The 57,671-nt window shown below is 45.9% G+C and carries 49 protein-coding genes (1 of these 49 only partly in view); 7 read left to right on the top strand and 42 right to left on the bottom strand.

Going from position 1 to position 57,671, the window contains the following annotated elements:
- Positions 1-2,422, bottom strand: partial view of a glycoside hydrolase N-terminal domain-containing protein gene (locus tag DWZ61_RS12755; RefSeq protein ID WP_118538933.1) — the 5' portion only. 83 nt of this gene lie to the left of the window's left edge; the window shows 2,422 of its 2,505 coding nt (coding positions 1-2,422); its start codon is at positions 2,420-2,422; its stop codon lies off the left edge, out of view.
- A gap of 97 nt (positions 2,423-2,519) precedes the next feature.
- Here DWZ61_RS12755 and DWZ61_RS12750 point away from each other — a divergent pair, with 97 nt between their 5' ends.
- Both DWZ61_RS12750 and DWZ61_RS12745 read left to right on the top strand, forming a co-directional pair.
- Positions 2,520-3,287 carry a response regulator gene (locus tag DWZ61_RS12750; protein ID WP_118501609.1) on the top strand — a complete coding sequence of 256 codons (768 nt, stop codon included), beginning with the start codon at positions 2,520-2,522 and terminating at the stop codon, positions 3,285-3,287.
- Positions 3,284-5,026 (top strand): histidine kinase, encoded by a 1,743-nt coding sequence (locus tag DWZ61_RS12745; protein WP_117465192.1) that lies wholly within the window; start codon positions 3,284-3,286, stop codon positions 5,024-5,026. The genes DWZ61_RS12750 and DWZ61_RS12745 overlap by 4 nt, the downstream gene beginning before the upstream one ends.
- Here the strand turns inward: DWZ61_RS12745 and DWZ61_RS12740 are convergent.
- The 7 genes from DWZ61_RS12740 to DWZ61_RS12710 all read right to left on the bottom strand — a co-directional run bounded on the left by DWZ61_RS12740 (position 5,023) and on the right by DWZ61_RS12710 (position 13,504).
- The gene (locus DWZ61_RS12740) at positions 5,023-5,874 is read right to left on the bottom strand and encodes a carbohydrate ABC transporter permease (RefSeq protein ID WP_117465191.1); all 852 of its coding nucleotides are present in this window, start codon (positions 5,872-5,874) and stop codon (positions 5,023-5,025) included. The genes DWZ61_RS12745 and DWZ61_RS12740 overlap by 4 nt on opposite strands.
- 12 nt (positions 5,875-5,886) lie before the next feature.
- Positions 5,887-6,789: a sugar ABC transporter permease gene (locus DWZ61_RS12735; RefSeq protein WP_117465190.1), complete on the bottom strand. Its 903-nt coding sequence runs from the start codon at positions 6,787-6,789 to the stop codon at positions 5,887-5,889.
- A gap of 100 nt (positions 6,790-6,889) precedes the next feature.
- Complete coding sequence (locus tag DWZ61_RS12730) at positions 6,890-8,260, bottom strand: extracellular solute-binding protein (protein ID WP_118538931.1); 1,371 nt, start codon at positions 8,258-8,260, stop codon at positions 6,890-6,892.
- A gap of 251 nt (positions 8,261-8,511) precedes the next feature.
- A complete protein-coding gene (locus DWZ61_RS12725; protein ID WP_118538968.1) occupies positions 8,512-9,504 on the bottom strand; it encodes a Gfo/Idh/MocA family oxidoreductase in 993 nt (330 codons plus the stop codon).
- Between the two features lie 28 nt (positions 9,505-9,532).
- On the bottom strand, positions 9,533-11,317 hold the full coding sequence (locus DWZ61_RS12720; protein ID WP_118538929.1) for an L-fucose isomerase: 1,785 nt from the start codon (positions 11,315-11,317) through the stop codon (positions 9,533-9,535).
- Between the two features lie 2 nt (positions 11,318-11,319).
- On the bottom strand, positions 11,320-12,780 hold the full coding sequence (locus DWZ61_RS12715; RefSeq protein ID WP_118538927.1) for a rhamnulokinase family protein: 1,461 nt from the start codon (positions 12,778-12,780) through the stop codon (positions 11,320-11,322).
- Positions 12,781-12,796: 16 nt separating this feature from the next.
- Positions 12,797-13,504 (bottom strand): class II aldolase/adducin family protein, encoded by a 708-nt coding sequence (locus DWZ61_RS12710; protein ID WP_117465186.1) that lies wholly within the window; start codon positions 13,502-13,504, stop codon positions 12,797-12,799.
- A gap of 190 nt (positions 13,505-13,694) precedes the next feature.
- Here DWZ61_RS12710 and DWZ61_RS12705 point away from each other — a divergent pair, with 190 nt between their 5' ends.
- From DWZ61_RS12705 to DWZ61_RS12695, 3 genes are all read left to right on the top strand, one after another.
- On the top strand, positions 13,695-14,576 hold the full coding sequence (locus DWZ61_RS12705; protein ID WP_117465185.1) for an AraC family transcriptional regulator: 882 nt from the start codon (positions 13,695-13,697) through the stop codon (positions 14,574-14,576).
- Positions 14,577-14,783: 207 nt separating this feature from the next.
- Positions 14,784-16,562 carry a diguanylate cyclase gene (locus DWZ61_RS12700; protein ID WP_243026414.1) on the top strand — a complete coding sequence of 593 codons (1,779 nt, stop codon included), beginning with the start codon at positions 14,784-14,786 and terminating at the stop codon, positions 16,560-16,562.
- Between the two features lie 63 nt (positions 16,563-16,625).
- On the top strand, positions 16,626-17,870 hold the full coding sequence (locus DWZ61_RS12695) for a DUF438 domain-containing protein (protein WP_118538925.1): 1,245 nt from the start codon (positions 16,626-16,628) through the stop codon (positions 17,868-17,870).
- Positions 17,871-17,939: 69 nt separating this feature from the next.
- Here DWZ61_RS12695 and DWZ61_RS12690 read toward each other — a convergent pair whose 3' ends face one another.
- The 26 genes from DWZ61_RS12690 to DWZ61_RS12565 form a co-directional block, all read right to left on the bottom strand.
- Complete coding sequence (locus tag DWZ61_RS12690; RefSeq protein WP_118538923.1) at positions 17,940-18,836, bottom strand: Fic family protein; 897 nt, start codon at positions 18,834-18,836, stop codon at positions 17,940-17,942.
- A gap of 72 nt (positions 18,837-18,908) precedes the next feature.
- Positions 18,909-19,415 carry a gamma carbonic anhydrase family protein gene (locus DWZ61_RS12685; protein ID WP_118538921.1) on the bottom strand — a complete coding sequence of 169 codons (507 nt, stop codon included), beginning with the start codon at positions 19,413-19,415 and terminating at the stop codon, positions 18,909-18,911.
- A gap of 143 nt (positions 19,416-19,558) precedes the next feature.
- Positions 19,559-20,998, bottom strand: a complete 1,440-nt coding sequence (locus tag DWZ61_RS12680; RefSeq protein ID WP_118538919.1) for a leucine-rich repeat protein — start codon at positions 20,996-20,998, stop codon at positions 19,559-19,561.
- Positions 20,999-21,020: 22 nt separating this feature from the next.
- A complete protein-coding gene (locus DWZ61_RS12675; RefSeq protein ID WP_118538917.1) occupies positions 21,021-21,734 on the bottom strand; it encodes a GntR family transcriptional regulator in 714 nt (237 codons plus the stop codon).
- 122 nt (positions 21,735-21,856) lie between these two features.
- The gene (locus DWZ61_RS12670; RefSeq protein ID WP_243026413.1) at positions 21,857-23,767 is read right to left on the bottom strand and encodes an FAD-dependent oxidoreductase; all 1,911 of its coding nucleotides are present in this window, start codon (positions 23,765-23,767) and stop codon (positions 21,857-21,859) included.
- 24 nt (positions 23,768-23,791) lie between these two features.
- Positions 23,792-24,652 carry a carbohydrate ABC transporter permease gene (locus DWZ61_RS12665; protein ID WP_118538915.1) on the bottom strand — a complete coding sequence of 287 codons (861 nt, stop codon included), beginning with the start codon at positions 24,650-24,652 and terminating at the stop codon, positions 23,792-23,794.
- 8 nt (positions 24,653-24,660) lie between these two features.
- Positions 24,661-25,581, bottom strand: a complete 921-nt coding sequence (locus DWZ61_RS12660; RefSeq protein WP_118538913.1) for a sugar ABC transporter permease — start codon at positions 25,579-25,581, stop codon at positions 24,661-24,663.
- An 88-nt stretch (positions 25,582-25,669) separates the two neighbouring features.
- Entirely contained in the window at positions 25,670-27,139 is a 1,470-nt protein-coding gene (locus DWZ61_RS12655) for an extracellular solute-binding protein (protein WP_118538911.1), read from the bottom strand.
- 49 nt (positions 27,140-27,188) lie between these two features.
- Positions 27,189-29,039: an FAD-dependent oxidoreductase gene (locus DWZ61_RS12650; protein WP_118538909.1), complete on the bottom strand. Its 1,851-nt coding sequence runs from the start codon at positions 29,037-29,039 to the stop codon at positions 27,189-27,191.
- Positions 29,040-29,203: 164 nt separating this feature from the next.
- The gene (locus tag DWZ61_RS12645; RefSeq protein ID WP_182427080.1) at positions 29,204-29,896 is read right to left on the bottom strand and encodes an MgtC/SapB family protein; all 693 of its coding nucleotides are present in this window, start codon (positions 29,894-29,896) and stop codon (positions 29,204-29,206) included.
- 130 nt (positions 29,897-30,026) lie between these two features.
- On the bottom strand, positions 30,027-30,899 hold the full coding sequence (locus DWZ61_RS12640) for a sugar phosphate isomerase/epimerase (RefSeq protein ID WP_118538905.1): 873 nt from the start codon (positions 30,897-30,899) through the stop codon (positions 30,027-30,029).
- Between the two features lie 221 nt (positions 30,900-31,120).
- Positions 31,121-32,479 (bottom strand): FAD-dependent oxidoreductase, encoded by a 1,359-nt coding sequence (locus tag DWZ61_RS12635; protein WP_182427078.1) that lies wholly within the window; start codon positions 32,477-32,479, stop codon positions 31,121-31,123.
- 2 nt (positions 32,480-32,481) lie between these two features.
- Complete coding sequence (locus tag DWZ61_RS12630) at positions 32,482-33,837, bottom strand: sn-glycerol-1-phosphate dehydrogenase (RefSeq protein WP_118538962.1); 1,356 nt, start codon at positions 33,835-33,837, stop codon at positions 32,482-32,484.
- Between the two features lie 26 nt (positions 33,838-33,863).
- A complete protein-coding gene (locus DWZ61_RS12625) occupies positions 33,864-35,330 on the bottom strand; it encodes a leucine-rich repeat protein (RefSeq protein WP_118538901.1) in 1,467 nt (488 codons plus the stop codon).
- Between the two features lies 1 nt (position 35,331).
- Entirely contained in the window at positions 35,332-36,246 is a 915-nt protein-coding gene (locus DWZ61_RS12620; protein ID WP_118538899.1) for a sugar phosphate isomerase/epimerase, read from the bottom strand.
- Positions 36,247-36,301: 55 nt separating this feature from the next.
- Entirely contained in the window at positions 36,302-38,158 is a 1,857-nt protein-coding gene (locus DWZ61_RS12615; RefSeq protein WP_118538897.1) for an FAD-dependent oxidoreductase, read from the bottom strand.
- The gene (locus DWZ61_RS12610; RefSeq protein WP_118538895.1) at positions 38,155-38,766 is read right to left on the bottom strand and encodes a hypothetical protein; all 612 of its coding nucleotides are present in this window, start codon (positions 38,764-38,766) and stop codon (positions 38,155-38,157) included. Before DWZ61_RS12610 ends, DWZ61_RS12615 begins: the two co-directional genes overlap by 4 nt.
- 3 nt (positions 38,767-38,769) lie before the next feature.
- Positions 38,770-39,639, bottom strand: a complete 870-nt coding sequence (locus tag DWZ61_RS12605; protein ID WP_243026412.1) for a carbohydrate ABC transporter permease — start codon at positions 39,637-39,639, stop codon at positions 38,770-38,772.
- A 12-nt stretch (positions 39,640-39,651) separates the two neighbouring features.
- On the bottom strand, positions 39,652-40,584 hold the full coding sequence (locus DWZ61_RS12600) for a sugar ABC transporter permease (protein WP_243026411.1): 933 nt from the start codon (positions 40,582-40,584) through the stop codon (positions 39,652-39,654).
- A 112-nt stretch (positions 40,585-40,696) separates the two neighbouring features.
- Positions 40,697-42,157, bottom strand: coding sequence for an extracellular solute-binding protein (locus tag DWZ61_RS12595; RefSeq protein WP_118538893.1), 1,461 nt, complete (start codon positions 42,155-42,157; stop codon positions 40,697-40,699).
- 247 nt (positions 42,158-42,404) lie between these two features.
- A complete protein-coding gene (locus tag DWZ61_RS12590; protein ID WP_118538891.1) occupies positions 42,405-43,121 on the bottom strand; it encodes a GntR family transcriptional regulator in 717 nt (238 codons plus the stop codon).
- 95 nt (positions 43,122-43,216) lie between these two features.
- Complete coding sequence (locus DWZ61_RS12585; RefSeq protein ID WP_118538889.1) at positions 43,217-43,822, bottom strand: histidine phosphatase family protein; 606 nt, start codon at positions 43,820-43,822, stop codon at positions 43,217-43,219.
- Positions 43,819-45,438, bottom strand: coding sequence for a ribulokinase (locus DWZ61_RS12580; protein ID WP_118538887.1), 1,620 nt, complete (start codon positions 45,436-45,438; stop codon positions 43,819-43,821). The genes DWZ61_RS12585 and DWZ61_RS12580 overlap by 4 nt, the downstream gene beginning before the upstream one ends.
- Before the next feature lie 20 nt (positions 45,439-45,458).
- Entirely contained in the window at positions 45,459-46,538 is a 1,080-nt protein-coding gene (locus DWZ61_RS12575) for a galactitol-1-phosphate 5-dehydrogenase (protein ID WP_243026410.1), read from the bottom strand.
- Positions 46,539-46,558: 20 nt separating this feature from the next.
- On the bottom strand, positions 46,559-47,371 hold the full coding sequence (locus DWZ61_RS12570; RefSeq protein WP_118538885.1) for an alpha/beta hydrolase: 813 nt from the start codon (positions 47,369-47,371) through the stop codon (positions 46,559-46,561).
- Between the two features lie 4 nt (positions 47,372-47,375).
- Positions 47,376-48,065 carry a ribulose-phosphate 3-epimerase gene (locus DWZ61_RS12565; RefSeq protein ID WP_243026409.1) on the bottom strand — a complete coding sequence of 230 codons (690 nt, stop codon included), beginning with the start codon at positions 48,063-48,065 and terminating at the stop codon, positions 47,376-47,378.
- A gap of 247 nt (positions 48,066-48,312) precedes the next feature.
- Here DWZ61_RS12565 and DWZ61_RS12560 point away from each other — a divergent pair, with 247 nt between their 5' ends.
- Positions 48,313-49,011 (top strand): DeoR/GlpR family DNA-binding transcription regulator, encoded by a 699-nt coding sequence (locus DWZ61_RS12560; RefSeq protein ID WP_118538883.1) that lies wholly within the window; start codon positions 48,313-48,315, stop codon positions 49,009-49,011.
- Positions 49,012-49,020: 9 nt separating this feature from the next.
- Here the strand turns inward: DWZ61_RS12560 and DWZ61_RS12555 are convergent, their stop codons facing one another.
- From DWZ61_RS12555 to DWZ61_RS12535, 5 genes are all read right to left on the bottom strand, one after another.
- Positions 49,021-49,515, bottom strand: coding sequence for a tRNA (cytidine(34)-2'-O)-methyltransferase (locus DWZ61_RS12555; RefSeq protein ID WP_182427076.1), 495 nt, complete (start codon positions 49,513-49,515; stop codon positions 49,021-49,023).
- Between the two features lie 249 nt (positions 49,516-49,764).
- The gene (locus DWZ61_RS12550) at positions 49,765-50,943 is read right to left on the bottom strand and encodes an aminotransferase class I/II-fold pyridoxal phosphate-dependent enzyme (protein WP_118538879.1); all 1,179 of its coding nucleotides are present in this window, start codon (positions 50,941-50,943) and stop codon (positions 49,765-49,767) included.
- On the bottom strand, positions 50,940-51,422 hold the full coding sequence (locus DWZ61_RS12545; protein WP_118538877.1) for an Lrp/AsnC family transcriptional regulator: 483 nt from the start codon (positions 51,420-51,422) through the stop codon (positions 50,940-50,942). Before DWZ61_RS12545 ends, DWZ61_RS12550 begins: the two co-directional genes overlap by 4 nt.
- 64 nt (positions 51,423-51,486) lie before the next feature.
- Positions 51,487-52,518 carry an AIR synthase-related protein gene (locus tag DWZ61_RS12540; protein ID WP_118538875.1) on the bottom strand — a complete coding sequence of 344 codons (1,032 nt, stop codon included), beginning with the start codon at positions 52,516-52,518 and terminating at the stop codon, positions 51,487-51,489.
- A gap of 10 nt (positions 52,519-52,528) precedes the next feature.
- The gene (locus tag DWZ61_RS12535) at positions 52,529-54,004 is read right to left on the bottom strand and encodes a VanW family protein (RefSeq protein WP_118538873.1); all 1,476 of its coding nucleotides are present in this window, start codon (positions 54,002-54,004) and stop codon (positions 52,529-52,531) included.
- Between the two features lie 218 nt (positions 54,005-54,222).
- Here DWZ61_RS12535 and DWZ61_RS12530 point away from each other — a divergent pair, with 218 nt between their 5' ends.
- Positions 54,223-54,855 carry a hypothetical protein gene (locus DWZ61_RS12530; protein WP_117465177.1) on the top strand — a complete coding sequence of 211 codons (633 nt, stop codon included), beginning with the start codon at positions 54,223-54,225 and terminating at the stop codon, positions 54,853-54,855.
- Here DWZ61_RS12530 and DWZ61_RS12525 read toward each other — a convergent pair.
- The 3 genes from DWZ61_RS12525 to DWZ61_RS20235 form a co-directional block, all read right to left on the bottom strand.
- The gene (locus DWZ61_RS12525; protein WP_243026408.1) at positions 54,797-55,555 is read right to left on the bottom strand and encodes a 3'-5' exonuclease; all 759 of its coding nucleotides are present in this window, start codon (positions 55,553-55,555) and stop codon (positions 54,797-54,799) included. The two genes, DWZ61_RS12530 and DWZ61_RS12525, sit on opposite strands and share 59 nt — an antisense overlap.
- 70 nt (positions 55,556-55,625) lie before the next feature.
- Positions 55,626-57,425, bottom strand: coding sequence for a B12-binding domain-containing radical SAM protein (locus DWZ61_RS12520; RefSeq protein WP_118538871.1), 1,800 nt, complete (start codon positions 57,423-57,425; stop codon positions 55,626-55,628).
- Positions 57,426-57,437: 12 nt separating this feature from the next.
- Positions 57,438-57,671, bottom strand: a 234-nt coding sequence (locus DWZ61_RS20235; protein WP_243026407.1) for a transposase, incomplete at its 5' end; no start/stop codon positions are given.

Genomic DNA, 57,671 nt, shown 5'->3' with positions numbered 1-57,671 from the left:
CCTGATCCTCATAAGATTCCAGTTCTGCTTCCAGTATCTTCTTCTCCAGATTCCATGCCAGCTTCCGGATGCAGATTCTTGTTCTGGCCATCAGACCATCCACACTGCCCTGCTTCCACTCCTCCGGAAGTGCCGGCAGGAATTCGATCTCTCCCCGTTCGGAATACACCAGTGCTTCATGTATGATTCCTTGCAATCCCAGAATCGTATCCGTGCAATAGACCCCTCTGCAGCGATCCGTATTATGATCCGTCAGCAGGCTGCTGTAAAAAATATCACTTTGCACCAGCAGGCGCAAGATTTCTCCCAGGCTCCTGCCATCCTTCAGTCTGGCAGCCACCAGTCCCTTGTGGATCCAACCATGAGAGGCAGTATCATCTTTTCCGGCATTCCCGACATTCCGGTTCCTGATGGCCTGCCTGCAGCTTTCCGCAAGTCCCACATTATGCTGTGTCTCTACTCCGGGCCATGCGCAATAGAGATGGCTGATGTGGCGGTGCTCATGATTGTCATGCATCTGTGGCAGTGACCATTCCTTTAATCCACCGGTCTCATCCATCTGGTATTCGGGCAGCTTTGCGGCAAGCTCCCTGCTGGCTGTCAGCCACTCTCCCGACCGTTCATCGCAGATCCTCTCTTCCAGTTCCCGGATCATGCGTAATACATCTGACGCCGCCGCAATGTCCATGGCTGCATTGGCAGTGATCGTACTGGAATAGCCGTTTGGATGATTCTCCGGAGAATAAGAGGGAATAATCAGGTATTTTTCTCCCTCCTCCAGAGCTGTCTTTCCTTTCTTATAATGAGGCTGTCCCTCTCTGTCGGTATAATATTCCGGGGTACACAACTGCTCCCAGAAATGAAACGTCTTCCACAGCAGGGGGCGCAGAATCTCCTGTTCCAGATCCAGGCTTTGTTTTCCGCAGACTTTGGCCAGATCCTCTGGCAGTGGGATCTGCCGGTTACCAAAGCACTGCCAGTACTCAAAGATCGGCACCATCAGCCAGGAAGCCCCGGCATTCCAGTACTGGAAAGGATAGTCAATATCATACTCTACCATAATTGCCCGATTACCGTCGGTATTCACCGGTGCCAGCAGGGCATCCCACATGCCGTAAACAGCTTTTGCATTCTCCTTCCAGTCCCCGATCTGGCGGAGGATAAAATACATATATCCCCAGGCCGCTTTTTCCATGTGCCCGGTATTCATACCAGAGACCTGAATATTCACATTGGCATCCATCGTATAGGCTCCGCTCCAGCCGGGATTCCATTCCCCTGTCCACAGTCCGCACAGCCTCGGTGCAGAATATCCGGCGCAGGCAGCCTGCACATATCTGCCTGTCTGGTAGATCCGTTCCATCAGTTTCTGCAACATCTGCGGCGTATTTTTCTGCCGCTGTAACAGTTCCGTATTGGTCTCCTTTTCTACGCCTTCCTCTCCGGAATCCGCTGTCTGTTCTCCCAGATGAAAACTTACTGTACCATAGGTCTCCCTCTGCTGTTCCTTCTGCAGTGCCAGCACTCTCTCATAATTCCAGCTGCCTTCTTTTGTACGGTATTTCGCCACTGCGCTCTTCAGGTCTGCCAACACCGCATCGATGGTTTCCTGTGCTTTCACCCCCGGAAAATCTTCCATTTCTCCCATTTCAACCTGGGCAGCCGTCTTCGCCAGGATCCAGACTGCCTTTGCTCCCCGGATGTGGATTTCTTTGCTGCCTTCCGTCTGTTCCACATTTCTGCTTCCTCCTGTATGTAGAATCCGTACCATGGTCACATACCCCTTATCCTGCAGCTCGCTTTCCACAAATACCGGATAATGCGCTGCCTGTCCGAGATAAGTGCCCGCCTTGTCATAGACCAGTTCATATTTCATATTTACTTCCGGTCCGGTTCCCCACTTTTTTACTCCGAATTTTGGCAGCGTCTCCGGCGGATCTATGGAAAGTATCAGTTCGGGAAGTGTCTCCTTTCCGCCTGCCAGATACTGTGTCACAACGCAGTCCTCTCTGGAGACAAATGTATGCCGACTGAAGTCCCCGGTCTTATCCCGATAGTCCATAATGACCTCCCCGGTCTCTCCTACCATCCGGCGGCTGTATGCTTCGAGCTCCTGCTGTGGTGTCGTGATCCGAAGCTGCATCCCCGGATGGTAGGCATACAGGTAAGTTCTTTTTCTGCCGTGTACATTCCAGGTAGCATCCATATGCAGCACTGCCTGTCTGGCCTCCTGCAGCTCACTTCCCACTTCCGGCGGAGTCATTCTGGGTTCTTCTGTCGGCATCAGCAGTTCTATATTCTGATAGGTCAGTACCTCTTCATAGGGATCACAGGAACAGATCACTCCGCTGTGTCCATTGCCTGCCACCAGTCTCTCCTGCCAGATTTCACCGGTTTTCAATTTTATTTTCCTTTCGTTCATTTGTCTTCTCCTCGTTTTGAATGCTTTGTATTCTATTTTGAAATATGTTATAATCTGCGTGTTATCTGAATATTACCTTACACGTGAGGAACCTGGTATGTATCAAGTAATCATCGTAGATGATGAACCCCGTATTCTGGAAGGGATCATTCATCTTTTTCCCTGGAACAACTTCGGCTTTGAAGTCGTTGCTTCCTTTACCAATGGGAAAGAAGCCCTGGAATATATCAATGCCCACCCACAGGTGGACATCGTTATGACCGATATCCAGATGCCTGTCATGACCGGTATCGAACTGTCTCAAAAACTGAAAAACGAAGATATCATCGTCATCTTTTTCAGCGCCTATCAGGATTTTGAATATGCCCGGGCAGCAATTATCAATCATGTCACGGACTACCTGATCAAACCAATGAAATATGACGCCATGTCTGCCTGCTTTGAACGCATCCGGAAAACCCTGGACGAACGGGAGAAGGGCCATTATCTGCCTTACGAAGCCAATGCAGACGAGGCGGATTATGTGACGATTGTGAAAAACTATATCAAATCTGATTATAAGACCGCAACATTGGAAGCAGCCGCTTCTCTGGTACACTACTCACCGGCTTATCTTTCTTCCGCTTTCAAGACGGATACCGGTGTCAGTTTCTCCCGTTATCTGCTACAGGTGAGGATGGAACAGGCCATGCAGATGCTGTCGGATCGTTCCGTCAAATTTTACGAGATTGCAGATGCCGTCGGCTATCTGAACCCCAAAAATCTCACCCGTAATTTCAAGGAATATTACGGAATCACACCACAGGAATTCCGTGCAGGGAAACAGCCGGAAGTAACTCCTGAGAACAGAGGATCGTTATCATGATGCACCGATTTTTCTTAAAACGCTTAAAAGTATGGAGTTCTCTCCTGTTAATCCCTACCGGTCTTTTGTTTATATGCATCATGATCCTTACCGCAACCTCCCAGCTACAGACCATCAAAGAGACCACCCAGTCCACTACGGATGATCTCTGTCTGAATCTGGAAAGTACCATGGATGTTTGCACTTCCCAACAGGAAATGATCACGCTGAATTCCCAGTTGCTCTTATCCATGCGCAAGATTCTCTACAACAGAGAGACTACTTACACCGACTATGTCTTCCTAAACAGTATAAAGACCTTCCTCGGCAGTATCTCCGCCTCCCATCCACTGGTGGACAGCCTTTATCTTTATCTGGATGACAATAATATCTTTTTCTCTTCTGACAAGACGATCCGTTTTCTGAGCAGCGATGTGGACGCCGGTTGGTATGATATCTATACCTCCCTTCCGGAAGATCAGGACACCTATATTGTCTCCAGGGAAATGAAGACATCCACCTCATCAACATCAGAAAATGTACTGACGGTATATAAGCGTTTTTCTTATCTGGATGGTGTCATGGTATCCAACCTTTCTCTGATAGAGCTGGAAAAAATGATGTCTGCAAAATCCACATCCTGGAAACACGGTATGTTTCTTCTGGACAGCGGGCAGAATCTTCTGGCTTCTCAGGGGTTTTCTTCTGTTCCCGACTTTTCTGAAGTGGATCTTTCCACACTGACGGATGGCTTTCACTGGGAAAAGGTAGATCATCATTTCTATCTTACTTATGTGATATATCAACCCACCTACCGGTATTATTCGGTGCAGCTGGTTCCTGTTTCCGCCATTATTCTCTATTGTGCACAGAATCTGCTGTTGCCGCTGATCATGCTACTGTTTGCCCTGTTCATTATCTTCCTGTTCTCTTATCAGATCACAAGGGATAATTTCCGGCAGATCCAGTCAGTGATTGATCTGTTCGGTAATGCGGAAAAGGGGATCTACCCTACTGAAAAAGATTCTCCGGCAGACCAGCCGGATGACGAATACAGCTTGATCATGAACAATGTCATCCGCATATTCTTAAATACCACATTTTTAAACAGCCAGCTGGCAGAGCAGAAATACAAAAAACAGGCTGCGGAGCTCAGCGCCCTACAGTTACAGATCAACCCTCATTTTATGGTCAACACCCTGCAGACTCTGGATTTTGAAGTCTACAAGATAGCAGGCGGTCCTTCCACCGCCAATACGATCATCAGCAATCTGTCAGATATTCTCTCCTACTCTTTGGCCAATCCACAGGTTTCGGTATCGATTCAGGATGAGATCACTTATATTCACAAATATGTGGAAATACAGAGGTTCCGCTTTCCCGACAGTTTTTATTACTTTGAAGAAATCGACAATTCTGTACTGCCGCATGCGTTTAAGCGTCTCCTGCTTCAGCCACTTTTAGAGAACAGTATCAGTCACGGGCTGCGTCCCGGCAATCGCCAGGGAATGGTAAAAATTAAGATTTTTAAACGGGATGATTGGATCCATATATCAATAACCGACAATGGTGTGGGAATTCCAAAAGACAAACTTCAGAAGCTGAGATCAGATCTTATGTCAGACGCTTCCATGCGTATCGGACTCGACAACGTGAACAAGCGTCTGACACTGACCTATGGTTCCGAGAGTGCTCTTCATATTTACAGTAAAGAAGGACTCGGAACCTGTGTGTTTTTCCGCATTCCGGTTCAAATTTAACCCTTCAGACCACTGGTGGCAATGCCTTCCACAAAATACTTCTGTGCAGCGAAGAACAGTATGATCAACGGCAGAATGGACAGGAAGGACATTGCCATTACTTTATTCCACTGAACCACGGATTCTGCATCCAGAGACAGTCTCAAGGCCAGAGACAGGGTATATTTTTTCACAGAGTTAATGTAGATCAACACGTTTGTATAATCATTGTAAGTCCACATGAACTGAAACAGACCTGCGGAGAAAAGTGCCGGTTTCATCAGTGGCACAAGGATCTTCACGAATACCTTCAGATCACTGCAGCCGTCAAGATAAGCAGATTCATCCAGTTCTCTTGGCAGTCCGCGGATAAACTGGATCAGCATAAATACAAAGAACGAGTTCACAGACAGCAGGCCCTGTAAGTAAAACGGCCAGTAAGTATCCACCAGTCCCAGCTTATTAAACATTGCATAACGTGGGATCATAACTACCGCTCCGGGAAGCATCAGTGTGGCAATCAGAATACCAAACAGAATCTTTTTGCCGGGGAACTGGTATCTGGCAAATCCATAAGCGACAATCGCACTGGATAATACCGTAAATAACGTAGTGATGATCGTCATCACAAAGCTGTTTTTGAAAAATGTAGTATAAGTTATTTTGCTGTTCACATGCCAGCCGTCAATATAGCTCTGGAAGCTGAAGGATGACGGCAGCAGTTTGACAGATCCGAAGATCTCCGCATTGCTCTTGAAGGTTGCGAAGAACATCCAGATGATCGGATACAACATTGCCAGTCCGATCAGAAGTACTACTGTGTAGGTCACCCAGGATACGCTGTTTCTCTTTTTAAGCTTTTTTCTCATCTTAGGTTCCTCCTAAAAATCGTTTCCATCTTCGTAATATACCATCATGGAAGAGAATCGGAATAAAATCATCGTAACGATCATGATCATAATGAAGATCACCCAGGAAATTGCGCATGCATATCCCATTTTATAGAAAGAGAATGCCTCCGTGTACAACTTCATTCCCAACACGTAGGTAGACTTTAACGGGCCTCCGTTGGTAATGACCAGTGAGCTGGTAAAGCTTTGTAATGCAGTGATCGTCTGCATGATAATATTGAAAAATATAATAGAGGAAATCTGTGGCAATGTGATCTTAACGAATTTCTTCCAGCTGCTGGCTCCATCGATATCCGCTGCTTCATACAAATCCGCCGGTACATTTTTCAGGGCTGCCAGGAACATAACGAAGGAAGATCCAAACGTCCACAGTTGCAGTAGAATGATCGTCGGTAATGCTGTCTTGGGATCTCCCAGCCAGTGCAGGGTCGGCAGATGGATTGCTTTCAACAGGGAATTGATAATACCCTCCTCCTGGAACATCAGCTTCCAGAGAATGGCAATACCGATGCTGCCGCCGATCAGAGACGGGATATAATAAATTGTACGAATGAAATTGATTCCTTTCATGTTTTTATTCATAACCAGTGCTACGATCAGAGCCACTGTTAATTTTCCGGGTACAGTAAATATTGTGTATATCAAAGTAACTTTTACGGAATACCAGAATTCATTATCCGCCGTAAATAATTTCACATAGTTGGCCAATCCGATCCATTTCGGAGAGGACATGATATTATATTCTGTAAAGGAATAGAACAGGGATGCAACAAAAGGATATACCTGCAGTCCGATCAATCCGATCAGCCAGGGGGCAATGAATACCAGTCCGATCCACTGCTTCCTTTTTATTTTTTTCTTTTTCGGTGTCATGTAGAGTACCTCCGCCTCGTAAATGTCTGAGGTATCCCGAAATCCTTCAGGATACCCCAGTATCATTTCTGTGTAGTACGAATCCGAAACTGATCCGGGATTACTTGGATGACAGATAATTGTCCAGAAGGCTGATTGTTGACTTGGCAACGTCTTCAGGAGTACCCTGTCCGTAAGCAACCTGAGTAGCTGCATCCTGCAGAATCGCCGTTACTTCTTCCTCTGTGGTCAGCCCCAGATCATTGGTTCCTGTATAGGTCTGGATAATATCCACGCTATCCTTGGCGATGCCTTCCAGAATGCCCAGTTCTGTACATGCTTCCTGCCCTACACTGGTAGGAGGTACGGAACGGACTGTCTTCAGGATCTTGGCTGCATCTGCATTGTTGTAGAAGTAGTTTAAGAACATCATGGCTTCTTCCTGATGTTCGCTCGCACCGCTGACACACATATACTGAGGTGCATTGCAGTACCAGCCTTCATCTTTGGCATTTGTCATAACTGGAAGCTTGCCTGCCGCAAAGTTTCCATCGGGACATGCTGCCTGCAAAGTCTCTACTGTAGAGGAGTATCCGAATGCTGCCACATATTTCTGGTTGATCCAGTTAGGATCTGTTCCCAGATCTGCGCCGTATGCGATAACAGTAGACATAGGTGATGCAACGCCTTCATCATACAATGCCTTAATGTAGTTCAGTACCTCCACCAGATCTTTTTCCTCGAAACCTCTCTTCTTGGTCTCATTTACCAGAACTGTGCTGCCGGTCAACTGCTGTAAGTAAGGGCGGACGATCATGGTATTCAGCTCAGAACTTCCCATGGTCAGCAGATACATATCCTTGTCATACTCCTTGACCTTCTTGCCCATTTCTACAATATCGTCCCAAGTATAATCACTACTGAAGTCAACGCCGATCTCATCAGCTACCTTCTTGTTGTAGATCAGTGCATGTCCGGAAATACCGGTCGGTACACCATACTGATGTCCGTCGAACTGTCCGTTGTTCTTTAAAATAGATTCTTCGAAGGTAGACAGATCAAAGACATCTGAGAAATCTTTGAAGTCTGCAAAGTATCCTGCATTGGATTCTACATAGCCGGGCATCCAACCGGTTCCCATCTGGAAAATGTCAGCTACCGTACCGGATACCAACTGTGCTGTCAGCTTTTCCTGATAACCATCACTGCTGCCGTACTCCGCTTCTATCGTGATCCAGGGATATTCCTGCTCGAACTTGTCGATCACATCCAGTGTTGCCTGCGCTCTCTCATCACCGCCCCACCACATGAAGCGCAAAGTTACGGGATCATGGTTCTCTGCTGTTTCCGTACCAGCAGCTTCCTGCGTGGCTGTCGCCTGAGATGACTGTGTGCCGTCTGTCGTCTCTTCGGAAGCGCTGTTGCCGCATCCTGCAAGAGACGCTGTCATTGCCATAGTTACGAGTAATGCTGTTAATTTTAACTTCTTCATTTAGTACCCTCCTTCAATCACATTTATGTGTTTGCTTGATGAGTTCATTATAACGGATTTTGCCAAAAGGTATGAGACGCTCAGGTTCGCAAAAAGGCACTTTGTTTTTTTGTTTTGCCGAAAAACTCACTTATTTTTAGATTCTGTAAAAAGAAGTACGCTTCGTTATTTGTTTAACAGAAGTAATATTGCCTATACTCTGTAGCTGTCAAAAGAGCGGATCCTGATGATCCGCTCTTTTGCATCTGTCGTTATTCATCATATGGGTATTTCACACCCCACTGTGCCCGAAGTTCATCCATCTGCTTCATGATCGTAAGAGTCTCCGCATGAGGCATTTTCTCACACTCTCTTTGCCCGTTCCTGATTGCCTCCCGGCATACCAGCACTTCATATTCATAGCCATTGATCTGCGTGGGAATCGTGATTTTACGAATCAGCATTTCTCCCGGGCCATGCAGTTCCAGGTTTCTGGGATTGTTATTGCTCTCCCAGGAAATATACCCTTTCGTTCCACAGATTTTTACACAGTTTTTCTTTTTATCCACCATGGAACAGCGCAGTTGCGCAACACTGCCATCCGCATAGGTCAGCTGGATTTCATCTGCAGCATCTACTCCGGTCGGATACTTCTCACAGGAAGATTGCGTCTTCACAATATGATCTCCAAAATACATGGAAGCCGTTGTCAGTACATACACTCCAAGATCCAATAGTGCTCCTCCGCACAGCATCGGATCATGCATCCTGGGATTTTCATAATTTTGTACGGAAAATTCCGCTTCCAAAATCTGCGGTGTACCTATCACTCCTTCCCTGAGCAACCCAGTTATGATCTCACGGCTTGGCATATATCGTGTCCAGATTGCCTCTGTAATAAAGACCTTCTTTTCCTCTGCCATTGCAAATAATTCCTCAGCCTGTCTTGCATTGGCTGTAAACGCCTTCTCTACCAGAACATTTTTGCCATGTTCCATACAGAGCTTTGCCTGCTCATAATGCAGAGAATGTGGTGTTGCTATATAGATCAGGTCCACTTCCGGATCCGATGCAAGTTCCTCGTAACTGCTGTATGCTCTTGTGATATTCCATTTCCGTGCGAACTCCAATGCCTTCTCCTGCGAACGGGATGCCACAGCATAAGCACAGGCTTTTCCCTCCTTCTGCAGCTCATTCAGCGCTTCTGCCATGGATCCAGCAATATTTCCGGCACCTAAAATACCTACCTTCAGACAATTCCCCATAGGATTCCTCTCTCTGCTTCCTGTGATTTTATCGATACAAAGGGCCATACTGCCTGCATGCCGCACAATCCGCCGCCTGTGTATCCTGTGTTCCGAAGCTTGACCATGCATGAGGACGATAGATCTTGTCCCGGTCCACATTATGCATGGTCACCGGGATCCGCAACATGCTGGACAATGTGATCAGGTCTGCACCCACATGTCCATATACGGTCACGCCATGATTTGCCCCCCAGTTTGCCATAACACTATATACGTCAGTAAAAGCGCCCTCACCGGTCAGTCTTGGGCAAAACCAGGTGGTCGGCCAGGTAGGATCTGTTCTCTTATCAATCGCATGATGAATCACTTCCGGCAATTTTGCTGTCCATCCTTCGGCAATCTGCAATACAGGCCCTATTCCATCTATGATATTCAATCTTAGCATAGTTACAGGCATCTGTGCAATACACCGAAAGTGGCTGGAATATCCACCACCCCGGAAATATTCATAATCTGCCCTGCACCAGTCGGTAACATCCAGACATTCCCGGATATCCTCCTCTGTCATCTTCCAGAAAGGTTTCATGACATGGTCGCCCTGTTCGTCCACACACGCTCCAGTCCCGTCCAACGCCGTTGCACCGGAATTGATCAGATGAATAAATCCGTTTGCCGCCACGCCGTCCGGCTTCTGACCTGTCACACGTTCACAAGCCTCCGGGCTCCAGTAGGTACGGACATCATGGAAGCAGGGAGCCGTTCCCGAAATCAGGTGTCCCAACAGCATCGAAATACCATTGCAGGTATCATTCTCCGTTGCAAAAGGAGTCGGTGCCTTGGGACCATTCCAGTCGAAAGTAGAAGCAAGGATTGCTTCCGTAAAGTCCGCATTCGGCAACCAGTCCGTCCACTGTCTCTGTCCCTGGAAACCTCCGGCCACAGCATTATGCCCCAAAGCCTCCTCATGCCAGCCAAGCTCGTCCAGTCGTGAATTGCCGAACAAAATATCCCGGATAATCAGTGTCATCTTCACAATAAACTCCCAGTCTTTTTCCGCAGGAATGATTTTTGACTTTGTGATGACTTCCGGCAGATCTTTTCCAAGATTTTTGTCGAACCCTTCCCTGCAGTTTGCTTTCACCCACTGTAATGCCTTCTCATATTCCTCCGGATCATAGATGCCGATGGCAATACGACGGAGAATTTCCACTTCATCTACCCATTCCGCACGGATCCCGAAATATTTCTGTAGCACATCCGGATCACAAAAGCTGCCTGCAATGCCCATGGCTACCGCTCCAATATTGACATATGCCTTATTTGTCATCCAGCCTACGGCCACAGCTCCCCTGGCGAAACGTAAGATTTTCTCCAACACATCTGCGGGAATTGTCGTATCCTTTGCATCCTGCACATCATGTCCATAGATGGAAAAAGCCGGAAGCCCACGCTGTGCATGTGCCGCCATAACTGCTGCCAGATACACCGCACCCGGGCGCTCCGTTCCGTTGAATCCCCAGACAGCTTTGATGGTGTTCGGATCCATATCGAAAGTCTCTGTTCCGTAACACCAACAGGGCGTCACAGACAAGGTTGCTACTACATTTTCCATCTGAAACTGTTCTGCCACCCGGGCCGCCTCCGCACCTCCTCCGATAGTGGTACAGCCGATCACGCATTGTACCGGTGTTCCATCCGGATACTTCAAATTCTCAGAGATCAGTTTTGCGGCAATTTTTGCCATTTCACAGGTCTGATTCTCCAGGCTTTCACGAACGCCACCCCAACGTCCATCGATTACCGGGCGAATTCCAATCTTAGGGTATCTCATAATTACCTCTCTTTCTCCATTTGCATCATGGTAACAAATCTGTGATACGCATTTTCCCATGCGTCTTTTTTTCTGTTTTGTGGTGCATATTCTGTTATTTTCTCTGTCACGGCAATCAGGCGTCTGCCCTTGTCGATATCATGTATGGCATGCAGTGCCTTCAACTGAATAAGAATATTCCCGAGAGCCGTCGCTTCCACCGGGCCGGCTTTTACCATAAGTCTGCAGGCATCTGCCGTCATCTGACAGAGCAGTCCTGCATTTGCTCCGCCACCGAGGATATGCAATGTTGTGAAGTTTTTGCCCGTCATCCTTTCCAGTTGCTCCAGAGCATATCGGTATTTCATTGCCAGACTTTCGTAAATGCACCGCACTGTCTCTCCCACTGTCTCCGGCACCGGCTGACCGGTTCTACGGCAGAACTTTTGTATTCTTTCCGGAATGTTTCCGGGTGCCACGAATTCCGGTGCATCCGGATCAATAAAGCAGTGAAAAGCCTCTGCTTCGTCCGCCAGCTTCGCCAGTTCTCCGAAGCTATACTCCTCTCCCTGTCTGGCATATTCTCTCCGGCTCTCCTGGATCAGCCACAATCCGATAATGTTTTTCAGATAGTTAATCCTGCCATTGGCTCCGTATTCATTGGACAGGCCACTGTCGCAGCTCTCCTTCGTCAGGATCGGTGTCTCCAGTTCACAGCCGATCAGGCTCCAGGTGCCACAGGAGAGAAACGCTGCGCTTTCTCCCTCTTCCACAGGCATGGCCGCCACTGCGCACTGGGTATCATGTCCTGCCACTGCGATGATCTTCGTGCTATCCGGCAATGCTCCGATAATGCTACCACTGTCTGTCATGGCTCCGAATAATCCCGGATCCATTCCCATCTGTCTCAGCAGTTCCAAATCCCAGGTTCCGGCAACAGGATTCCACATCTGACTGGTGGAAGCAATGGATCGTTCCCAGGTCAGATCCGCTCCCAGCATTGCCGCCAGCAGATCCGGGATGAACAGCAGATGCTTTGCTCGTCTTAACAGATCCGGCTGTTCCTCTTGTAATGCCAGCAACTGAAACAGTGTATTGATTGCCAGAATCTGATTGCCAGTTCTGACATACAGGCTGTGAAGTTCTATTTTCTGTGCGACACGCTGGGGCCAGTCCTTCGTCCGCTCGTCCCGGTAATGAACAGGATCCTCCAGTAATTTTCCATCCGCATCCAACAATCCAAAATCCACTCCCCAGGTATCAAAAGCAAGACTGTCGGTCTTTCCCGCCTTTTGTATGGCAATACGGATCTCCCCAAGCAGCGCCTCCATATTCCAGCGAAGATGTCCGTTCTCTACTGCCGGTATATTATCGAACCGGTGGATCTCCTTCCATTGCAGTCTCTCACCGTCATAGACCGCACGAATGGCACGGCCGGTGGAAGCTCCAAGGTCAAAAGCAAGCACTGTCGTAAAAGCAGCCATCCTTTACTCCTTTCCCCTATCTGTCCGTAGGAGTTCCATCCTGCGGATGCTTAAATTTCTTGTATCCCGGATGTTTTCCCGTTATGTGATAATAGGATCGCAGGTTGATCAGTTTGTCGATATTTTTCCGGTCAATGTCATAGCTTCCTCCCAGAAGGATTGCGTTGATCGTGATCTTCGCCCACAGTTCCAGACTTTCCATACGGTAATAAGCGGTGATCACATCACTTCCCACTGTCAATGCCCCGTGATTCTCAAGCAGCATTACATCATGTTCCTGCAAATAAGGCTCAATGGCATCTGGAACCTCTGTCGTGCTCGGTGTACCATATGGTGTCAGCGGAACCGCACCGATGGCTGCGACATCCTCGATCATGTTGTACATGTCCATCGGACGATGTGCCACGGCAAATCCGGTAGCTGCCGGAGGATGTGCATGTACGACTGCGCATACATCCTCCCTCTTTTCATAGCATCTTAGATGCATCTTTATCTCGCTGGACGGCCGCAGTCCTTCCGAGCCCTCCAAAACATTACCGGCAGCATCGATCCGGAGCAGTTTGTCCGAGGTGATGAAACTCTTACTCATCCCTGTTGGTGTTGCCAGGTAGGTTCCATCGTCCAGTCTGACAGACACATTGCCATCATTGGCCGCAACCCATCCCAGTTGCCACATTTTGTGACAGACATCGCAGATCTGATCTTTTATCCCTGTGATTTCCATGTCCATACCTCCTTGTATTATATTTGGTTACTTGTATTATACTGTTGCATTTTTGTGGTGTCGTTGTTTATAATGATTACATATTGGACAATATTGATATTCTGTGACCATATTTGTAAAAGAAAAGACCTGAAAGAGCAGTTTTACGAATGGGATTTTAAATAGTACGGTTCTTTTATGAAAGGATAGAATGATGAGATATCTGGCTTCCCATGAGAATACGACGAGAGGAACTTCTGACTTTCCGTTAGAACTCTATTATGTTGATATGCTGCATCCCCGTTACGAAATGCCCTTCCACTGGCATATGGAATGCGAACTTCTACTGGTTCTGCAAGGGGAATTTACGTTGTTGACAGATGGGCAGTCTTACACACTGCATCCTGGGAATTCCGCCTTTCTTTCCTCCGGAGCCGTACATGGCGGAATCCCCAAAGACTGCGTCTATGAATGTCTGGTATTTGATCTGAACCATCTTATCAAAAATTACGGAGGACTGTTTCAGCAGAAATATGCCGGGCTCTTTTCTCCTGAGACCCAGATCAATGTTCTGTATCCGGCAGGCACTCCCTGCGGTCAGATCATCTCTGACCTGTTTGCTGCAATGAAAGATAAAAATAACGGCTATGAATTTTTCACCATAGGAATGCTGTGGCAACTGCTGGGACAGATTCTCCGGGAACATTTATTTACGGTACTGACTCCCTCTTCCAGACATTTTGTCCAGGATTCTGACCAGATCAAGCAGGTACTGGATTATATCCGCAGAAATTATGCCTCACAGTTAAGTCTTTCGGACCTTGCAAAAGTACTGCAGCTCTCTCCGGAACATTTTTGCCGTGTGTTTCACTCGATCATTGGCAAATCGCCCATTGATTATCTGAATTATTACCGGGTAGAATGTGCCTGTGAGCTTCTGTGCACTTCTTCCGATAGTATCACAGAAATTGCGTATTCTTGCGGTTTCCACGACTTAAGCTATTTTAACCGCATTTTCCGCCGCTATAAAAGTATCTCTCCGGGCCGTTATCGCAGACAGTATATTGGCAGCTATAAAAATCTGATCTATTAAAAATAAAGAATACTCACCTAAAGCAACATCGTGGTATTTCTCCAGTTCTCCGTCCCCATCGATCCCGTGTACCAAATCAGAAGCCCGGTGTTTTTGGCATTTTCACCGCAGGATGAAATGACTCTTCGTATCTATACAAAAAAACTTGAAAATGCTATAATTAAATTTAAATCATTTTGCCAACACATACGAAGGAAGCATAGCACTATGACACGGAATAAAATTAAATTTTCTCATACAAAATGGCTGCTGCCGTTATGGGTACTTCTTATCGGCAGCATTGTCTTATATATGATCACTCATGCGGTACAGCAGGCCGACTCCAGACATCTCCGCACTCTTGCAGAACTGAACGCTGTAACCTACGGTGATAGCATGATCGCAGATCTGAATGCCGGTATCAATATCACGGATACACTGGAGCAGCTTCTGATCAGTACGGACGGCAGAATCGACAAATTTGATATCATTGCGGACAGAATGATGGCAGATTACGTCCGGAGCATCCAAGTGGCTCCCGGGGGCATCGTAACAGATATCTATCCCGCCGAAGGCAACGAAGCAGGTAAAATAGACCTGATCCATGACAAATACCGCGGAGAGACCGTAAATTACAGCATTGCTAATGATGTGCTTATCATACATGGTCCTTTCGAGCTGGAGCAGGGAGGACACGTCCTTTCGATCCGTAATCCAGTTTTTTTACAGGATGAGAAGGGAACTCCCTATTTTTGGGGCATGACTATGGTTATCATCAAGGTTCCTGATATTTTTCAGCATTCCGCTGATGCCTTAACCAATTTCGGTTATCAATACCGGCTATCGAAGACCATCTCACCTCTGACCGATGAATATACCGTGGTAGACCAGTCGGAGGAGACTCTGATGGATCCCGTGTCTTATGATTTTACTCTGGGTGGATGTAACTGGAGGCTGGAAATCATGCCCACCGGTGGCTGGAAGAATGGCACACTTTTACAACTGATAGTATTATGTGGCATTGCAGTGATCCTACTACTGGTGGTTCTAACGATATCTATACTACTCGTTGACGAGCAACGCAAAAAATTTCGCAGACTCTCTCTGACGGATTCTATGACCGGTCTCTTAAATCGTAACGGATTTAATTTGCAGCTGGAGGAGTATCTGGAGGGAAACAAGCAGAAAAACTGTGTCGGTATATTACTTGACGTGGATAATTTTAAATTTATCAATGATGTCTATGGTCATACTATCGGTGATCAGGTTCTATTGCAGCTTTCACAATCCTTAGTGCAGGCTTTTCCGGATAATTCCATTATTGCCAGAAATGGCGGTGATGAGTTCTGTATTATCCTGAAGGATTGCCGCGCAGAAGAGGCTGCCCCAATGATAGATGCTTTCAGCAAGGCTTCCCGCTCTTTTTCAGCCAAAGGCGTCGAACACAATTACAGCATTTCCCTGGGCTATGCGGAATACCCCGCCAACGCAGAAAAAGTCTCTGACATTCTCCGTTATGCCGACATTGCACTCTATGAGGTAAAATTACAGGGAAAACATGGTGCTCTGGCCTACCGGCCGGATTTCCACAATTCGAAACGGACACAGCTTGGTTTTTCATTATCGGATATTTCTGATAACCTGCCGGGTGCCTTTTTCATCTACCGAGCCGACAAAGAGGATGAACGCATCCTGTATGCTAATCAGGAAATGCTTCAGCTGACAGGATGTACGGATCTGGATGATTTTATGCATTTTACGAAACATCAATTCCGTAATCTGGTGCATCCTGAAGATCTGACGCAGGTAGAAGAAAGCATCTGGCAGCAGATAGAATCCGGCATGAACGGATACAATGATTATGTCAAATACCGACTTGCTGTCAAAGATGGAACTTATAAGACGGTTCTGGATTATGGGCGTATCGTGGAGAGTGAACATTATGGCTCGGTTTTCTACGTATTGGTAGTGGATTGCGAATTTATCAAAACACTCTACGATGATTAATCATAAAAATAAAAGAATAACAAACTTTCCTCCGGGGCATACTGGTTCCGGAGGAATTTTTATATGAAAGATCAGATTAAGTCTTACTTACAACGTTTGAATCACGGAGAAGCTCTGGAAAGTGTCCAGGCGGATTTCGTCCGGGAATGTAAGGATGTGGATCCTTCCGCAATTATGCAGGCCGAGCAGGAACTGCTGCGAGAGGGTACTTCCATCGAAGAATTGCAGCGGCTCTGTGATGTGCATTCCGCCCTGTTCCATGGTTCCACGACAGAAGAGAAAATTGCCAATGCCGAAAAAACAGCAGCCTCTTCTCTAGCTGCCCAGAAACTACACTCTAAAGACATAAAGGACCAACGGCTCTCCGCTGCTGCCGCCCTGATCCAGATCTCCGGGCATCCCCTGCAGACTTTTACGCTGGAAAATGCAGCACTGGAAAAGCTGATTGCCCGTGCGAGGCAGGCATTGGAAAATAATGGAATTACCAATGAACTGCTTGACGAGCTGCGCCAGATTGCTATCCACTATGCCCGGAAGGGAGACTTACTTTATCCACATTTGAAGGTGCAATATGGGATCAGCGGCCCCTCCGCAGTCATGTGGACAGTGGATGATGAGATCCGGGATGAACTGAATGCGCTTGCAAAACAAAAACACCAAAAAGAAACCGATGCATGGAAACAACGTTTGAATGCCGTATTAAACCGCATGGAAGAAATGATCTACAAGGAATCCAATATCCTCTTCCCCAACTGCGCACTGAATTTCTCGGAGGAGGAATGGTATCACATCTACCGGGATGCCAAAGATTATGCGGAATGCTTCGGTATCCGGGGTGACAGTTGGGAGGCTGCGGAAGCACATCTGGCTGACACTGCCTCTACGGTTGGCACCATGTCTGCGGAACATGCTTTTGCAGATGGTGAGACCAGAATCCACCTTCCCGGCGGCAGTCTGACCCTGTCACAGCTGACCGCCATGTTGAATACGATTCCTTTGGAGATTACCTTCGTGGACATCGATAATGTCAATCGTTATTTTAACGAAGGCCCCAAGGTATTCAAACGTCCCGGCATGGCATTGGACCGTGAGGTCTTCACCTGTCACCCGCCTAAAATCGAAGAACAGGTTCGCCGCATTATCGGAGAATTCCGTGCAGGGAATCTGGACCAGGTACCGGTCTGGATGGACAAGGGCGGCCGGACATTCTTAGTGACTTATTACGCTGTCCGGGATAAGCAGGAGCAATATCTTGGAACACTGGAACTGGTACAGGATATGGAATTCGCAAAAGAGCACTTCCGCTAGGACAGTGCTCTTTTTACCGAACATAATGTAGTCATCCGGCTCTTTTGATCTCTTTTTTCGTTATAGTTTTTAATCCTTATATTCCAGTCCAAAATAATCCAGGTATACCTTAAATCTATCCTGAGCAGTCAGACAAGTGTCCATAAGATATCCCTGTTCGTTCTTCCATTCCTTCAGACCTCGATAGTAGAATTCCTTTATATCATCCTCTATAATAAAAGGGGTAATTCTATTACGGAGACACTCCTTAAACATAATTAATCTTCCAACGCGACCATTTCCATCCTGAAAAGGATGTATCTTCTCAAATTCATAATGAAATTGTATTATTTCCTTCAACGTCTTTTGTTTTGAAAGATTATATCTGCTTAATAAATTCCGCATTTCTCCGGGTACTTCGGCGGGCTTTGCGGTTGCGCTTCCTCCGACATCATTTTCAAAACGTTTATACTCACCAACAGCAAACCACGTTTTTCTACTATCTGAAGTTCCGGATTTCAAAATATAATGTAACTGTTTAATAAATGCTTCACTCAGGGGATAGTTTGCTAACTCTATTATTTGATCAATGCATCGGAAATGATTGGCTGTTTCAACAATGTCATCCACATTCACAACTTCATCCTGAATTCCAATCGTATTCGTTTCAAAAATATATCTGGTTTGATCATGGGTCAAGCGGCTGCCTTCCATATGATTCGAATTATATGTCAGTTCGATCTGAACCTTATGATATATTCCTCCCGGTATCCCTGCTTCCTTTTCCATTTTTAATCTGGTCAAAAGATCATTTGCTATTTTTTCCGCTCGTTTCTTTCTGACCGGCTTTACGGCATCCTCTGGAATCCTCCATGTTTTCCCATCAAGAATTACACCCGGAATTTTTCCATGGGCACAATAATTTCTTACACTTCTTTCTGATAAATTCCATTTTGCAGCTATTTCATTTACATTTACATATTTCATACACAACCTCCGCAAAACTACTCACCGGAAATATTATATCATTATCGGCAATATATCCAAAACTTTTTTCTTTTAAATTTCATTTATATTTTGCCGATAAGAGTCGCTTAATTCTTCCTGTGCTTCCTCTACGTAAATGTGTGCGTTTTTCAGATTCCACCGGATCTCTTCTTCGGTAACAGCACGTTTTACTTTCCCGGGATTGCCGATGACCAGTGAATTATCCGGAATCTCTACGTTCTGTGTCACCAGTGCTCCGGCACCGATGATGCAGTTTTTCCCGATCTTACAGCCATTCATCAGAATGGCTCCCATACCGATCATGGTATTGTCGCCGATCTTGCAGCCGTGGATGATCGCACCGTGTCCTATGGTCACATGGTCTCCGATCTCCACCGGATATCCGCTGCCCAGATGTACTACTGCATTGTCCTGAATATTGCTCTCTTTTCCGATGACAATGGAGTCTCGGTCGCCCCGGACCACCGCATTGTACCATATTCCGCTGTTTTCTCCGATCGTCACATCTCCAAGCACCACTGCTCCAGGCGCTATAAATGCTGTATCATGGATCTGCATATATATTTTCTCCTCTGTTCTATCTACTACTCTTCCTTACAAAGTGCAGTTTACCACATTTTTCCTAACCATATAAACCTTATATTTTACTTTTTTTCCTACCAAAAAGGAGACACTATAAATGTCCCCTTTTGTTACAATCTTTACAGACAGTCTCCTGTCTGGCATTGTATCTCATATTCTATTCTGCTCATTCGCAGTAAAATGAGTCCCTGTATCCCGGCACTGTAATATTTGATTCCATGCTCTGCAGCATACTCTGCCAAAAGTGCATTTCCAATATCCTCCGCATCCGTGATAATGGCATTCGGCTGTACTGTTTGCAGCCACTTTTGTCCATTTGAGGTATAGGTGCCGTGATGATTCGATTTCATTACATCTGCTTTCAGAAGATCACCATATTGCTCTGCCAGTTTTTCTTCCATCTCTATATACAAGTCTCCACCGGTGAGATATTTTGATCTTCCATAGACAAATTTCATCAAAATAGATACATTGTTCACGCTCTCATCATTTCCGACACATTTCTCCAGATCCTCAGTCGTCGGATGATATGCGGTTATACGTACATCCCCTACCGTCCACTGATATCCCTCCAGGACATTTTCATAAACATGTGTCCCTTTCTGCTTAAGATATTCCTCAAATAAGGGCTCCTGCTTACTGGATGCTATATAGGAGCTTCGATAACAGGCATCAATCCCTCCTCCATGCTCATACAGATATTGTGCCACAGCCAGGGCTCCTCCTGCATGATCATCATGCGCATGAGACAATACAAAATAATCCAGATGATGCAGTCCCAGATCATCCAACAATGAAATAATATGCGCACTGCAGGCAATGTAACCGGCATCTATCATCATTGTTTTGCCATTCGGGAATACCACAAGCGTACAATCTCCGCATTTTGCCCGGATTCCCTCCTCTGTCAGATCCGGTGTGAGAAAATACAGATTACCGTCTCCGCCGTAAGACAACGCTTTTTTTACACAATAAACCATCTCTTCATAGTGATCTGCAACCGAATTATCATTAGTCTTTTGGTATCCTGCAGGTTCTTCCTTCAGGCATCTTCGTTCCGCTGCCAGAAGATATTGATTATCGGATGCGGTTCCACTGATCAGAATTTTCTCCCACTGTGCCTCCGTTCCATGATAAATAACCGTATGAAGAGCCTCATCTTTCGCAAACGCTCTCATATCAATATTTTTCAGGCTGACAGGCAATTCCACCTTCTCCAGTGCCGAACAATTATGAAATGCCTTCGCACAGATAATGCATATTCCTTCCGGCAATTTTACATCCCTTAATGCGGTACATCCGCGGAAGCTATACACCCCGAGATAGACAAGCGTCTCCGGCAGTTCTACTTCCTTCAGTGAAGTACAATTCTGAAAAGCACAATCTCCCACGCTCTCCATTCCCACACAAATTCTGACCCGGCGGATTTCATCTCTGATTTCTTCCCATGGTCTCTCTTGATGTTCCGCCCAGTTCTGCATCTTTCCGGTCCCTGTAATCGTCAGGCATCCTGTTTCCTGCGTGAAACTCCATTCTACATTATTCAATTTTTCATTCATATTCTTCCTCGTATCCGAAGCGTTACAGCTTCAGTTTCCATACAAACTTGTTTCTCTCCAAAGGATAAATACTTTCCGATATTTCAATAATCTGTCCCTCTTCATTCCTGGTAACAGAAGAAATCAGCATTGCAAGAGCATTTTCCTTCATTCCCATCAGATGACTCTCTCTGCTCTCCAGCGGACGAGCTGTCATTTCTTTTTCCAGACTGAATCGATTCTTGGAATGATCATTGAGTGCCTTCGTCAGAGATGCTTTGGTAAAATCATAGTCAAACAAAAATGCATCACTCTCCGGCATATAGGACGTTGTCAATACAATCGGTCCTTTGTCAAAAGAATCCTTTACGTATCTGAGACGGCTCAGTTTAATGACTCTGCTGTCACCGTTTTCGAACTTTTTCGCCAGTTCCTCCGTCATCTCCATATAACGGAATTCCAGCACTTCCGTCTCTACCTCAATGCCCCGGCGAAACATTTCATTAAAAAAGCTCTCAATAAATACCGTCGTATCCTCCAATACGCGTGGTGCTGTAACAAAGGTACCTTTTCTCTTAACTCTTTTCAGATGTCCATCCTGCACCATCCGCAGCATTGCCGTACGCACTGTGGAACGACTGACACCAAATTGTTCACAAAGCTCCACTTCTTTCGGAATTTTATAACCGATCGGCCATTCTCCCGTATGAATCTTGTTCATGATATATTCTTCAATCTCTGAATATCTGGCTGCCATATTTCCCCCTATTAACACTTTCCTTTTCGTTTTCTGTGTTTTTGTTATCCAATCTCATTATGATATTACATATTACTAACAGTATAGCGAATTTGGGAATTTAATGTCAATAATCGAGCCTACTAATATGTACGAATTTCAAAAATTCTTGCAAAATGGATACCGTAAGCACGGTGAACCGTCACCTTTATGGTATCACAAATTACATTTCCCAGCGGAATTCTGTTCAATCGCTGATAATTGTCATGTATTTCCTTGCAAAATACTTCTTTTCCTTCTCTGAAAGCACGCACATCATAATCCCGTACAAGTTCATCCGGCAGTCCTTTTACCTGTCGGTTCCGTACATTTCTTGTAAGAGATGGCATGATCTCTTTTGTCAGGTTCGTATCAAATGTCAGCTGAATCTGATGTAGCACCAGTTTCCCGTCATAGGTAAGGGTTATTTCGGCACCCTGTTCTCCTATCGGTGCCTCCCAGCAGTTACTTTCTTCCTGCTCCTGTCTGGCAATTCCGTTCAATACTTTCCATGGTTCATTTCCATGTGTATATCCAGATGCAGCTACCTTAGCTGACTTTGCATAATCGGCCGGATCCCGGTTACGGACTCCCGGAATATAGCAATCATCCCGCAAAAGCTCCTGTTGTAGTTCTTCCATATGTTCCCCGATCTGTCTGGGGGTACAGCCATATCTGACAGCCATTGCTGCTGCCGTGCCTACCGCCTGTCCTCCCACAGCGCAGGTTCCCATAACTCTCGTTGATCCAAATGCCATTTTTGTAGTACTGATGTCACGTCCCGCCAGCATTACATTTTCCAGATCCTTTGCATAATAGCATCTCCATGGTATTGTATAACAACCGTTGAAATTCAGGATCTGTGAAGGAATCTTATCCGTATCCAGAAGTCCCCTGCGCACATGCTGATCCATCTGCCAGCCACCATAAGCTACTGCGTCCGGGAATATCTTGTTGGCTAGTACATCCTTTTCATTCAACAGATAGTCTCCTTCGATTCTTCTGCTTTCACGATATCCCGGCACGAATCCAACCCAATCCAGCTCCAAATTTTCCACACCGTGGTTTCCCACATTTTTCAGATGATCCCATACGCCGTACACACATTTCAGCAATTCATCACGGATTTTCTCACCGTCACGGATAATATCTTCATCCTCACCACCCAGTTCAATCCACCAATATCCGGAGTCCACATTGGAAAAGTGTGGCAGTCTCCCGCTTCCTTCTTCGAATTTGGTCAGCTTACCGCCTTCCATATGGGAGGCAATACTGTTCGCATGTTCCCGGTATTTCAAATCTTCCTCCGTGTAATGGTTTGCCCATTCCGGACACACAAATTTTACCGGCTCTCCACGGTCCACAGCGGAAAACAACAAAGTGTTTCCCATCGTATCGCTGTTCGGTTCTTCCGGAGCATCGGGTTCCTTAAATTCGTCTCTTCCTTCACTGCCCATACGCCCCGTCGCACCGCACATGGTAGCTAAGGTACCGTGCCCTGTGGCATCGACAAAGATGTCTCCGTAGATGGTATACTCGGTTTCCGTACTGTTCTGATGACAGACTACGGCCTTTATTTTTTTCCCTTCCAGGATCACGTCATCCATATTCGTATTCAGAAAGGATTCCAGATTTTCCTGAAAATGCACTTTTTCCCAGATGACGGAATCAAATACCGGAAAAGATGCATAGGGATTTCTGCGTTTGTTTGCCAGCAGAATCTCCAGCAGGATTCCTGTCTCTCCAAGATTTTTTTTGGCACCGTGGGAGTTGGCTCCCACAATGTGCATACGGATCTCCGAGCTGGCGTTTCCACCAAACATAGAGCGATTCTGTATGATGGCTGTTCTGGCTCCTTTTCTGGCAGCTGCTATTGCCGCACAGACACCGGCCAGGCCGCCTCCCACTACTACAACTTCATATTTTCTGGTTTCACTGTGAATTGACATATTGTTCTCTTTATTTTCTCCCTTATAGCAATATAGCAGGCACAGAGTCTTCTCCTGTCCTGCCACACTGCATCTGCCTTTTTCAATTTATTATCCCTTAACCGCACCTACGGACAAGCCTTTCAGGAAGAACTTCTGTCCGAACAGGAATACGATAAATACCGGCACAACCGCCATACAGCAGGCCGCCATGGTCAGGTTATACTGTGTTACCTCTGTACCGACAAACTGGTTCAAAGCCAGAGGAATCGTCCATTTCTTCCAGTTGGAGATAAATACCAGAGGATCCAGGTAGCTGTTCCATGCATCCAGGAACTGTACTGTCGCCGTCGCCGCTATCGTCGGCTTGACAAGTGGCAGCATAACCTGTGCAAAGGCTCTGTATTCACCGGCTCCATCAATTCTGGCAGCTTCCCGCAGTTCATCCGGAGTACTTAAGAAGGACTGCCTGAGCATAAAGGTGGAAGATACCGCTATGATCTTCGGTACGATCAATGACAAATGGGTATTCATCCATCCCAGTTGCATAAACATTATGAATCTGGGAATCAGTGTCAGCTGTGAAGGCACCATCATCTGCGCCAGATATACAATGAACAATACATTGGAGCCCTTGAATTTCAACTTGGCAAATGCATATCCGGCAAGTGTTGCGGAAGTAATTGCCACTACCGTACTGATTACAGCTACCTTGATAGAGTTAAAATAAGCCAGACCGAAATGATAATTTGTGGAGCTGGTCGTTCCTATGCTTAATACTCTCTTATAGTTATCCGGGTAAAAATACTTCGGGATCCACTCAATAGGGATCTTCATAACATCCGCTTCTGTCTTGAAAGATGCTGAGATCATCCAGACAAAAGGAACAATCATAACCAATGTAACCAGAATAATTACAATGGTAATCAATACTCTGGCTACCTTTTTGGAAACAGGTACATTCTTCCTCATCTTAATCCCTAGCCTTTCTCTTCTTTATTGTTATGTACCCACTGGATAATGGTCACAATAAGCAGCATCACAAACAGAATTACGGCAATTGCCGAAGCATAACCCATCTTATAATACTTAAATGCTGATGTATAAATATAATAAACCAGTGTGTAGGTAGAGCTTCCGGGACCACCGCCTGTCATAACGTTCGTATATCCAAATACTTTAAAGCTGGATATAATACCTGTAATTGTCAGGAAAAAGGTCGTAGGCTTCAACAGCGGAACCGTTAATTTGAAAAATTTCTGAATAGAATTCGCTCCGTCAATCTCAGCAGCCTCATACAAATCTCTCGGAAGTCCGGTGATTGCGGCGCTGTACATAAATACGCGGTATCCCAGGCTTGCCCAGATTACGACCAGCATGATCGCGGGAAGTGCCCATTCATAGCTTGCCAGGAATCGGGGAGGATCCTGCCATCCGAGAGCCCTCATCAATTGTGTAAAGGGTCCGTATTTAGAATACAACGCCATCCATACAACGGAAATTGCCACAGTATTACAGATATGCGGCATATACATAGCGACACGTACCACACCCGCTATTTTCTTATGACAAAATTCATCAATCAGTACCGCCATTATAATTGCCAGGAAAAGTCCGATGGGCACGGTTACGACGGTGAAGATCAATGTATTTTTCAAAGATGCAAGGAACCATTCATCCTTCCACAGATTGATAAAGTTTGTCAGTCCGATGAAATTCCAGTTGCCGAGTCCTTGAGAGAAATTCCAGTCAGTCAGGCTTACATATAAAGAAATTATCAGCGGAATCAGACTGAAACATATTACACCTATCAGACTCGGTGCCAAAAAGGAATATGCAACCAGGTTCTGATGCAATATTTTTCGTCTTTCTCCTTTAGTCTTCTTTTTCTTGCTCTTCATTTGCTTTATCCCTCTTTTGTTCGTTTCAGAGCAGGGGACGGTTCGCCTGTGAAAACGACCGCCCCTTCCCACTGCTGTTTTTATTTTTTTACTTCTGACTGCTTAATTCGGTCTGGATCAGTTCGTTACCTCTCTTCTCCATGTTCTGAACGGTCTGATCTACAGACTGTTTTCCATAGCACATAGCATCAAACTCTTCGAACCAGGCAGAACTGATTTCAGAGGAAGCATGTCCTTTAATAGCGGCAACACCCTGCGTAGTATCGAGAGACAGATAGTTCTCCATGGAATCCATATCAATGGAGCCCTGTGCCTTCTCCTTCAGCACGCTCAATACTTCATCCTTATTAACACCATTCCACAGAGGGATTCTTCCGCCCTGTACCAGAGGGGACATACCACCCTTTAAATACCACATTGCAAACTCAAAGCTTGCTTCCGGATACTTTGTATTTGCTGAAATGCTCAGCAGGTCTCCTGCACCGGTAGTACCAATCTGCTTACGATAAAATTCGGTGTTGTATTTCTCATCATCGGGAACGGGTGCTGGTACCAGTGCAGTCATGAAATCATGAGGATAATTCTCCTGATCCATACACAGTCTCATCTGTGCTACACCAAGCATGATGGCACATTTGCCCTGAAGGAACGTATTGGCAACGCTGATATCCTCGGAGAATTCATCTTCGATGGGAATCGCATAACCCTTATCCAGCGTCTCTTTTACAAGGTTAAGACCTGCACGATATACATCATTATCGAAGTTTACCTCTGTACCTTCTTCATTCTTGTAAATCTGATTTGCACCCAGTACACCGTCTAATGCATACAGAATACTCTTACCGCTCTGCTTACGTGCCCAGCATACTCCGTATACCTTATCCTGGTCCTCGCCATGTGTCAGCTTCTCGGCATCCGCAAGGAATTCGGAATAGGTCCATCCATCATAAGGAATATCCAGTCCTGCTTCCTTAAACATATCTTCATTGATCAGAATCCATCTTGAGTTCTCGTATTTGGTAGGGAATCCATATACGGCACCATCATCGTAGTGATACTCTGCCATATTTGCCACACCCAGCTCATCATCCAGATTGAATCCGATATCATTGAGCATACCGGACATATCCAGCAGCAGGTTGGAGTCTACACGCTTGTCCATTTTGGTACGTCCGCCATAGCCAATGAACAGATCGACATCACCACCGCCCATTAAGTAGGTCTCCAACTGAAGGTTACCGTTATCATCATTTACATATCTTACATATTCTACCTGAAGTCCTTTGTCTTTGTACTCCTCATTGAAGTTGGCACACAGATCATCATATCCGTACTCCGGCTGAACACCACCCCAGAAATGAAGCGTGATCGTTTTTCCGTCTTCCGTGCCATACCATTCCTTCTCGGCTTCTGTGGTTTCTGCGGCTGCGGTTCCTGCGGCTGCTGTAGTATCTTTTGCTTCTGTAGATGCATTTGTGTCTGTATCTGCTTGTCCACATCCTGCCAGACAGGTACCTAACATTGCCATTGTCAATGCAAGCGCAATTTTCCTCTTCATAATTGTAATCCTCCTACATTTTAGTTTTCTATGGTTAGCCTGAGTTTTCTCAGGAATACACCCTTACTTCATAAATATGTACGTCTTTTTCCCCATTGGTGGTATGAATCGTAATGGTTACTTTATCACATTCCGTAGGCTCAAAGGTTACAACGTTCTGTCTCTGGTCATTTTCTGTCACTTTCTGTTCTGCCATCTTCTGTTCTCCCCGCCAGAGTGTCACAGTGTAATCTTTTACCAATTCGGGAGGTACTCCTATCCTCTGCTGGAGCTGACGTTTCTTCGATAAAGTAATCTTGATCGGATAATTAAAGTTGGAATCAAACGTCAGTCTGACCTGGGATACTTTTTTCACCGAGGCAAGCTTTAAGGTTAACGTCTCTCCTTCCGGGCTTATGCCATCGGAGCTCCACATATTTCGAATTCCGTTTTCATCTCTGGACACTCCGTTGATCACTTTCTCCGGAGTGAACCCTTCTCTGGCAGAAGTCGCACTGATCTGCGCGGTTCTCGCCAGATCCTGCGGATCGGTATTGCGATAACCCGGAATATAACAGTCATCCTTCAGCAAAAGCTGCTGCAATTCATTCATGTGCTCCGGCATATCTTTCGGACCACAGTGATATTTTATGCAAAGTGCCGCTGCAGTTCCCGCTGCCTGTCCTCCTATGGCACAGGTTCCCATAACTCTTGTGGATCCCATTGCCATTTTGGTAGCACTGATATTTCGTCCCGCCATCATCATATTGGGAATATTTCTGGAGCAATATGACCGGTACGGAATCGTATAGGCTCCGTCAAAGCTGACAACTCTGGAAGGAAGTTCATCAAAATCATATAGACCTCCGGGAGTATGGATATCCATCGCCCAGCCGCCGTATGCTACAGCATCCTCGAATACCCTGTTGGATAAGACATCATTTTCATTTAATATATAATCTCCTACCAGACGCCTGCTCTCTCTGACACCGGGCAGCATACCGACCCATTCCAGATCATAGTTCTCGGCTCCATGGTCACCACCGTTTTTCAGATGATCCCATACCCCATAGATACAAGACACCAACTCATCACGGATTTCTTCATACTCATCTATGATATCTTCTGTCTTGCCGGGAAGCTCGATCCACCAGTATCCATAGTCCACAGAGGAGGTACTGTAGGAGGTCATACGTAAGTATGCCTTATCCACATCTCCCTTTGTCTTAGCTTCGTGCACGGCAGAGTGTGTTCTGTATTTGAGTTCCTCTTCCGTAAAATGTCTGGCGATCTTCGGTCGTTTAAAATTCACCGAATGTCCTCTGTCCACCGCCTTGAATAACAGCGTATTTCCCATACGGTCATTGTTGGCCTGTTCCGGCGCATCCGGTTCATTGAATTCTGCCCTTCCCTCGCTGCCGGTACGATATTCCGCTCCTGCATAATATCCCAGGGTCGCATTGCCAGTACAGTCAATAAATATGTTCCCTCTGATCTGCCAATGTGTCTCTGTCGTGAGCTGGTATGCGTCGATTTCACGGATCTCATTGCCTTCCATCCGGCAATCCTCCATCGCGGTACTCAGATACACTGTCAGATGTGGCTGACTCTTCACTGCGGTAAATAATACCATATCCCAGATCGAATAATTAAAATAATCATTTCTGCTCTTGTTGTCAAGCATGATTTCATGGAGAATTCCGCTTTCTTCAAGCTCCGGTTTCGCAAGATTCTCGGATGCTCCGCAGATATGCATTCGGATTTCACTGGATGCATTTCCTCCCAGTACATGTCTGTCATGCACCAACGCTGTCCTGGCTCCGTGTCTTGCAGATGCAAGTGCCGCACAGATGCCAGCCATTCCACCACCGATTACTACAACATCATATTCAGCTTTTTTAACTTTTCTGTTCTCTGACATTTCGTTCACCTTTTATGTTGTAACTTATGTCTATATAATATGCTTATGCATGCAATATGTCAATACATATTTTAAAATTTATGCTATAAATGTCTGTAATATTTAGTGACATAATAGGAAAATCGCCTTTTTTCTGCATTAAAACCATACAAATATACTTCAAATTATACTTCTTCCAGATAATGAATACCCTCTATCTGACTCACTTCCGACAAAACCTCTGCATGATTTCTTCTTTTCTTCAGATCCAGCATCATTGTAAGGACAATATCGGATCCCTTTAAGGTCTTATCTCTCTTTTTCTCCACAGAACTCAGCTCATATCCACACTCATTGATATAGTCATAGACTCCCCTTGTCATTGACTTATCAATTTCCATATACAGACCAATGTAACGATTGTACTGCTCCTGCACACGACTGACTCTGGCAATTCCGAACATTGTGACAATGATCAGTGCAAACATCATCAGACTGACCTCCAGCATTCCGGATCCCAACATAATTCCAAGGGTTGCCGTTGTCCACAATCCGGCAGCCGTTGTCAATCCTCTGACCTGATTTTTCCCGGTAATAATGATGGTTCCCACCCCCAGGAAACCGATACCGCTGACCACGCCGGCGGGAATACGTCCCATATCTGTACTTCCAACGCCCAGGGCTGTCCCAAGGTAGATATTGACGACAGCGGAAGCCGCCGCTCCGATACATACCAATGCGAAGGTCCGCATTCCTGCCGGATGATGCTTCGTCGCTCTCTCCAGTCCGATCACACAACCCAATACAGCCGCCAGCAGCAGCCGCAAAGCTATGGCTCCATTCGTAAATTCAGCAAAATAATTCGCAAAGTTCTGCATATGTATTTCTCCTTTCATACTTCCATATAAGAAAGGCCGGCATAGTCACCTGTCGCGGACTGTACCGGCCTTCGTTATCCTTTAAAATATCTGCTGTTTTACAGCACTTTCCTTATTACAAATAACATAATTACAGCTTCAGAAGATATTCTCCCAGCGCATAAGAGAAATCTACCAGATACGGCTGTACCTCCTTGGGATACATACTGGTAAGATGGTGTGTTTCAAAAGCAAAACATTCCTGATAATCAATATCCCGCAGAGCCTGCACTACCTCTTTCCAGGGAATCGTTCCGTTAAACGGTGAGAAATGCTCGTCCTTGATACCGTAATTATCGTTAATATGGGTAGCCTTCAGATGAGATCCTACCTGACGGATCATATCGGGAACATTCAGACCCACCATATTTGCATGACCGGTATCAATACATATCTGTACATTCGGATTGTCAATGACATCAATCAGCTCCAGCAGTTCTTCCGCACAGCTGCCGTAATGGGTAGGCTTTGTCATATTTTCGATAGCCATTCCCACATGATGATCCGCAAAAATTTCACCCCAATGCTTCATGTATTCTTTGTTATATTCAAAAGATTTTCTGTAATCATAACCGCCGCCGTTACGTCTTACAGTGTAAGGATGAACTACCATCCACTTTACTCCCAATGCTTCTGCTGCCAGGACACTGCGTCGCATAAGCTCCTCTCCCAGCTCTCCGTCCGAACGGGTCAGATCCGCATTAAATGCATTTCCAATGGTCCAGTAGGCATGTGCCTGGATGTATTTCACACCGAGTTCTTCTGCCAGTGCTGCGGTATCCGCAATCCATTTTTCCCAGTTCTCTCCTCTTAAGGGCTGTCCTTCCCTGCAATGGCTGCAAAGACATGCATCTACATATTTATATCCCGCCTTTGCACAAGCCCTGGTGGACACGTCAATGGGAATCTGATAAGGTCTCTTATCATCAAAATCCATAATGTTAGTTGATGTTGCGAGTTTCATTTTTTATCCTCCATTCTTTTTCTTTTTAAGAATTGCTTCTTCCATAATTCTGTAGTTCTCACTATATACTCACTTGTATAATATGTCAATACATATAAAGCATGTATTTTATCGTTTTAAGTAAAACATGCGTTATTGTACGTACATATTTAGCAAGAAAGACCGGAATAGTCTTTTGTTGCAAACTGTACCGGTCTTTCTTATTATTTTATATTACGGTTTTATACAGACAAAATTGCTTTCTGTTCTAGTAAATGTCTGCGAAGTTCTGCCACATCTACCTTTTCCGGCTCACAATGGGATGCTATTGCCATTGCAGCCGCTTCTCCCGCTGCCTGTCCCACTGCCATACATTCATTCATGATTCTAGTGGAACCAAAGGTGATTGTATCCACGCTGATATCTCTTCCTGCCATCATCAGGTTGGGAATATCCGCAGACACCAGGCATCCATAGGGGATTCCAAAAGGCTCTTCAATGGTAACACGATACGTTCCGGCACCTGCACCATTATGAATATCAATAAAGTATCCACATAATGCAATACTGTCCTCCGGCTTTTTCCCAGCCACTGCATCGTGATGATCTAGCATCTTGATACCCTTGATTCTCCGGCTCTCCCGGACGCCAATGGAAGCATTGATGGAATCCAGATAACAGTTTTCAAAACCGGGCACATTTTCCCGGAACATCTTCACAAGTTTCGGAATCTGCAGGTGAGCTTCCATTTCCCCGTTGCTTAAATCATGCAGATTGGAGCCGTCAAAATTCAACAGACGGATCGTGTTCACGGCTACCTGTCCCGGCATAGGCTGACGGATAAAAATAACAGTCTCACGGTCCACAGGACATTCGCCCTTTTTCCGAAGTTCCTCCAGGAGATGATGCATCCCCAGGAAAATAAAACTCTTGGTCTTCCGGAAGAAATCCGCATTATATCCCTGGGCAATATTGTCCAGTACATCATAGGGCAGTTCCTCCGGATGTTGTTCGATAAAATCGCAAAACTCCTCAAAATTCACACCGCCGAGATTAAACATCAGGGTAGGCGGCTGCATCACATTGTTTTCGTTTCCTTTTTCTATTGTCGCTCCGCTTAATGCACCTAAATCACCATCTCCGGTTCCATCAATAAACACGTCTGCGGTAATTTCAATGTGCTGTCCCTTGCCGGACACAATAATGGACCGGATTTTTCCGTCCTTCATTTTCACATCTGCCAGCTCACAGTGCATGAGAAGCTCCACTCCTGCTTCCTTTACCATCTCAAAGCACAGAATTCTGGAGTAGAATGGATGTATCAGTGTAACTGACTGATGATGCGGGCAATATTCATGTCCATAGGATGCTCCCGCCTGCTCCAGCCTGTCCACAAATTCCTGGGCAATACCGCCCACCACCTGTCTGCCCTTAATATCCCAGAATGCCAAAAACGGAAGTCCGCTTCCCAGCTGACCACCCAGATAACCGTTTCTTTCCACCAGCAGGACCTGAGCTCCTGCCCGTGCTGCGGTCACTGCCGCCGCAAATCCACCGGGACCTCCGCCTACCACTACCACATCTTTTTTTATCTGTTCCATGGTCATCCTCTTTTCTCCAGTTCTTCCAACCAGGCTCTTATCTGTTTACTGTAAGTCTCTTCCAAACCTAAATCCCACAAAAGCTGTAGCAGGGTATAACGGTTCCGCACCTCTTTACCAACCTCGATTCCCTCCTGTACCATCTCTATGGGGAGACCGATCTGGCAGGGACAATAGGGCGCATCCAAAGATTGCAGTAATGCAATCAACTGCTCTGTCGCCGGAAGCTGTTCTTCAATGGTGTGCCGGATATCCTCCCACCGTTTTTCAATAATCTGCAGCCTCTGATTTCGCTGCTCTATATTATTTTTTCCGTATTCCTGTTCCAGTCTCAGGATTCCTTCGGCGGCATCCAGGTAGCTTGTTTTTATCTTCTGTTCCCAGTCGGATACTTTCCGCTCCTTTTTCTGTGCTGCGGCAAAATCCACCGTTTCCTGTGCCAGCATATGATACATCTGTGTGACAATGATCATTCCGACACCTACCTTGGTGCCATGCAGGACCGGTTTTCTGCCTTCCATGAGAAAACGCATCTCCCAAAAATGGGACAAATGATGCTCACAGCCGGATGCCGGTCTGGAATTTCCCACATAATACATGGCAATTCCCGTAACCACCAAAGCTTCCATCAGACTCCGAATTGCCTCCGGATCTCTCTTTTTAATCTGTGCACCTTGTTCCACTACCGTTTCCACCGCACCGCGCACCATGTCCGCCACATAATCGCAGTAGTATTCTCCATTGATCATCTGAGAAAGTTTCCAGTCCAGCAGACAGGTATATTTTCCAAGCACATCCCCCAGTCCGGCGGTGATCAGTTCCATGGGAGCCTCCGCCATAATCTTGGTGTCACCAATGACTGCCACCGGGCCGTGGGCATCTTTGGTCACCTTTACATGGTTAAGCATCAGAGCTGCACCCACGGATACAAAACCGTCCATACTGGTGGCGGTAGCTACGATCATATAATCCAGTTTCAACCGAAAACTGACATATTTACACATATCATTGATGGTTCCCGTACCCACCGCCAGCAGGATTTCCGTCTCCAGGGGACAGGCGGTCAGAATTTCTCCTAAATGACTCTCATCGGGAACCGGCTCCTGCTCCGAAAATACCAGTGCTTCACAGGCAATCTGCGCTTCCACTAACTCCTGTTCCAAAGCTTCTCCTGCTGTCTTCCAGGTATTCTGATCCGCCACCAGGAATACCCTATGATAACCCAATTCCTCCAAAATACCTGGAACTTTCTGCAGAGCATCCTGTTCAATCACGACACGTTTTAACGGGGTCTCGTGAACACGACCACAGCTACATTTTCTTGCTTTTCCCAGATACTGCGCTACTCCTTCTCTCATCCCAACACACTTTCCGGCATTTGCCATTACAATAGTCCGAGACCTTTCCTGTCAAACCGGGACATAACCTCCACATGTTTTTCCGCATCCAGGCGGATACAAAGCAAATCATTCAGGCAAGTGCTGTAATATCGGATATGTTTTTCTGCCATCTTCCAGGCAAAAGGAGTACTTCCCATATCATCGGCACAGGCATATATCACAGACGGTGATATGGCATCCACCCACTCCATACTGTTGGAAGTATGGGCTCCATGATGATTCGCTTTCATCACATCCGCCTTTAGCGCTTCTCCATAGCGGGCAATCAGTTCCAGTTCCTTATCACGATACAAATCCCCGCTGGTTAAAAATGTTGACTTCCCATAAGTAAATTTCATCAGAAGGGATAAATTGTTCAGATCCTCCTCAGCGCCGGTACAGCTTTCCACAAGGGCTTCTTCCGGATTGTAGACTGCAATGTCCACTCCACCTATGCTCATGTGAAAGCCTTCCTTTACATCCGTAACAGTTCTGGCTCCTTTCGCCCGGATATAGTCAAAAAATGCCTTTTCCCGCTGACTGTTTACAAATGCGGAACGATAATAACAGCTAATATAACCACCGTCCTGGCTGTATATATATTCCGCAACCTGCTGCAACCCTCCCGCATGGTCATCATGGCTGTGGGATAATACCACTCCGTCCAGGGAAGTCAGATGCAGATCTCTTAACAGAGATACCACGTGCTTTCCACACTCCACAAAACCTGCATCGATAAGCATAGTCTGCCCGTCAGGGAAAACAAGCAAGGTACTGTCACCGCTTTTCGCCCGAATCCCCGGCTCCCACAGTTTGGGTACCAAAATGTAGAATTTCCCGTCTCCTCCCTGATCCAGTACCTCTCTGACCTTCAAAATAATCTGTTCATACCGATCCGGTGATTTGGATCTGACTTCCGGTGTTTCTGTCCCCGGCGTTCCCAGGCAATGCCGTTTGGCCTGCACCAGATATTGATTATCGGATGCAGACCGGCTGATCATGATCTGCTCCCACTGTTCCTCACTTCCCTGATAGAAAACTTCCTCCAGAGATTCGCATTTTCCGAACGCCCGCATATCCACGTCTATAAGAGTAGACGGCAGATAAACTTTTTTTAATGCACTGCAGAACTGAAATGCCTTGGATGCCAGCACCCTGACACCTTCCGGAATGACAATTTCCCTCAGTCCTGTACAACCCTTAAAGCTGAATACACCCACGATCTCCACAGAGCCCGGCAGGGTAACCTCCTGCAGATTGCTGCAACCGGCAAAGGCATAATCTCCCACTGTGGTAATTCCATCCCGGATCACCACGACTTTTATTTCCTGCATGAGAGAATTCCAGGGCACCTGTTCCGGTTCTGTATAATCCTCCATGGCTCCCACACCTTGGATGGTAAGGATCCCGTTTTCTTCCTCATAGTTCCAAACTGCCTGTTGTCCGCAAAGTCGCATTTTGCCTGTTTCCATTTTATTTTTCTTTCATTCCTTTTTCGATTTCACTGACCATCTGTCTCGCTACCAGTACAGAGAACTCCACGCCCTGCTGATGAATCTCCGGGCTCATTCCACCTGTGAAATTGTGAATTTCGTAGGTGAAATCTCCCTGGTAATTCACATCTGCCAGGCTCTTCAGCAGAGGTGTCCACTCTACATATCCCAGATAAGGCAGCAAATGATCATCCTTCTCACCACGGTTGTCGTTGATATGTAATGCCTTTAAACGGCTGCCTATCTGTTGGATCGCTGCTGGCTGGTTGACCTGTGCCAGATTTGCATGTCCGGTATCCCAGCAGATACCGAATATGTCATCCGCATTTAACTTATCCAGAAGCTCCAACAGGTCTTCAGCATTACATCCAAAACGTCTGCCATATCCAATACCCAGATGGTCTACCATGTTCTCGATGGCAATTCCGGTTCCATATTTCGCCGCAAGTTCGCCGAAGCGCTTAAAACGCTCCGTCTCACTTGCCAGAGATTTTTTCCTGGAATATCCCGCTTCATCATTGACGGAATCCGGATGAATGACTAGCCAGGGCACCTGACACATACCTGCTGCCTCAATATCTCTCTTGATCCTGCCGATATTGTCTTCCCAGTCCAGCGCTGTAAATTTCATGCTTTCTGCCACACTATAATAATGCGCATGTGCCTGGGTCACAGGAAGATTATGCTTATCACAATTTTCCTTCTGCCGCTTTACCCAGTCTCTCCAGTCAGGAGCATCCATGGGAAGTCCCTTTCTTCCGTATGCTACAAAGCATAAATCAATGGCGTCAAAACCTGCCTTTGCAATAGATTCAATTGCCTGCTCGCAGGAATAATACATTTTCTGTGTCCAAAAAACACTGCCACAAGTTCCTGTTGATGTCGATATTCTCATAATAATACCCCTGCCTTTCTATGACCTGCCGACTTTGCATCACAGGTAAAAAATATTATTTTGCATACACACGGATTTCATGAATGACAGCCTGTTCCGCTCCATTGGTGGATTCCGGGATCACACGAATCTCGTCTGCCGGGACATCACCGATTCCCACACTGCACAGGCGCTGGTAATTATCCTTTACAAATGCTTCTCCCGTCTTTTTGCCTTCCCGGTACAGTTCGATTTTTACATCTTTTACCAACTCCTCAGGTACACCGTTTCGCTGCTGTGCCTGACGTAAAGGTGCCATAGTCACGCGGATTGGATATGCAAAGTTGGATTCAAAAGTCAGTCGGATTTCCCGGATTTCTTTCGTCTCGTCCCATTTCATGATAAGACACTCTCCGGGCTTCGTAACCCATCCATTCTGTTCCTCTCCAAGCTTTCTGGAGATGCCGTTCGCCACCTTCTCCGGCTCGCCTCCCTGCTCCCAGGAAGAAGCGGTGATTTTTGCCTTAAGTGCCAGATCTTTTTCATCCTCATTCTTAAAGCCCGGCAGAAAACCATCCTCTTTCAGGATGAGCTGCTGTAATTCCTTTACATGAGGTGCCAGCTCCCTCGGATCGCAGGCATATTTATTACACAGAGCAGCAGCAATCCCCACTGCCTCACCTCCAATGGCGCAGCATCCGATGATTCTGGTGCTTGCCAGTCCCAGTCTGGTGGTACTGATATCTCTTCCCGCCATGTACAGGTTCTTAATATTTTTCGAATAGTAAGAGCGATAAGGGATCGTGTATACGCCGTCATAAAAATTACAGTCAGAAGGAAGCAGGTTGAAATCCAATAGTCCGTGCGGCGCATGAAGATCCACACACCATCCGCCGTAACAGACTGCATCTTCGAAAATTTTATGCTCCAGAATATCCGTTTCTGACAGCAGATAATCTCCCACCAGACGACGGCTTTCTCTCACACCGGGCAGTGCTCCCACCCATTCCAGCGCATAATTTTCTGCATGGTGTTCGTGGATTCCTTCCTTATTGTTTTTAATATGATCCCAGATACCGTAAGCATAGGCAATGAGGTCATCACGAATCGCCTCATACTCTGTAATAATATCCTCTCCATCGCCACAAAGCTCCAACCACCAGTAACCATAATCCACACAGGCACTGCTGGTCATGGAGGTCCGCTTATACTCCTCCGGGTTGGGCGAATCATCACAATTGATGGTATCTCTCATCTGAACGCAGTGGATACGTTTCGCTAGCTGCTCTTCCGTCAGTTTTTTAGCAAAAGATGGCGGCGTAAATTTCACCGGATGTCCCATATCCTTTGCTTTTAATAAAATGGAATTTCCCATGCGGTAGTTGTTGGGCTGCTGGGGGGCATGCAATTCTCCAAACTCAGATTGTGGTTCGCTTCCCTTTCTGTATTCAGCTCCTGCATAATATCCCAGTGTCCCGTTTCCCGTAGCATCTACGAAAACCGGTGCATATAACTGATAGCGCATCTCCGTGGTTTCCTGTACACAGTAAATGGAAACAATTCTATCATCCTTCGTTTCACAGTCATACATGACTGTGTTAAAAAAGACTTCCAGATTCTTTTCTTCCTTTGCTTTTTCAAACAGCACCATATCCCACACGGAATAGCTGAACTGTTCGTTGTTTTTCTTATTTTCCAACATCAGCTCATAGAGCAGGCCACCCTCTGCATAATCCGGCTGTTTTAATGACTGGTCCGCACCGGAAATATGGATACGGATTTCGCTGGAAGCATTCCCTCCCAGTACGGGACGTGCCTGAATGAGTGCCGTATGTACGCCCTGTCTCGCTGCGGCAATGGCAGCACATAAGCCTGCCATTCCGCCACCTACGACGATCACGTCATAGTGTTTTTTCTCAAATCGAAGATTCATTCGTCATATCCTCCATATATGGTAAAATGATCTTTTCCCTGATATGCTAGGTCATCAAAATTCTCCATGTAATAATTTGGTAAAAATTCATCGTTAAATTGTAAATCATCTGACACGGTGTTCATGGCGTAGATGTATACAATCGTGTGTTCCTTTTCATTCAACAACGCGTACTCATAGCAGAAATCATATCCGGCAATGGTGACATAAGCAGGATACCCGAAAGATGTCGTGTCATATTCCACAGACCTGTTCTCTCCGGTACGATCCGTATAGTTAAGAGAAGAAAGTCTCTCCTGTTCTGTCGCATAAGCATTCTCATTCAACCGGTAGGAAAGATAAATCTGGCTCATAGGTCTGTCCCATCCACTTTCATACTGGTAGTAATACTCCACTTCTTCTGCTTCTGCCGGAATTTCCTCCGGAAAAATCAGAAAATGGGTATATTTTTCCGGCACTGACCACTTCCGGTAGTCTGCCGTATCCTGTGACCGCTCTCTGGTATCGCCCTTTGCCAGATTGCTCAGAGCAAGCGCTAGGACAATGAGGAATACTGAAAATAAAATACTGATGACTGCTACAATATAGCCCTTTGTTTTTCGTTTCATGCCTTAACCCTTTACCGCACCTACGGTAAGACCTTTAATAAAGAATTTTTGTCCGCACAGGAACACAATGAATACAGGAACCGTCGCCAGACAGCAGGCTGCCATCATCAGTCCGTACTGCGTTGCTTCCATGCTTACGAAGTTATCCAGCACCAGGGGCAGGGTATAAAGCACCGATTTATTGATAAAGATCAGGGGATCCATGTAACTGTTCCAGGAACTTACAAACTGTGTGGTACATACCGCTGCAATGGTGGGAATTATAATGGGTACCATTATCTGATAGAAAATACGAAATTCCCCGGCACCATCAATTTTAGCAGCTTCCCGCAACTCCTCAGATGTTCCTAAGAATGCCTGACGCATCATAAAAGTAGCGCTTACTGCCACGACTTTGGGTAAAATCAGCGCCCAGTGCGTATTCACCAGACCAACCGCTGAGAAAATTACAAACCTCGGAATCAATGTTAACTGAGAGGGAATCATCATCTGGGACAAATACAATAAAAACAGCACATTAGAGCCTCGGAATTTCAGTTTTGCGAAGGCGTAACCTGCCAGGCAGCTGCTGACTCCCGCCACCGCTGCAGAGATGGCAGCTACCTTGATAGAATTCCAGTAACCCTGTAAAAAATGATAATTTGTCTTTCCCGCAAACCCAAGTACTCGTAAATAGTTCTGGGGATACCAATAGGTGGGGAATAATCCAACTCCCTGTTTCATAACATCGGCTTCTTTTTTGAGAGATGCTCCAATCATCCAGATAAAAGGAGAAAGCATCAGCAGGCAGAGTCCGATAATCAAAATCACCATAAGAAATCGGAAAAATCTCTTTTTCGGAGTGTTACTTCCTACAACTTTTGTATTTGCCATTTTCCCGCCTCCTTAATCTTGTTTATTATTATGAACATATTGAATAATGGTAATAATCAGTAAGATCAGGAAAAGGACAACTGCCACTGCAGAACCATACCCTGTCTTGTGATAGTCAAACGCCAGTTTATAAATATAATATACCAGCACGTAGGTGGAATCCTTCGGTCCGCCTCCGGTCATGACATTGATATAACCGAATACCTGGAAGCTGCTGATAATACTTGTAATAGTGATAAAAAAAGTAGTATTTGCCAGAAGTGGAATCGTCAGTTTCCGGAACTTCTGGAATCCGTTTGCTCCATCCAGAGATGCACATTCGTACAGATCGGAAGGCAGTGACTGCATGGCTGCCCCATACAAAAATACGGAATATCCAATCTTCGCCCAGATAACAACCAGCATGATCGCCGGCAGTGCCCAGGTATAACTTACCAGGAACCTTGGCGGATCGCTCCAGCCTAGTGCCCGCATCAGATTTGTAAAAGGACCATAGGTGGAATACATCGTTTTCCAAATGGTAGATGTTGCTACGATGTTACAGATATGCGGCATATAAAGGGCAATTCGCACCACACCTGCGGTTCTGTCAGCGCAGAAATTATCAATCAGCGCTGCAATAACCAGTGCCAGAATAATGGTCAACGGCACCGTGACAATGGTAAAGATTACAGTATTCCAAAGGGATTTCTGGAACCAGCTGTCTTTCCACAGATTAATAAAGTTTTGAAATCCTACGAAATTCCAGTTGCCAAGTCCATCTGTATACACCCAGTCTGTCAGAGAAATATACAGGGAAATCAGCATGGGAATCAGACTTAAAAGTACCAGACCCAGGAGACTTGGCAGAAGAAACAGCATTGCCATTCCCTCTTCTCTTCTCTGTCTTCTCTGCTTTCCTGCTCCTGGCGGAAGTTCTCTATTGATTGCTTTTGTTTTCCACATAGCAGATACCTCTTTCTACTTAAAATATTGTTTACACCGGTTATCAAAACAGGGATGCCGCAGTGTTACCAGCAGCATCCCTGTAATATAGCCGGCATACATCTGCTATCGGTTATTCTGCCAGAAGAGCATTTCCTCTCTCTGTTGCTTTCTTTAATGCTTCTTCGGCAGTAGGTGTCACACCATACATGAAGTCTTCCCACTCCTCATGAAGGATTGTAGAAAGTTCTCCTCCCTTATCATTTACATAACTCCTCTTCACATAAGAAGAACGGTCGGTGCTGAACAGATGTTTTAGGGACTCAATGTCCACAGAATCTCCTGCTGACTGCTCAACATAATCCAGAATCGCATCCATATCGGTTCCTAACCACAGTGGATAACGGGCTGCTTTGATCAGCGGGGTCATACCGCCCTGGATATACCATCGTGTGAACTCACATGCAGCCTCCTTATAAGGGGTGCTTGCGGAAATACATATAAAGTCGCCAGAGTAGTTTGCCTGATCCTGTGTATAGAATTCTGCGTAATCCTCACTGGGAACAGGGAAAGGAATTAATGCAGTGGTAAAATCATGAGGATACGTCTCGGTATCCATTGCCAGTCTCAGCTGGGAGAAAATACCAAACATAGCGCATTTTCCTTCCAGGAAAGTGGACTGCACTGTCAGGGCATCCGCGATATCGTCTTCCATAGTCGGTGCGCATCCTTCATCGCAAATATCCTTAATGAGGTTGAATCCATCTACATATACCTGGTTATCCCAGTTCAAGGTCTTCATCGTATCATCCGCAAAAGTATCATTTGCTCCCAGAACAGAATTGATATAGTCAAGCTGTGCAGCTTTGGTAAAATTAAAGCCCCAGCAGATACCGTATACTTTATCCTGACCTTCACCGTGAGTCAGTTTTTTCACTACATCTCTGAATTCCGCATAAGTCCATCCGTCATAAGGAAGAGCAATTCCCGCCTCATCAAACATGTCTTTATTAACCATCAGATAGGCATTGTTATCAAATTTGGTAGGAAGACCCCAGACTTCGCCGTTATCAAACACATAATTTGCCTTGGTGTTCTCACCTAACTCCTTACCAATATCAAATCCGATGGAATCCAGATAATCACTGTAATCATATAACAGGCCACCATCTGCTCGGGTTGCCAGGGAGTTTTTGCTTCCGTAACCGATAAATACATCAACGCCACCGTCTTCACCTGCCATCAGATAGGTCTCCAGCTGAAGGTTTCCGTCTGAATTGTTGACATAACGGTTATATTCCACCTGTACACCCTTATCTGCATATTCCTTATTAAAGTTCTCAACGACTTCATCGTATCCGTATTCCGGCTGGATACCTCCCCAGAACTGTAAAGTAACTGTCTTGCCATCCTCGGTTCCGTACCACTCTTTTTCTTCGGAAGCGGTTTCCGTAGTTGCCGCTGCAGCCGTGCTGTTATTTTCACTCTGTGACTGCGTGGTATCTGTCGTGTCTGTGCTTGCGCCACATCCGGCAAGGGTTCCCATGACCATTGCTGATGTCATCACTAGTGCCATGATTCTCTTCATCTTCATAACTTATCCTCCAATATCAATTTTTCGTTTATTCACATGTGATTACAAGTTGAGCTCTTATGTATGCTATTATTATATATTTTTCCTATATACATGTCAATACATGTTGTTTATATTGTTCATTTTTTTACATTTGTCATTACATGTTGTAATAATATAGTTATATGGAAAAAAATGAGCAAAAATCAGGTAAAAAAATACCACACCTTTTCAGGCATGGTATTCTTCATTTCTTTTTGTTCGGTAATTACACGTTGATCTTTAATACGAACTTATTACGTTTCGAGGGATAATAACTGAGTGTGTACTCCATTACATGTTTTCGATCTGCTTCTTGGCACACCGCGCTGATCAGGATCCCCAGGCTTTTTTCTTCTACTCCCAGAATCCTGGCAATTTTCCCCTCTAAGAGAACCGCATCAATATTCTTTTCCAGATGATGGCGTTCCACATGATTCCGTGTCAATGCTCCCGTCAGGGATTCTTCCTCAAAATTGCATTTCAACAGAAATGAAAACTTCTTCGGAAAATAAGAGATATTATACACAATCGGTCCTTCATGAAAGGAATCTTTCACATAACGAAGTCTCACAATCTTGATGACCTCATCCCCACACGGTACCTTCAGTTTGGAAGCCACTTCTTCATCTGCCGCAATCATCCGCTGTTCTAATACTTCCGTCTGCACAGAGATACCCTTTGTTGCCATTTCCTTGCTGAAGCTCTCCAAAAATACCGTGGTATCCTCCACAATCTTTGGTTTCGACACAAATGTACCCTTACCCTTGACCGTCACCAGATATCCCTGATTGGCAAGATAGGCAATTGCTGCCCTCACCGTAGGTCTGCTTACCTGAAACTGCTCACAAAACTCCTTTTCGGACGGAATCAACTGTCCCTTCTTCCATTCTTCCGTCTTGATCTTTTCCATGATAAATTCTGCAATCTTATGATATAATGCCACTTCTCCACCTCCTTACACTGTCAACTTGTTTTAACTTATTAGTATTAGTATACCGACATGTAAAGAAGATGTCAACATATGCCACATGGTGATTTTTACGCAATTTCTTCTGTTTTTTTCGATAAAGTCAGTTGCCTGTCTTTACATTCCAGGATCTCGGTAGAACAATTCTCCAGCGGCAGTTTCCAAAAATCATGAACAGAATATCCCACAATCGGATTCAAAATGGTCCGAATCAATCCACCGTGAGCCACCACCAGAATTGTTTCGTAATGATCCTCCAACGGAAACAGCACTTCTCTCACAAACGCTTCCCCTCTTCGGTACAATTTCTCCAGAGATTCCATATCTCCATCCGGATGATAATTTTCCGGACAGTGAAAATACTGCCATACCGGATTCTTCTCCTGCGTCATTACTTCTTTATACGTTTTTCCTTCCCATTTTCCCAAATAGATTTCTTTCAGACGTTCATCATAGGACAAAGGAACGGAATGATATTTTAACAAAATTTCCGCAGTATGATGGGCGCGGGTCAGAGGAGAACAAACTGCATATTCAAAGGGGACATTTTTCAATATCTCCGCCAGTTTTTCTGCCTGCCGGATGCCCTGCTCATTGATATCCACATCCTGCTGTCCCTGTATTTTCTTCTGATAATTCCAGTCCGTCTGCCCATGTCTTACCAGATAAATTTTCATGAATTCACCTCGAGATTTAGCCCTTCTGCCGAGACTCCTCTGAGCATATTTCTTAGATGTTTATTTTTTCTGTATAGTTCTTCATAAGCTGCCCGATGTATCTCATCCGGCTTATAGACCGTAAAATCATGAATGCCCATATGATCATAAGTTTCCTGAATATTTGTGTAAATTCCGGCTGCCATTGCTGCGAACATTGCCGCTCCTAGCGCCGGGCCTTCTGCTGTCTTCGCCACCAGGACATCCCGACGCAACAGATTGGCATATTCCTGCATCAGAAGAGGATTTTTCTCTGTAATACCACCCGTTGCCAATACTCTTCTGATTTCTACACCCTGTCCGGAGAGACTTTCCAAAATAGTTCCGGTTCCGCAGGCAATCGCCTGTAATAACGCCAGATAGATATCCTGTGTTTTGGTATCCATTTCGAGACCGGACATGCTTCCACGCAGTGTCAGATCACAAGGGGCATTTCTGCTGCCGCTCCACCAGTCAACCGCTATTACTTTATTCTCCCAGGGTTTTTGGATTCGTTCAGCAAGAACCTGATGAGGAGAAATCTTCCGTTCTTCTGCCTCACGGTGTATCTGCCAACCCGCCATATGCTCCACAAACCACCCCAGCATATTGCCGGTACTGCTCTGACCGGTGTCAATGCCACAGCTTCCGGTTACCATCCCATCCTGTGCAACGCCACATACATCCTTTAACTCCTGCAATTTTCGATCCTGCACCGTACACACATTGGATGTTCCTACAATCAATGCAGCATCTCCCGGTTCGAAGGCGCCCATTGTAGCCAGGGAAGTATGCCCATCCAACATACCCGTTGCTACCGGAATCTGCTCCGGCAGTCCCCATCTTTTAGTTAATTCCGATCGAAGCATTCCTGCGCATTCTCCCGGCTTACGAACATCACCTCGGAGAAAATGACAGTATTCTTCATAAAATCCTGCGCGAAGTCCATTCAGAAAAGTTCGCTCGGGAAAGCTTAGATCCTCTGCCCATAAACATTTATAACTCAGAGATCCAATACTTCTTACCAACTGCCCCGTAAGCCGAAAGGTGAGAAATTCACACAAATCCATTGCAAGATCTATTTTGGAATAAATCTCCGGTGCCTCATCCCGCACCTCCAGCAGTTTCGGAAGCATCCATTCACAGGAAATACTTCCTCCGGTTCTCCCTAAAAAAGGTTCCTGCAGATTGCTTGCCAGATTCAGTGCCTCGTCTGCTTTCTCCTGCGCCCGGTGATACTTCCACAGTTTCACTCTGGCATGGGCTGCTTCCGACCATCCATCCAGCTCCGACAGTGCCCGGCCATCCTCTGCCAGCAATACCATTGTCAGAGAAGTGGCATCGATACAGATCCCCGCTACCGTTTTCCGATATTCTTCCGGTATTACGTTACGCAGTAACTCATATAAAGTCATTTCATAATCCGTTGCACAGGGAAGATTTTCCGCACAGTCAATTGCTGGTACCGGTGTACTGTTATAGTGATATTCTTTCCGACAGGAATATATAATTTCGCCGTTCTCTGCATTTACCAGCACTGCCCTGGCAGACTGGGTTCCAAAATCCACGCCAATCACTGTCTTTGAAACTGTTCTCATACATGATCTCCTATTGGGCTTTATTCCTTTGGCATACAGGTACACATGGTTTTTACTTCATGATGTTTGCCGTTATGGATCTCATCAATTACACCCGGAAGTTCATCCAGGGAATATCTTCCCGTAATAAGATCCTTTACCTGGAATTTTCCTTCATCCAGCATTTGTACGGTATACATCCATTCATTCACGGGGAACGGCGCACGACTGGAATTCCATACTCCGTGGATGGCCAGTTCCTTACGCAGCATCTGGCTGTGAATTGCCAGTGGAAGGGTAGCATCTCCGGAGGGATTGCCTAACAGAGAAATGGTTCCTTTTGCTCTGATGCATTCCACACAACTGCTCAATACCACGCCTGCTCCGGTTCCCTCAATGGCTGCATCTGCCAGTTTTCCATGATTTCTGTTGCGAATTTCTTCCGATACATTGGTTGTCCGGGAATTGATGGCATCCAGTCCTTTTTCTATGGCAAATTCTACTTTATCCTGTGCAATATCCACCAATAAAGGTGTCGCTCCAAATAACTTCACCCAGCGGGCAGCCATAATGCCGATTGGTCCTGCTCCAAAGATGACCACATATTGACCTGCCTGTACATCTGCTCTTCGTACTGCATGCTGTGCAACGCAAGCCGGTTCTGTCATAGCCAGTTCTTCCATGGATGCATTCTTTGCTACGATCAGCTGCCATTTGGACGGGAGCAGACAATATTCTGCAAATCCACCGTCTCTTCTGGATCCCAGATAATCATAATGCTCACACATAGCATAGTTTCCCGTCACGCAGGGATCACATTTCCGACAGGGGATCAACGGATAAATTGCAGCTTTGGTTCCAATCAGTGCTTCATTCTCTTTAGATCCCGCTGCGACAACCTCTCCTGCGAACTCATGACCTATGGTCAACGGATAAATTCCGCTGCTGGTACCATGCTCATAGGTTCTCGGATAATCGGAACCGCATACACCGCAGGCGCCCACTTTGATTAAAAGTTCTTCTCCCTTCGGCACAGGTACTTCCATTTCATCGCATCTGAGATCTCCGATGGCATGTAATCTGACAGCTTTCATTTTCTTAATATTTTTTGTCTCACTCATGGTTCTTCTCCTTTTAGCTTTTATAAGTTATGCATCCATGCAATTGCCATTGTTATCCAGCATTCACACTCTCTTTGTATCCGCTCTCCCTGAGGATTATCCGTCAACTCATTTGCCAGAGAAAGTCCATGACATCCCCTTTCAAAAAGATGGAATTCTACCGGTATATGATGTCTGCGAAGCTCTGTGGCAAATAGCAGCGAATTCTCCACCGGCACCACCGTGTCCTCATAGGTATGCCAAATAAAAGCACGTGGGACATATTCATTTACCTGTTTTTCCAAAGATGTCTTTTCCAACATTTCTTCTGTATATTGATCTCTCAACAAATTATTAAAAGAACCACGATGTGCAAATTCACCGGAAGTAATTACCGGATAAGAAAGAATCATTCCGTTGGGTTTTAAAATGTCCTTTGATACCTGTAGTTTGTTACTTACAAAATCCTCATGCCAGAATACACCATAACTTGCCGCCAGATGTCCACCCGCAGAGCATCCTTCTACAACAATCTTATCCGGATCTACATACCATTCCTCCGCATGTTTCCGAACCAGTTCTACACTTTTGGCAAGTTCCAGCAGTGCGGTAGGAAAAGTAGCCGGTTTCACAGAATACCACAAGACAGCTGCATGAAATCCTGCTGCCACAAATTGCAATGCAAGCATTTCTCCCTCCCGTTCCGAAGTAAACCAATAGCCTCCTCCCGGACACAAAATAATCAACGGGCGTGTCTCCGTTTTAATAGAATCAGAATGACTGATTAAGTAAGTATTCAGTCTTGCATATTCCTGTGAATTTTCATTCTTAATATCAAATGTTTCACAAATCATATCTTTATTCCTCCATACTTTTTTTAAATTTTGCTATATTTTCCTCGATAGATCCATTTTTCCCAAAAATACTGGAAGTGCCGCATACAAAAGCTCTTGCACCCGCGTGGTACATTTTAGGTGCATTTTCAAAACTTACATTTCCATCCACTTCTATAAACACGTCTTCGTGTCCGGTTTTATCCAACAGTTCTCTCAGACGGGTTATTTTCCCCAGCGTCTGCGGAACCAACTTCTGACCGGCGAAACCGGGATTAACCGTCATCAGCAATACGCCGGATACATCATCCAGCACATCCTCCAACATGCAGAGCGGAGTAGCTGGATTCAGCGCAACCATGGGATGTGCCCCATAATCCGCGATCTTTGCCAGTGTTCTCTGCAAATGTCTTGTGCTTTCTGCGTGAACAGACACATATTCACCAGGCTGAATATCAAACCAATCCAGTTTTTCTTCGGGTTTTTCGACCATCATATGAATATCCAGGGGAATATCCGTTACCTCTCTTAAATGTTTAATACTCTCTGTTCCGAGCATCAGATTCGGAACAAATTTTCCATCCATTACATCAGCATGTATCATCGCAATTCCATTTTCCTTTAATTGTCGGAAAATATTTTTCGTATCGTGCCATTCCGATATACACATGATAGACGGTGCAATCATTATTTTTTCTTCCATTTTATCCTGCATTTCTCTGTTCCTTTTCCTTTCGTTTTTCAAAATGAACAAATTCACTCATAAATATGTATTGAATTTTCCGTTGGTATACCATATAGTATTACTAAGATACAGATCCTTTATATAGCTTATTTTCCGAAGTTCTGTATCTTTACTCTTAGTATATCTTTCTCCTCTGTGAATGCAACCGATGGCGGCCACCTTGCATAACAGAGCATAGTTCATACATATTCAATCATTTTCAATCAGGAGTAAACATATGTTAGAAGTAGAACGTTTCGAAAAAATAATGGAATATTTAAGAGAAAAAAAGACTGCACCGGTAAATGTTCTTGCGAAGCGCCTGTTTGTGAGCGAAGCAACCATGCGCAGAGATCTCTCAGAACTGGAGCGAAAGGGACTTGTAAAACGTCTCCATGGTGGAGCCATTCTTTTGGATGGTGCCAATCAGGAACTGCCCTTATATCTACGAGAGCGTCAGAATACGGATGCCAAAAGAATCATCAGCGAAAAAGCCTCCCACCATATCGTGGAAGGCCAGACAATTTTTCTCGATGCTTCTTCGACTGCACAATATCTGATTAAATATTTTGAAAATTATCAGAATCTGACCATTATTACAAATGGTCTGAAAACAGCCCAGGAATTGAATTCCCTGAGCCATAGAATTTACTGTACGGGAGGACTGCTTCTTCATAATTCCTCGGCGTATGTAGGAGACTTTGCCGCTGATTTTGTGCGGAATTTTAATGCTGATATTATGTTTTTCTCAAGCCGTGGAGTATCGGAAAGCGGTCAGATCACCGATGCATCCCGGGAAGAGACTTACATTCGTCAGGTCATGCTGCAACAAAGCCGCAAACATATTTTTCTATGTGATCATAATAAAATCGGTCAGGTCTATTGTTACAACTTATGTAATGTATCACAGCTGGACGATTATATTACCGACCTGTAACTATCAGTGTTATTCTTTCCAGTGCAGTCTGTGCAGTTCTCCATCCCTCTGCATGCTCTCGAATCCCTGCTGTCTCAGTGCCTCGTAGAGCACGATGGCTACGGAATTGGACAGATTCAGGGAACGGATCTCGGGAAGCATAGGGATACGGATGCAGGTCTCTTCATGCTCTACCAGGATCTCTTCCGGGATTCCGGCGCTCTCCTTGCCAAACATGATATAGTCGTCCGGTTCGAATTTCACATCGGTGTAGGTCTGGTGTGCTTTCGTGGTTGCCATCCAGATCTTCGCTCCGGGATGCATTTCCCGGAACTCCTGAAAATTAATATACCTGGTGACATCCAGATGCTGCCAGTAGTCCATACCGGCTCTCTTGATCTCTTTTTCATTTAAACGGAAGCCTAACGGTTCGATCAGATGCAGGCTGGTGCCGGTAGCCACACAGGTTCTTCCGATATTTCCGGTGTTTGCCGGAATCTCCGGCTGGTGTAATATAATATGCATAATTTTTCCTTTACAACATAGTAACTATCCAGAACCACTTCTCTGCCTGTGATTCCGAATAGTTACTGAAAATGCTTGTAACTATTCAGAACCCCATTCGCAAAACCGCTACTTCGTAGCTTTCCTGAATAACATGCTTGCATGTTATTTGCTCATGGTGGTTACTTCGCCATATAAAACTGCTTATCTGCCTGAATGCAAGCATTCGCAGAACGCAGTTTTGCATGGCTCTGAATAGTTACAAATGCTTTATTTATTATTTTGTTCTGCTCTTAATTTTTCTACGAAATGTCCCAGTCTGCCGATGGCAATCTTCAGCTTCTCCAGGGAGTACGCATAGGAGATTCTAAGATACCCCTCGCCACTGTCACCGAATGCGGTCCCGGGTACAGCAGCTACTTTTTCCTCCTCCAGGAAACGGGTGGCAAATTCTTCACTGGTCATGCCGAATTCCTTGATGCAGGGGAATACATAGAATGCGCCGTAAGGCTCAAAGCATTCCAGTCCCATTTCACGAAACGCATTCATCAGAAAGCGTCTTCTCTGATTATAGGCCGTGCGCATTTCCTCGATGTCGGGATCTCCGTTTTTCAGTGCTTCCACTGCCGCATACTGGCTGGTGGTAGGTGCACACATAATGGCAAACTGATGGATCTTCGTCATCTGCTGGATGATAGCAGCCGGTCCGCAGCAATAGCCCAGTCTCCAACCGGTCATGGCATAAGCCTTGGAGAAACCGTTAATGTAAATGGTACGCTCCTTCATGCCGGGCAGGCTGACGATGGACACATGCTTCTCTTTATAAGTAAGCTCAGAATAGATCTCGTCAGACATAACAAAAATGTCATGTTCTTCGATAACTTTCGCAATGGCTTCCAGATCAGACTTCTCCATGATGGCACCGGTAGGGTTGTTCGGGAAAGGAAGGATCAACACTTTTGTCTTGTCCGTGATCGCTGCTTCCAGTTCCTCTGCAGTCAGGCGGAATTCATTCTCCGCCTTCAGATCAATGATCACCGGCGTTGCTCCTGCCAGGACCGCACAGGGCTCATAGGATACATAACTGGGCTGGGGGATCAGCACTTCGTCTCCCGGATTACACATGGCACGCAGTCCGATGTCGATAGCCTCGGAACCACCGACCGTTACCAGCACTTCGTGCTGCCAGTCATAGGTTACACCCTGTTTTCTCTGGATCGTGTTGCAGATCTCCTGACGCAGATCCTTCAGACCGGCATTGGAGGTATAAAAGGTTCTTCCCTTTTCCAGGGAATAGATGCCCTCATCCCGGATGTGCCAGGGAGTGTCGAAGTCCGGTTCTCCCACACCGAGAGAGATTGCATCCTGCATCTCACTTACAATATCAAAAAATTTGCGGATACCCGATGGTTTGATATCCACTACTTTATCAGCTAATGGATTTCTCATGGGGTGATCATCTCTCTTTCATCTTCTTTTTTTACAGCAAATGCGGTTCCGTGATCCTTGTATTTCTTCAGGATAAAATGCGTTGCTGTACTCAGCACGGAATCCAGTGTGGACAGCTTGTCAGATACAAAATTAGATACCTCCCGCAGAGTCTTACCCTCCAGAATGACCATCAGATCATACGCTCCGGACATCAGATACACACTGCGTACTTCAGGATATTTGTAGATACGCTCTGCAATACTGTCAAAGCCCTGGCCTCTCTGGGGAGTTACACGTACCTCGATCAGAGCGCTTACTTTTTCAATGTCTGTCTTCTCCCAGTTGATCAGGGTATGATAACCGCAGATAACGCCTTCTGCTTCCAGTGCTGCAATCTCATTTACCACATCGATCTCTTCCACACCCAGGATCACTGCCAGTTCCTTCAGATCGATCCTGCTGTTCTTCTCTATGATCGCTAATAATTCTTCTCTCATGCCTCTATCTCCTTTATAACTTTTATATTGCATTTTCCCTTACATAAGGGGTGGATTCAGAATTTTACACGCTTTTATAAATCTCATCTCTCTGAGGACGATCCATATAACGAACTTCGTCCTCATTCAGGATCAGTCGTTCATTACTGTCTGTAAATCTTCCTACGATCACTGCCGGAATTCCCTCTGCCGCCAGTGCTTCCACCACTGCGGTTCCCTCCGGACTTGCAATGATCAGGCTGCCGCCGGATCTGAGTTCATACGGATTTACATTACAGAATTCACATACCTCCACTGTCTCCTGTCTGAGAGGAAGCTTCTTCATATCTATTGTCAGTCCAACACCTGCACCCTCTGCCATCTCCCACAGGCCGGCGAAAATGCCGCCCTCGGAAGCATCATGCATGGTACAACCGCCGGACTTCACGGCGGTAGCGGCCTCCGGCAAAATAGAATAATACCGATCAAACGCCGCAGCTTCTTCCACCAGATACGCCGGGTATCTCGTCAGGAGTTCTTCCTGGTTCCGGGCCGCCAGATCCGCGGTGCCTTCCAGGCCGATCCATTTCGTAATGATAATATCCTGTCCCGCCAGCTTCTTCCGCACATCCATCTGCACCGCACCGGTCTTGCGGATGCCATATCCGGTCACCGTGGCCAGGGGCTGCCGTACCGCGGAACTTACTCTGGTCTGTCCGCCGATAATCTGTATGTTTAACTCTGCGGCAATACCTTCCGCTTCGGACATCAGTGCTTTCAATTCCGGTTCTTCCACGCTCTCCGGCAGGAAGATCACCAATTCCGCTGCCACGGGCTCTGCACCGGCAGTTGCCAGATTGTTGGCACATTTCTGGAAAAAGCGACGCATAGGCATCACGGATGGATCTTCTCTTTCCGCTTCCGCCAGATCGTTCTCACAGCAAAGCTCCACTACGCCCTCCTGAACACAGGTCACCAGCTGCCCCTCCGAAAAAGGCTCAAAAATAGCGCAGTCTGCCCCCAGACCTGCGCTATTTGCTATTTCCGATCTTTTATTCTTCAGTTGTCTGAGAACGGAACGTTTCAAGACGTTCACGGGTACCTTGCCGCTGTTCATTGTCTCACCTTTAGTCGTCTACGATTTCTGTCTGCCCAGCAGCCGCTGCTGCTCTTGCATTTAACGCTGCTGCCACATTTTTCACATGGTCAATATTCGCTGTACTGATAGCTGCCATGATCTCTTCATACGCCTGGGGATCCGAGGTAGCGGTTCCCACAGTGGCACTGCGGGGCACCATCTTATAAGTACTGCTGTTGACCTGTTCTCTGCTGACCTCTACACCGTTTTCCATCGTGATCTTCCACAGTCTTGCCTTATAGCCGATATGCGCACTCTCTGTTACGATATAACCGATGGGTTGACCGGCATCCGCATAAATCTGATCCGCAGGGGGTGTGATCGTCTCCAGCACTTCACTTTCATAACGTACCGAATGTCCGGCAGCTCTGGTCTCCTTGCCATAGATGTTAAACGTGATCTGCTTGTCATGCGTATAGCCTTCTATGTAGATCGGTGCATCTGTATTATTTACAAACTTAAAATCTTTGCCGGAGCTCTCCGCGATCGCTGCATCTGCGGAAGGATCCACATAGCCTACGATCATGGAATGATTATAACGTTCCGTTACTTCCAGCTCCGCAAGTAATACTGCATTGTACAGGGTAGTGGATACCTGGCAGATACCGCCGCCCAGACTGTCTACCACTTTTCCGCTGACATAAGAACCCGCCATGTAATAGCCGTTCGCCACGGAAAAAGGAGATACCGTCTTATAAGTAGAAAATTCTTCTCCCGGATACAGAGTCGTTCCGTTGATCAGACTGCAGCCGTTCGCCACATTTGCACTTCTGGAGGATCCGGATGTCTTATAAGATGTGGTAAAGCTTCCCAATACATCCGTTACCTGTGCCAGTTCCTCAGCACTTCCCTTCGGCTCATCCACTACGATCTCCAAAGGAATGCTGCAGGCCTCATGATTCCATTCTTCTGTCAGATAGTCATATACCGCATCGATAGATTTCTCCACATCCAACACATATCCTGTCTGACCTTCCACTACGGTAAATTTACCGCCGTCCCGCTTCAGAGAGACGTTGATGGCTTCCTGATCATACTTAGTGCATCTGGTCAGCAGATCGTTGATCGCCTGTAAGTCAAAATCCAGTTCAATGGGATATACGTAATTTTCATGCTGCAGATCCATCAGGATCTTGTAACGCTCAATGACATTTCCATGTGTCCCCAGTTCCAATGCTTCCTGCACCAGCTCAGGATTTTTCCAGGTCACACCCAGATCTCCGGCTGTGGTGGTCACATCATGATCATTTGCCGCAAGCAGTGTGATCTCCACATCCTTCAGACTTTCGATATGTTCTTCGATAACCGCTGTTGCTTCCTGTGCCGTCATTCCGGATAGTTCCACATCCCCGGCATAAATTCCTGTCTTAATAGTATCATCTGTCTTGGCCTGCGCTGTCATTCCGAACAGCATTGTCAAAGTCAATAACAGAATGCCGTAAAACCCCTTACGATATTTACTCATAATACTCCTCTGCCCTTCCTTCGGGCACGTCTACTGTTCCATCCGCAGTTGAATTAGTAGAAAATAGATGTTATAGTAGGTACGATCATAGCAATCACAAGCAGCACGATGATAGCTGCGGAGATTCGCTGTTTTACTTTTTTATTATTCATATTAAACATGGTAAAAACCTCCATAAATGCTTCAAAAATCACTTTTACTCTGAAAGGATATTATATATGAGTTTAAAGATTTTGGCAAGTTTAATCATACTGATTGCCGTAGTGGCACATGCTACCAAACGCCAACAGCGCATCGCGGAAAACCGGGAAAAAGAGTTCTGGGCCAGAGAGCGGAAAGCCAACTCCGTCCGCAAAAAGCCTCTGGATGATCTAGACTATGTAAAAATCCACCTGGATAAGCTTCCCGTGGATGCCCTTCCAGACAACGAAAGAGCCGAAGAATACCGTAGTCTCCTTACTTCTCTGTCTACACAGCCGATCGTAAATCTCACAGGCTTCACCAACACCGACCTCAAGTTGGAATACGGCACTGCGAACATTACACCGCTGTCCCAGTATGATCAGAATTACACCGTACTGGTACGTACTCTGCAGCAATGGGCCGATCTGCTTCTGGAATCCGGTCTGACAGAAGATGCGGAAACGGTTCTCGCGTATGCCGTCTCCATCGGCACCGACGTCAGCCATACTTACTATGCGCTGGCTAAAATCTATGCCGGCCGGAAGGAATATGACAAAATTGCCGATCTGATCCACCGTGCGGAAGGACTGCGTTCCGCTTTGCGTAATTCTATCGTCCGTACTTTGCAAGAATCTTATCCGCAAGCCTGCTCGCCTCACTGCGGGTAAGCTTTTCCACATCGACCTCCAAAGTTATCTTATGCTGCTCTGCCAGACGATATAACCGCTCTTTTTGCGGTTTCGTCGCGGGCGTATCTCTTTTTACCTGAAAATGTAATGGCTGCGGCTCAAACAGATTATTGTTTGCTTTCTTTTCGACGGATTCTGTCGATGCCTGTCCACCGGTTTCCTCCTGATAAAACAATTCTGCCAGCTTTCGGAACAACCGGTCCGTGGCTTTCGCATCCTCCAGAGCCCGGTGTGCATGATGCGGGATCTCATAATACTGACACAGATACCACAGATTACGATGAGGCAGTTCCTGCAGATATTTCCGGGCGACCTGCAAAGTGTCCACCGCCGATCTCTCAAAAGTAATCTTCCGGTCCACTGCCGCTTTTTTCAAAAAAGAATAATCAAACAAAATGCTGTGTCCCAGCAACGGTAATTCTCCCATAAATTCCAATAATTTTGGAAAAACCTCATCCAGCTGAGGTGCATCCGCAAGGTCTTCGTCCCGGATTCCCGTAAGTTCTGTGATCCGTTCTTCCAATTTCCGCCCCGGATCCACAAACGTAGAAAATTCTTCCACAATCTGTCCCTGCTCCACACGGATCGCACCGATCTCTATGATCCGATCTCTCTTGGGATTCAGGCCCGTGGTCTCCAAATCTATACTGACATAAGTGTCATACATACTGATCTCCATTTTGCAGACGATTCCTCCGATATATTCCGACTGCATACCTCAATTTTTATGAACCGGTCTTCTCCTGTACTTATAATATCGGATACCCGATCACCTGCACCTTGGCTTCATAATTGAGCGGATTCCTCTCCTGATAATCAAACAACACGTAATGGGGTTCCGGATACCGGAACGATTCTAAGTGTGTCATTCGGCTTAGCTGTTTCCAGTCATACTGATCATAGGCAGAAAGATAATGTCTCTCCTGCTCTTCCGTCTGGTAAAAACGGCGGATATCCTGTTTTTCCTCTTCCGTGATCTCTGCCGCAAACGCAGGCCTGCTCTTCAGATTCTCCCGAAGGTACATATCATAAGTCAGAAGTTCTCTGTAAATCTCACGGTTGGCCGGATCTTTCATCGCTGCGAACTCCAATAAGATCTGATATCTGTAAGCTCTGGCCGGACTGTTGGTAAAATATCCCTGCTCCTGATAATAATCCGCCAGCGTCTCATACATGGCAAAGGGACCGGAAAATGCTTTTTCCAATACAGGCAGGGTATGAGTAAACTGGCCGCTGTTATAATATAGCTCTACCATCTCTTCGATCCGTTTCAGCCTCCGGATCTCTCCATAGCTGATCCAGTTCGTATACAACACTTCATAGGGCGGCTGTTCCAGATAGCGGATTCCGTACTCCTGTGCATGCTCATGCATATCCGAGCCCTTCAACACCTTCAGGAAGCCTAACTGTAACTGCTCCGGCTGCATTGCATACACCCTGTCAAAGGATCTGCCGAAGCTCTCATAATCTTCAAAAGGAAGACCCGCGATCAGATCCAGATGCTGATGAATATTCTGTCCTCTGTGAATGGCCGCCACAATTTTCTCCAGCTTGTTCACATCCATGACACGGTGAATAGCTCGTATTGTCTCCGGATTCGTAGACTGCACCCCGATCTCCAGCTGTGCCAGTCCCGGACGGAAGCGGTTCAGCAGGGCAATCTCCTCTTCCCGCAAAATATCGGCGGAAATCTCGAAATGGAAGTTGGTGACGCCATTGTCATGTTCATAAATATACCGCCAGATCTCCATGGCATGCTTGTGGTCACAATTGAACGTCCTGTCAATGAACTTCACCTGTTTTACGTTTTGATCCAGAAAAAACTGCAGTTCTCTTTTTACGACATCTATGTCACGTAGTCTCACTTTCTTATCTATGGAGGACAGGCAATAGCTGCATCGGTAAGGGCATCCTCTGCTGGTCTCATAATAGATGATACGATTCGTAAAAGGCTCCATATCCTCATAGAGAAAAGGAAGTGTGGTCAAATCCGTCAGTTCTCTAGGTGCCGTATAACCGGAGGCAAGACACAGGCCGGAGATCTGCCCAAAGCGTTCTGCAACGTTCTTTCCTGCAACCGTTCCCGTTCGATCTGCTGCCTGCTGTTCTATGCTGTCGGGTTCGGGTTGCTGTTCGGACTGTCCGGTGCTTTCTGCTTCCCGCACATATTGGCCCAGTACCTCCCGAAAGGTGACTTCTCCTTCTCCCACCATGATTCCGGTAACCTGAGGAAACTCTCTTAAAAGCCCCGGTCCATCATAAGTCACCTCCGGTCCTCCCAGCCAGATCTCCGTATCCGGCAGGATTTTCGGCAGTTCCGTCAGAATTTCCCGGATCAGCTTCCAGTTCCAGATATAGCAGGAAAATCCTATTACCTTTGGCTGACGCTTCCAGATTCCCTCCAAAATACTTTCCAGAGATTCATTGATGGTGAATTCCGCCAGTTCCACATAGGGCTGTAACTTTTCTCCCACACCGGCCCGCAGACTGTAAATAGCAGGATTGGAATGTATGAATTTTGCATTAATAGCTGTTAATAAGAATTTCATGGGATTATTATACTAAGAAAAAAGAATTGTGTCACCACAATTCCTCAGAATGTAGACAAAACGCTTTTGGGCTCCCCTTTTTCCCTTCCTGGCTATCATCTTTGCCAGTTTTTTCAGATTCATGCAGGCAAATGTAAGCCCGACTTTCATTTCCATCCAGGCTTTTCCTATCATCTGTGTATAGCGGAATCCATGGTTTTCTTTTGCTGTTCCGAAGAGGCGCTCTACGGTCTCTTTCCGTTGCGC

It is taken from the genome of Clostridium sp. AF34-10BH (assembly GCF_003478095.1).
In the GTDB taxonomy this organism is placed as follows: Bacteria; Bacillota; Clostridia; order Lachnospirales; family Lachnospiraceae; genus Acetatifactor; species Acetatifactor acetigignens.
The sequence above is the reverse complement of the archived record's forward strand: the minus strand, read 5'-3'. Positions and strand labels throughout refer to the sequence as shown.

Coding starts and splice junctions, on each gene's coding strand:
- DWZ61_RS12750 (WP_118501609.1), top strand. CDS start 2,520: ATGTATCAAGTAATCATCGTAGATGATGAACCCCGTATTCTGGAAGGG.
- DWZ61_RS12745 (WP_117465192.1), top strand. CDS start 3,284: ATGATGCACCGATTTTTCTTAAAACGCTTAAAAGTATGGAGTTCTCTC.
- DWZ61_RS12740 (WP_117465191.1), bottom strand. CDS start 5,874: ATGAGAAAAAAGCTTAAAAAGAGAAACAGCGTATCCTGGGTGACCTAC.
- DWZ61_RS12735 (WP_117465190.1), bottom strand. CDS start 6,789: ATGACACCGAAAAAGAAAAAAATAAAAAGGAAGCAGTGGATCGGACTG.
- DWZ61_RS12730 (WP_118538931.1), bottom strand. CDS start 8,260: ATGAAGAAGTTAAAATTAACAGCATTACTCGTAACTATGGCAATGACA.
- DWZ61_RS12725 (WP_118538968.1), bottom strand. CDS start 9,504: ATGGGGAATTGTCTGAAGGTAGGTATTTTAGGTGCCGGAAATATTGCT.
- DWZ61_RS12720 (WP_118538929.1), bottom strand. CDS start 11,317: ATGAGATACCCTAAGATTGGAATTCGCCCGGTAATCGATGGACGTTGG.
- DWZ61_RS12715 (WP_118538927.1), bottom strand. CDS start 12,780: ATGGCTGCTTTTACGACAGTGCTTGCTTTTGACCTTGGAGCTTCCACC.
- DWZ61_RS12710 (WP_117465186.1), bottom strand. CDS start 13,504: ATGGAAATCACAGGGATAAAAGATCAGATCTGCGATGTCTGTCACAAA.
- DWZ61_RS12705 (WP_117465185.1), top strand. CDS start 13,695: ATGATGAGATATCTGGCTTCCCATGAGAATACGACGAGAGGAACTTCT.
- DWZ61_RS12700 (WP_243026414.1), top strand. CDS start 14,784: ATGACACGGAATAAAATTAAATTTTCTCATACAAAATGGCTGCTGCCG.
- DWZ61_RS12695 (WP_118538925.1), top strand. CDS start 16,626: ATGAAAGATCAGATTAAGTCTTACTTACAACGTTTGAATCACGGAGAA.
- DWZ61_RS12690 (WP_118538923.1), bottom strand. CDS start 18,836: ATGAAATATGTAAATGTAAATGAAATAGCTGCAAAATGGAATTTATCA.
- DWZ61_RS12685 (WP_118538921.1), bottom strand. CDS start 19,415: ATGCAGATCCATGATACAGCATTTATAGCGCCTGGAGCAGTGGTGCTT.
- DWZ61_RS12680 (WP_118538919.1), bottom strand. CDS start 20,998: ATGAATGAAAAATTGAATAATGTAGAATGGAGTTTCACGCAGGAAACA.
- DWZ61_RS12675 (WP_118538917.1), bottom strand. CDS start 21,734: ATGGCAGCCAGATATTCAGAGATTGAAGAATATATCATGAACAAGATT.
- DWZ61_RS12665 (WP_118538915.1), bottom strand. CDS start 24,652: ATGAGGAAGAATGTACCTGTTTCCAAAAAGGTAGCCAGAGTATTGATT.
- DWZ61_RS12660 (WP_118538913.1), bottom strand. CDS start 25,581: ATGAAGAGCAAGAAAAAGAAGACTAAAGGAGAAAGACGAAAAATATTG.
- DWZ61_RS12655 (WP_118538911.1), bottom strand. CDS start 27,139: ATGAAGAGGAAAATTGCGCTTGCATTGACAATGGCAATGTTAGGTACC.
- DWZ61_RS12650 (WP_118538909.1), bottom strand. CDS start 29,039: ATGTCAGAGAACAGAAAAGTTAAAAAAGCTGAATATGATGTTGTAGTA.
- DWZ61_RS12645 (WP_182427080.1), bottom strand. CDS start 29,896: ATGCAGAACTTTGCGAATTATTTTGCTGAATTTACGAATGGAGCCATA.
- DWZ61_RS12640 (WP_118538905.1), bottom strand. CDS start 30,899: ATGAAACTCGCAACATCAACTAACATTATGGATTTTGATGATAAGAGA.
- DWZ61_RS12635 (WP_182427078.1), bottom strand. CDS start 32,479: ATGGAACAGATAAAAAAAGATGTGGTAGTGGTAGGCGGAGGTCCCGGT.
- DWZ61_RS12630 (WP_118538962.1), bottom strand. CDS start 33,837: ATGAGAGAAGGAGTAGCGCAGTATCTGGGAAAAGCAAGAAAATGTAGC.
- DWZ61_RS12625 (WP_118538901.1), bottom strand. CDS start 35,330: ATGGAAACAGGCAAAATGCGACTTTGCGGACAACAGGCAGTTTGGAAC.
- DWZ61_RS12620 (WP_118538899.1), bottom strand. CDS start 36,246: ATGAGAATATCGACATCAACAGGAACTTGTGGCAGTGTTTTTTGGACA.
- DWZ61_RS12615 (WP_118538897.1), bottom strand. CDS start 38,158: ATGAATCTTCGATTTGAGAAAAAACACTATGACGTGATCGTCGTAGGT.
- DWZ61_RS12610 (WP_118538895.1), bottom strand. CDS start 38,766: ATGAAACGAAAAACAAAGGGCTATATTGTAGCAGTCATCAGTATTTTA.
- DWZ61_RS12605 (WP_243026412.1), bottom strand. CDS start 39,639: ATGGCAAATACAAAAGTTGTAGGAAGTAACACTCCGAAAAAGAGATTT.
- DWZ61_RS12600 (WP_243026411.1), bottom strand. CDS start 40,584: ATGTGGAAAACAAAAGCAATCAATAGAGAACTTCCGCCAGGAGCAGGA.
- DWZ61_RS12595 (WP_118538893.1), bottom strand. CDS start 42,157: ATGAAGATGAAGAGAATCATGGCACTAGTGATGACATCAGCAATGGTC.
- DWZ61_RS12585 (WP_118538889.1), bottom strand. CDS start 43,822: ATGAAAATTTATCTGGTAAGACATGGGCAGACGGACTGGAATTATCAG.
- DWZ61_RS12580 (WP_118538887.1), bottom strand. CDS start 45,438: ATGAGAACAGTTTCAAAGACAGTGATTGGCGTGGATTTTGGAACCCAG.
- DWZ61_RS12575 (WP_243026410.1), bottom strand. CDS start 46,538: ATGAGTGAGACAAAAAATATTAAGAAAATGAAAGCTGTCAGATTACAT.
- DWZ61_RS12570 (WP_118538885.1), bottom strand. CDS start 47,371: ATGATTTGTGAAACATTTGATATTAAGAATGAAAATTCACAGGAATAT.
- DWZ61_RS12565 (WP_243026409.1), bottom strand. CDS start 48,065: ATGCAGGATAAAATGGAAGAAAAAATAATGATTGCACCGTCTATCATG.
- DWZ61_RS12560 (WP_118538883.1), top strand. CDS start 48,313: ATGTTAGAAGTAGAACGTTTCGAAAAAATAATGGAATATTTAAGAGAA.
- DWZ61_RS12555 (WP_182427076.1), bottom strand. CDS start 49,515: ATGCATATTATATTACACCAGCCGGAGATTCCGGCAAACACCGGAAAT.
- DWZ61_RS12550 (WP_118538879.1), bottom strand. CDS start 50,943: ATGAGAAATCCATTAGCTGATAAAGTAGTGGATATCAAACCATCGGGT.
- DWZ61_RS12545 (WP_118538877.1), bottom strand. CDS start 51,422: ATGAGAGAAGAATTATTAGCGATCATAGAGAAGAACAGCAGGATCGAT.
- DWZ61_RS12540 (WP_118538875.1), bottom strand. CDS start 52,518: ATGAACAGCGGCAAGGTACCCGTGAACGTCTTGAAACGTTCCGTTCTC.
- DWZ61_RS12535 (WP_118538873.1), bottom strand. CDS start 54,004: ATGAGTAAATATCGTAAGGGGTTTTACGGCATTCTGTTATTGACTTTG.
- DWZ61_RS12530 (WP_117465177.1), top strand. CDS start 54,223: ATGAGTTTAAAGATTTTGGCAAGTTTAATCATACTGATTGCCGTAGTG.
- DWZ61_RS12525 (WP_243026408.1), bottom strand. CDS start 55,555: ATGGAGATCAGTATGTATGACACTTATGTCAGTATAGATTTGGAGACC.
- DWZ61_RS12520 (WP_118538871.1), bottom strand. CDS start 57,425: ATGAAATTCTTATTAACAGCTATTAATGCAAAATTCATACATTCCAAT.